Raw genomic sequence first — 57,391 nt, forward strand, 5'->3', positions numbered from 1 at the left:
CTGTCGACTATCAGTCTTACCTCACAAGCACCCACACGAATTGCTTGATTCAGTTGTTAAAGAACAGTTGGTTAAGCTTTTCGTCTCAACCGAGGCCGCAAATTCTACAGCAGCCCTTCTTTCTGTCAAGCTGTTTTTCGAAGAATTTTTTCTTTCTACTCAACCACTTGCGCTTTCGATCAGAACTTCTTCCCTCCAGCGGGAGGCGCATTCTACAGCGTTCAAAACCGCTGTCAACCACCCCTTTCAAACCGCTTTCGATCCATTCGACCGAACCACCAACAGGATCAAACCGCCACCCTGTCGACCGGCGCGCATTCTACACGCCAGATCCAGCTTTGCAAGCCCTTCATTCAACTTAACTTATTGATTAACAAGAAGTTTTTGAAGCGCTTCATCGCTGAAGTGGCGCGCATTCTACATCCAGCAGAACGCGCGTCAAGCTTATATTTCAACTTTCTTCGGATTTTCTCGCCAAAGGTTCCCGGCGCGCTGCAACCCGCTCGCAACCACAGAGACTCGCGCCAGTAACAGCGCCCCGCCTATGAGCGCGTAAGCGAGCCACTCGCCCAGATCGGCACGCACCACCCAGAGCATGTGCAGCAAGGCCAATAGCAGAATGAGATAGACCAGGCGATGCAAAGCCTTCCATTTTCGCCCCAGCCTTCTGATGCTGAAGCGGTTCGAGGTAACGGCCAGCACCAAGAGCCCGAGGAAGGCCAGCGCCCCCACAATGATATAGGGACGCTCGGAAAGGTCGCGCAGCACCAACTCCAGCCGCAGTCCGGCAATAAAGAGCGCGTAGCCCGACAAGTGCAGAACGGCATAGACAAAGGACCACAGCCCTAGCTGACGCCGCACGGCGATCCAGCCTCCCCAACGAGTCAGCTGTTGCAACGGAGTCATGGCCAGAGTGATCAGCAGAAGGATCAGTGCACCGAGACCCAGGTTATCTACCAGAGCCTTGCCCGGATCAGGTCCTAACAGATTGAAAGCGGCGCAGTACAGCCAATAAAGCGGCGGCACCAATGCAGCCAGGAATACGCCGATGCGCCAAAGCCTGTAACGCATCAGTAGTACCTCGCCAGATCCATACCCGCGTAGAGATCAGCGACCTCTTCATAGCCATTGAACATCCGCGTATCGATCACATTCGGACTGAACAGGCCGCTGGGCAGGCGTCGCTCGGTCGCCTGCGACCAGCGCGGATGGTCCACCTGCGGATTGACGTTGGCGTAGAAGCCGTATTCGCTCGGTGCAATACGCTCCCAGGTAGTCTCGGGCGCCTTATCTACCAGACTGATCCGCACGATGGACTTGATGCTCTTGAAGCCGTATTTCCATGGCACCACCAGGCGCAACGGTGCGCCATTCTGGTTAGGCAGAACGCGCCCGTACATGCCGACTGCCATGAAGGCCAAGGGATGCATGGCTTCATCCAGCCGCAGCCCCTCCACATAGGGCCAATCGATCAGAGAAAAGCCCGAGCGCTGTCCCGGCATGCGCTCACGATCGACCAATGTCTCGAAGCGCACATAACGCGCCGACGAAGTGGGTTCGACCTGCTTGAGCAGTTCGGCCAAGGGAAAACCCAGCCAGGGAATGACCATGGACCATGCTTCAACACAGCGCAGCCTGTAAATACGCTCTTCGAAGGCATGCGGCTTGACCAGATCCTCGATGGCATAGCGCCCCGGCTTGCCCACTTCGCCATCGACCATCACCGTCCAGGGTTCGACCTGCAGCTTGCCGGCATTGGCTGCCGGATCGCCCTTACCCGTCCCGAACTCATAGAAGTTGTTGTAATGCGTCGCATCCCTGAACGGCGTGATGGCCTCGTCTTCGACCGTCATCGCTTGCCAGCGCGTGGCCGCCAGCTTCTCTTCGAACCAGCCAGGCGCCTTGGCGGGCTCGACATCGCGATACATACCTTGAGCCTCGGCGCCGGCCCAAGCTGGCATCGCCGCCATAGCCGCCAACGCCAGCGAGCCCTGCATCAGCTGGCGACGAGAGAGATAAACCGATTCTGGGGTGACTTCGGACTCAAGAGCCCGAGAAGAGGAAGGAACTCGGATGAGCATGGTGACTCCGCGACTACAGTTCGAGAAACGAACTGTAGACCACGGAGCGCAGGAGAAATTACAGCATCAGGCAGATTTACGACGGCGCAGTTGCAACAGGTACTGAATCGGGCCAGACGCCGCATAAGCCAGGAAAATCAGCAGCAGGACACGGGGCGGATCGCTGAACACCACAGCGAAAACCAGCACTACCACCAGAATGGCGACGAAGGGTACGCGCCCCTTCAGATCCAGATCCTTGAAGCTGTAGTACTTGATATTGCTGACCATCAGACAACCTGCGGCAGCCACCAGCAACGCCACGGCAAAGGCCATGTTCGAACCCTTGATGCCGAAGTCACTGAATGCCCAGACCGTACCCGCCACGACACCAGCGGCGGCCGGGCTGGCCAGGCCGATGAAATAGCGCTTATCAACGCTACCGATCTGCGTATTGAAGCGGGCCAGACGCAACGCCGCACCCGCAACATAGATGAAGGCGACCATCCAGCCAACCTTGCCCATACTGCCCAGCGCCCACTCGAACGCGAGCAAAGCCGGCGCCACACCGAAAGCGACCATATCGGAAAGCGAGTCGTACTCGGCGCCAAAGGCACTTTGCGTATTGGTCAGACGCGCTACGCGACCATCCAGACTATCGAGCACCATCGCCACGAACACGGCGGCAGCGGCCACATAGAAGTTGCCGTTCATCGCATTGATGATGGAATAGAAACCGGCGAACAGGTTGGCCGTGGTGAACAGATTGGGTAGCAGGTAAATGCCACGGTGGCGCACTTTGCGTCCTTCCGCGTCCTGCACTTCCTCTATGTGCTCGTCAATCGGCAGCAGGCTTTCCAGGTTGTCGCCAGCCGGCTTTTGATCCTCGGGACCTTCACTCATGAACAGCACCTTGCAACGGGTTTGACAAATTTCGACCGGAGCAGCTGAACTCAGTTCGCCTGCCGGTGAGCAGGCTTTATACCAGAAGCCTCGCCCCAGAACGAAAAAACGCGGCATAAGCCGCGTTCTTTCGCACGTCGCAGACCTTAGTTCTTGGTCTTGTCGACGATCTTGTTGGCAGCGATCCACGGCATCATCGCACGCAGCTGCTCACCAATGACTTCGATACCGTGAGCGGCGTTGTTACGACGCTTGGCGGTCATCGACGGGTAGCCAGTGGCGCCTTCGCTGATGAACATCTTGGCGTATTCGCCGTCCTGGATGCGCTTCAGAGCGTTGCGCATGGCCTGACGGGATTCGGCGTTGATCACTTCCGGACCGGTCACGTACTCGCCGTACTCGGCGTTGTTGGAGATCGAGTAGTTCATGTTGGCGATGCCGCCTTCGTACATGAGGTCAACGATCAGTTTCAGCTCGTGCAGGCACTCGAAGTAGGCCATTTCCGGCGCGTAGCCAGCTTCGACCAGGGTTTCGAAACCGGCCTTGACCAGCTCGACGGTACCGCCGCAGAGAACAGCCTGCTCGCCGAACAGGTCGGTTTCGGTCTCGTCCTTGAAGGTGGTTTCGATGATGCCGGTACGACCGCCACCAACGCCCGAGGCGTAGGACAGCGCGACGTTCTTGGCGTTGCCGGAAGCGTCCTGGTAAACGGCGATCAGGTCAGGAATGCCGCCGCCTTTGACGAACTCGGTACGTACGGTATGGCCCGGGGCCTTCGGCGCGATCATGATCACGTCGAGGTCAGCACGCGGAACGACCTGGTTGTAGTGAATGGCAAAACCGTGAGAGAAGGCCAGGGTCGCGCCCTTCTTGATGTTCGGTTCGATTTCGCTCTTGTACAGCTGGCCCTGGAACTCGTCCGGGGTCAGGATCATGACCAGATCGGCCGCAGCGACGGCGCTGGCTACGTCGGTTACTTTGAGACCATGAGCTTCGGCCTTGGCAACGGTCGCGGAGCCTTTACGCAGACCGATGGTGACGTCGACGCCGGAATCCTTCAGGTTGCAGGCCTGAGCATGGCCCTGGGAGCCGTAACCGATGATGGCGACTTTCTTGCCCTGAATGATGGAGAGGTCGCAATCTTTGTCGTAATAAACTTTCATGTTCTTGGCTCTTCTGAGTCGAAAGGGATGGGTGCGAGCACCGCGACAGACGCACATTAGGTGATCTTCACCATTGCGTAAAATGATATATTTGCAACACAACATGCCGATAAATGAAACATAAATGGACAGCCACTCTCTCCGGCTTTTTCTCTCCCTGGCGGACAATCTGCACTTCGGCCGAACCAGCCGCGAGCAGCATGTCAGCCCTTCGGCGCTCAGCCGCAGCATCAAGCAGCTCGAGGACGAACTTGGCGCTGCGCTGTTCGTACGCGATAACCGCTCGGTGCGCCTGACCCGCGAAGGTCAGCAATTTCGCGAGTATGCGAGCGAGGTCATGAACGGCTGGCAGGCGATTCGCCAGACCTTCATGCAGGACCAGTTGAATCTGCATGGCGAGCTGTCGCTGTATTGCTCGGTCACCGCGAGCTATAGCTTTCTCTACGACATCCTCAGCAGTTTCCGCCAGGACTACCCGCGCATCGAAATGAAACTGCACACCGGCGATCCGGCCAAGGCAGTCGAACGCGTTCAGCAAGGGCTGGAGGATCTGGCCATCGGCGCCCTCCCCGACAGCCTGCCGGTCGGCGTGGAGTTTCAATCCATAACCCGCTCGGAGTTGCGCTTTATCGGCCCGCTAGCACCGCAACTGCTGAACGAGGAACAGCTTAAGCATCCGACTGCCGAGAGCTGGCGAGATGTGCCCATGATTCTTTCGGAAGAAGGCCTGGCTCGGACGCGTACCGATCGCTGGCTGAAAAGCCACAACATCAAACCGCGCATTTATGCCCAGGTCAGCGGCAACGAAGCCATCGTCAGCATGGTCAGTCTGGGCTTCGGTATCGGGGTCGTGCCGCAGATCGTGCTGGATAACAGCCCGCTGACTGCCCGCATACGCATCTACGACATCCAGCCACCGCTCACCGCATACGACATTGGCCTGTTCGCCCTGGAAAAACGCCTCAAAGATCCGTTGATCGCCGCCTTCTGGAATCGCCAGCGCTGAATTTCAGGCAATAAAAAGCCCCGCACCAGGCGGGGCTCTTCGTTATCACAGCGATCAGATGCTCAGCACCTTGTCGCCGCGAGCGATGCCGGTGACACCACTGCGCACGGTTTCCAGAATCGACGCAGTGCCGATGGCCTGGATGAAGCTGTCGAGCTTGTCGCTGGTGCCGGTCAGCTGCACGGTGTAAACGCTGCTGGTCACATCCACGATCTGGCCGCGGAAGATGTCGGTGGTGCGCTTGACCTCGGCACGCTGGGCGCCGGTGGCCTTGATCTTCACCAGCATCAGCTCGCGCTCGATGTGAGCGCTTTCCGACAGGTTGACCAGCTTGACCACCTCGACCAGCTTGTTGAGGTTCTTGGTGATCTGCTCGATCACCTCGTCATGGCCAACGGTGGTGAGGGTCAGGCGCGACAGCGTCGGATCCTCGGTTGGCGCAACGGTGAGGCTTTCGATGTTGTAGTTACGCTGGGAAAACAGACCGACCACGCGGGACAGTGCGCCCGGCTCGTTTTCCAGCAGCAGGGAGATGATATGTCGCATCTTAGGTCCGCTCCGTCTTGCTCAGCCACATGTCACGCATCGCACCGTCTCTGATTTGCATCGGATAGACGTGCTCGCTGGAATCCACCGCGATGTCGAGGAATACCAGGCGATTCTTCAGGGCGAAGGCTTCCTCCAGCTTGGGCTTGAGGTCCTTCAGCGACGTGATGCGCATGCCGACGTGGCCATAGGCTTCGGCCAGTTTGACGAAGTCCGGCAGCGACTCCATGTAAGAGTGCGAATAACGGCTGTTGTACTGCATGTCCTGCCACTGGCGGACCATGCCGAGAGCGCCATTGTTCAGGTTGACGATCTTCACCGGCAGGTCGTACTGCAGGCAGGTCGACAGCTCCTGAATATTCATCTGGATGCTGCCTTCACCGGTGACGCACGCCACGTCGGCATCCGGGAAGTTCAGCTTGATGCCCATCGCAGCCGGGAAACCGAAGCCCATGGTGCCCAGGCCACCGGAGTTGATCCAGCGGTTGGGCTTGTTGAAGCGGTAATACTGCGCAGCGAACATCTGGTGCTGGCCGACATCGGAGGTGATGTAGGCGTCGCCCCTGGTCACTTCGCACAGCGTCTCGATCACGGTTTGCGGCTTGATGATCGAACCGTCGCCCTCGTTGTAGGGGAACAGGCGACCATTGCCACGCCACTCGTCGATCTGCTTCCACCAACTGGCGACGGTGTCCTTGTTCGGGGTTTCACCGATTTCCTTGAGGATGGCGACCATCTCGGTCAGCACACTGTCCACCGGGCCAACGATCGGAATGTCAGCCTTGATGGTCTTGGAGATCGAAGCCGGGTCGATGTCGATATGAATGATCTTGGCGTTCGGGCAGAACTTGGCCGCGCCGTTGATTACACGGTCATCGAAGCGCGCACCAACTGCCAGGATCACGTCGGCATGGTGCATGGCCAGGTTGGCGGTGTAGCTGCCGTGCATGCCGAGCATGCCGATGAACTGTCGATCGGTACCCGGGTAGCCGCCCAGGCCCATCAGAGTGTTGGTCACCGGCAGGTTGAGCATCTGCGCCAGTTCGGTCAGCGGCGCGGAAGCACCGCCCATGATTACGCCACCGCCGGAATACATGACCGGACGCTTGGCGGCCAGGAGCATCTCGGCAGCCTTGCGGATCTGGCCGGAATGGCCACGTACCGCCGGGCTGTAGGAACGCAGCTTGACCTTCTTGGGATAGACGTATTCGAACTTCTGGGTCGGATCGCCCATGTCCTTCGGAATGTCGACCACGACCGGGCCGGGGCGGCCGGACTCGGCGAGATAGAACGCCTTTTTCAGTACTTCGGGGATTTCCGACGGGTGCTTGATGATGAAGCTGTGCTTCACGATCGGGCGGGAAATACCGACCATGTCGGTTTCCTGGAAGGCATCGGTACCGACCATGGCACTCGGCACCTGGCCAGAGATCACCACCATCGGAATGGAATCCATGTAGGCAGTGGCAATGCCGGTGATGGCATTGGTCGCGCCTGGGCCAGAGGTCACCAGCACCACACCGGCCTTGCCGGTGGCGCGGGCGTAGCCGTCAGCCATATGGGTCGCTGCCTGTTCATGACGCACCAGGATGTGAGTCACTTCCGGTTCTTTGAACAGGGCATCGTAGATATGCAGGAGAGCACCGCCAGGGTACCCATAGATGTGCTTAACGCCTTCGTCACGCAGAAAGCGGACGACCATTTCAGCGCCGGATAAAAGCTCCACGTTGTTCACCTCTTGAACGCCAGTATGCCACCCGCGACGGGTAGCCCTAAGTAGGTTCTTACTGTCAGCGGACACGCACGACGGTGATCGTGGATTCGGAACATCAGCTTGACGAGTAACGGAGCAGCCCATGGTCTTGCGGGGCTGACCCTCCCAGCGCGAGGTAACGCGTAGCGGGTGTCACGGTTCGGCGCGGGTAGCGCCTCTTTTCCCCGAGCTGGAGGACGCTTGCGGCGGACTCCACTGCGGGGTAAGGCTGGATTGTTCGGGTTCGGCGAGAGCAAGTCAAGCGGCGTATCACCTATTATTCGACTTGGCGCTGTGACGCAGCGCAGGATGAAGATTGTCGGCTTTTGGTTATAGTAACCAGCAGCACTGCAGCTCTCGACAAAGGAAACAGCATGCGCCACATGATCCTCACTGGCACCCTGATGCTCGCGTTGAGCACGGCCGCCATGGCCGGCCAGATTTACAAGTGGGTAGACGACAAGGGCGTGACCCACTTCGGCGCGCAGCCCCCGCAAGGCCAGCAGGCCACCACCATTAATACCGCGACACCCCCGCCCAGCCCGGCGCCGAGCACGCCAGCGCCCAGCGTCGAAGAGCAGCTCGACCCCGAGCAGGCAGCCATCGACAAGAAGGTCAAGGAAGAGGTGGCCAAGCAGGAAGCCGAACGCAAGCAGTACTGCGAGACTGCACGCACCAACCTGGCTCAGCTGGAAAACAATCCGCGCGTGAGGATCGAGGACGCCGGCGAGGTGCGCCGCATAGGTGAAGATGAACGGCAGGAACGCATCACCGAGCTGAAGAAGTCCATCGCGGAAAACTGCAAGTGACGCGTTACGCGCACGCTCTCACGGCGTGCGCGTAAGCAGGCGATCGAACTCGCCCAGTAGCTCGAGTAGCCGACGCGCAACGCTCGGCTGCTGCTGATAGACCATCTCCGCCATCGCCTGAATCCCCGAGACAGAAGGCAGGGCGGCACCGCTTTCCAGCAGCGCCCTCATCCGCGGCAGGAAAATCCACTGCAGCCATTGCTCGAACGTCAGCGTATCGACGCAGAACGGCTCCTGGCTGGCCATGGCCTCTGCGCTCGGCGCCTCCTCCTGCCACCACCCCAACACCCGCAGCTCGCGCTCGATCAGCAGCAGGTGCTCGGCCAACGCATTCACGCGCGCATCCATCAGAGGTTGACTCGGGCACGCTCACGGGCCTGAGCCGCGCCAGCAGAATCCCCCTGACGCTCACGCGCCTGGGCGATCAAGTCCCACAGGCTGGCCTGCAGCGCCGGGCGACCATTGGCGTAGGTCAGACCACGACGCGCGAACTGCTCGGCCTGAGCTGCATCGCCCTGGGCCAGACGCACTTCGGCGAGGCGGTAAAGCACCTGCGGCTCACGCGGCGCGATGCGCTGGGCACGCTCAAGGCTGGAAGCGGCGCCATTGAGATCACCACCTCCCTGCTGCTGCTGAGCAGTGGTCAACAGCGCGAGCACCGGACCATCCAGTTGCTCGTCAGCCGCCAAGCCGCCGCCGCTGGGAATGCCACTGGGCTGGCTCGGCGCCGAGGAGCCGAAGCTGCCTTGACTCGGTGCCGACGGCTGGCTGCTCATGGGCTGGTCAAAGGTCAGGCCACCGCTGGAGGTGATCGGCTGCGAGTCAGTCTGCAACGGCGTCGAAACCGCGCCTTGCGGCACCATCACCACCACTCCGGAATCTTCTTCGATACGCTGGGGGGGCGCTGCAGGGCTCGGACTGGTCGAGGGACCGGAACCGCCCGACGACAGCGGAGCACCGGCATCGATCACTGGAATCGAACCCTGCGGCACCGTACTGCAACCACCGAGAACCGCCGTTGCCAGCATCGTGGCAAGCCACTTCTTGTTCACATCAAATCCTCTTCAGGTAACACCGAGTCATTCGACCGGCCGTCATTCCAACCAGCCCCGCACCCAGTCCATCACCGACTCGACCGGTGCCTGGATACCGCAAGCGGAGCCCGGGGCAGGTTCGCTGCCGCGAATATAAGGCATCTGTACCGCATTCGGGCAGCCCGACGCCGACCCCAGACCGGTCTGACGATCGACCCAGGCCTGGGTAACGTTGTCCGGCATCGGCATGTCCAGCGGCAGCGGGTCGGCCTTGCGCATGAAGCCGGTCCAGACCTGCAACGCACCAGTTGCGCCGGTCAGCGGGGTCGGGCCGTTGTCGTCGCGCCCCAGCCATACCACCGACAGCAGATCCTGACTGAAGCCGGCGAACCAGCTGTCTCGCGAGTCGTTACTGGTGCCGGTCTTGCCCGCCAGATTCAGCGAGCTGGGCAGCTGACTGTAAACCGAACGCCCCGTACCTTCACGCATCGTGCGCTGCATGGCGTTTTGCACCAGGTAGATGGCACCAGGATCGAAACGCTGCTGAATCTTGAACGGATAGCGCCCCAGCGGCTCGCCATCAGCGGTCAGCACGCTGCGGATACCACGCAATGGCGTGTTGAAGCCGCCATTGGCGAGGGTCTGGTACATGCCCGCCACTTCCATCGGGGTCAGCGCGCCAGCCCCGAGCAACATCGACGGATAGGCCGGCCACTTGCGCTCGACGCCCAGTCTTTCGAGGGTCTTGAGCACATTGGGTACACCGATCTCGAGGCCAAGCTTGGCCGTGGACAGGTTGTAGGACTGCGCCAGCCCCTGATACAGGTAAATGGTGCCGTGAGCCTTGCGGTCGTAGTTCTGCGGCGTCCAGACCTGGCCATCCTGCCCCTTGATGGAGAACGGCTCGTCCTCCAGCCAGCTGGTCAGGGTGTACTGACTCGGGCGCTCCAGTGCAGACAGATAGATCGCCGGCTTGATCAGCGAGCCAATCGGCCGCACTGCGTCCAGGGCGCGATTGAAACCGGCGAAGCGTGGCTGGCGGCTGCCGATAAGGGCCTGGACCTCACCCGTCTCCGGGTTGGTCACCACCATGCCCGCCTGCACCTCGTCCACCCCCTTGCGTCCGGCAAGGCGCTTGAGCGTCTCGGCCAGCGCCTCTTCGGCCTTGAGCTGAAGGATCGGGTCGAAGCTGGTGAAGATACGCAGACCTTCTTCGGTCAGATCCTGCTCGCGATAGTCTTCGCGCAGCTGACGCTTGACCAGATCGAGGAAGGCCGGGAAAGAGCTGTCGGCCATGCTCCCACGCGAGGTCACGCCCAGCGGCTTCTGCTTGGCAGCGGCAGCCTCTTCAGGCGTGATGGAGCCGTGCTCGGCGAGCAGATCGATCACAAGGTTACGCCGCGCCAGGGCGCGCTCGGGATTGCGCCGCGGGTTGAAATAGGTCGGCCCCTTGACCATGCCCACCAGCAATGCGACCTGCTCCAGCTTCAGCTCGGATACCGGCTGACTGAAGAAGTACTGGCTGGCCAGACCGAAACCATGCACGGCGCGCTGGCCGTCCTGACCGAGGAATACCTCGTTCATATAGGCCTCGAGAATCTCGCGCTTGTCGTAGTGCAGCTCCAGCAGCACTGCCATCATCGCTTCGGTGGCCTTGCGCAGCAGGGTGCGCTCGTTGGTCAGGTAGAAGTTCTTCACCAACTGCTGTGTCAGGGTACTGCCGCCCTGTACCAGACGACCCGACGTGGCATTGATCCACAGCGCGCGAGCAATGCCCTTGGGCGATACGCCGAAATGCTCGAAATAGTCGCGGTCCTCGACTGCGACCAGGGCATCGATCAGATAGGCCGGCACCTGGTCCAGCTTGATCAGGATGCGATCCTCCTGGTGCGCCGGATAAAGCCCGCCGATCAGTAGCGGCTCGAGTCGCGCTACGGCGAGATTGCTGCCGTCGGCCTGATTCAGCCCGGCGACATAATCGCCAGAGAAGCGTACGCGCACCTTCTGCGACGGCTCCGCACCTTCATAGAACTGAAAGCCGCGACTGTGTAACTCGATGTTGTTACCGGCCACCGATACCGCGCCAGGGCCGTTGGCCACGCTTTCACGGCGGTAACCCAGGGCATCCAGCTCGCGCAGGAAGTCGTCCTTGGCCAACTTCTGCCCAACGAAGAGTTCAAGCGGCCGGGCATAGACTTTCGCCGGCACGGTCCAGCGCTTGCCGGAGAATTTCTCCTGCACCACGGCATCGAGGTAAACGGCGAAACCGGCAAGAATCACCAGGCCGACAAGGCCGAGCTTGAGCCCCCAGGCGAGCCAGGGACGCATGCCGGACGAGCGGGATTTTTTGTTTGAGCGGGGGGAGCGTTTTCGAGTCATGGCGGGATTATACGCACTTTACATAGCGGCCAGCAGGCCGCCCGAATGGTTTGCAGAGCAGCTCACAGCGGCCATAATGCCCAGCTCGAACAGCGTCTAGAACAAGGATCGAACGTGAGCCAAGCCCTGATTGCCGCATTGCAGAACCCGGCCCTGTATCCGCATCCCGTGGAAGGATTTCAGGTGATTGAGACCCACATTTCCTGGGTTTTGCTCACTGGCCCCTATGCCTACAAGATCAAAAAACCGGTCAATTTCGGCTTCCTCGATTTCACCGAGCTCGATGCACGCCGTCACTTCTGCGAAGAAGAGCTGCGCCTCAATCAGCGCCTGACCCAGGATTTGTATCTGGACGTATTGCCGATCGGTGGCAGTGAAGACGCGCCGAGCCTCGACGGCAGCACACCGGCCATCGAATACGCACTGAAAATGCGCCAGTTCCCTCAGGAGCAACTGCTCAGCGCCATCCAGACCCGCGGCGAACTGAACGACGCCCATATCGACGCGCTGGCCGAGCAGATCGCCACCTTCCACCTGAGCGCACCGAAGGTGCCGCAGGAGAATCCCCTGGGCAGCGCCGAAGCAGCGATGGCTCCGGTACAGCAGAACTTCGACCAGATTCGCCCCATGCTCAGCGAGCAGGCGGACCTGCAACAGCTCGACGCCCTGGAAGCCTGGGCTCAGTCCAGCTACGAGCGCCTGCAGCCGCTGCTGAGTGAACGCAAGGCAAAAGGGTTCATCCGCGAGTGCCACGGCGACATTCACCTGGGTAATGCGGCGCAGATCGATGGCAAGGTAGTGCTGTTCGACTGCATCGAATTCAACGAGCCCTTCCGCATGACCGACGTGACCGCGGATATCGCCTTCCTGGCCATGGATCTCGAAGACCGCGGCCTCAAGTGCCTGGCTCGTCGTTTCATCAGCGGCTGGCTGGAGCGCACCGGCGATTACGCAGCTCTGCAACTGCTGAACTTCTACAAGGCCTATCGCGCGATGGTCCGCGGCAAGGTCGCCCTGTTCCGTCTGGGCCAGGAGCAAGACCCGGTGCAGCGTGCGGTGATTCTTCGCCAGTATCGCGGCTATGCCGCACTGGCAGAGAGCTACAGCGCCATTCCGACGCCTTTCCTGGCCATTACCCATGGCGTCTCGGCAGTCGGCAAGAGCCACGTCGCCTTACGCCTGGTGGAAGCACTGGGCACCATTCGCCTGCGCTCCGACATCGAACGCAAGCGCCTGTTCGGCGAACAGAGCACTGCGGCCAAGGATCAGTTGGCGGCCGGCATTTACAGTAGCGATGCCAGCCAGGCCACCTATCAGCGCCTGCATCAACTGGCGCAGGAGGTCCTGCAGGCCGGTTTCCCGGTGGTGATCGATGCGACTTATCTCAAGGCCGCGCAGCGTCAGGCTGCCAGCGAGGTCGCTGAACAGACCGGCGCTCCGTTCCTGATCCTCGACTGCCAGGCTCCGGACGCCGTGATCGCCAGCTGGCTGGAGCAGCGTCAGAGCGAAGGCACGGACCCGTCGGATGCAACGCTGGAAGTGGTTCAGAGCCAGCAGGCCAACCGCGAACCACTCGACGCCGAGGAGCAGAGCCATAGCAAGCGCGTCGACACACATGACAGCGCCAGCCTGGACAGCCTGGTAGAGTGCATTCGCCAGCGTTTGCCCGGGATCTGAACCGCACTCCACGCAGCTGGTCTCCCCTGCCGGGCAAACCCCGACAGGGCTTCTATACTGCCGGTGAAACCATCACCGGTATCTGCCATGAGCCAGCCGCGCCAGCTTGATCATCCGCTCTACCACCTCCTGCACAACGACGACGTGAAAGGCTTCAACGCACAGAAGCCCAAGGGCGTCGAGGTCGATCTTTCCGGCGGCGATTTCCGTGGGCTAGACCTGCGCAACATGGACACCGACGCCGTCAATTTCACTGACGCCTATTTTCGCGGAGCCGACCTTCGCGGCCTGGACTTTCGCAACGCCCAGATCGAAGGCGCCAGCCTGGCCCATGCACAGATTTCCGGCGCCTATTTTCCTGTCGAGCTGACCGCGGACGAGATTCTCATGTCGGTGAATTTCGGCACTCGCCTACGCTATCGCACCAAGTAGCGTAGCCCCCTACACGAGCATTCAGGCAATTGGCCACTGGCAAGCCAACGTGAATCTTCCCCCACACGCATGGAGGCCCGATGAACGACGAACTGCAACATCTGAAGAACCTCGGCAAGACTTCGGCGCAATGGCTGCACGCCGTTGGCATCCACAGCGCCAACGATCTGCGTCGCTACGGCGCCGTTGGCGCCTATCGGGCGGTCAGAGCACGCGGTTTTCGCGCTTCCAAAGTCCTGCTATATGCCATCGAGGGCGCATTGCTCAATGTGCACTGGAGTGAGCTGCCCCCCGCGCACAAGGCAGAATTGAACGGCCAACTGGACGCAGCGCAGGCCCACAACAAGAGCTAGCTCACAAGACCAACGCAAGGTGATTTACTCGCAGGGCCGCGCAGCCTATTGTTTCAGGGACCTTCGTGCGGTCAGCCAGCCCAGCCAGTTCAAGGAATTACGGTTATGTATTTACTCGGGGAGCAACCGGCCTACGCCGATCAGTTGATCAACCGCCTGCAGAGCATCCCCACTCAACTGCTGGAAGGGCTGCAACCCGCGAGTGAGCCGCTGCGCCTCGAGCGTGTCGATGACCTGGCTCAGGTGTTGCCTGGCAACCAGCTGTTCATCATCGAGAATGGACTGCTGCATGCGCTGGTCGACGAACGTCCGCTTTTCTATCTACAGGAAGGCGATCTGGTGGGCCTGCGCCAGGGCATCGACCTGCCGTCCTGCCGCTACAGCAGCGAAGAGCCCATCAGCCTGGTTCCCTACTCGCGCAGTGAAGTGTTCCAGCATATCTACGCCAGCGAGCAGCGCCAGGAACAGTTCATTCAGTATCTGATCGGGCATACCGCTCTGCTTTCCGATGCACTGGCACGCCTGAAGCAGCCGGAAATCCGCCCGGCAACCGGCTTCCAGCATTTCGCTGCCGGCGAGGAGCTGATTCATCAGGGTGACGAGGCCGATCACGTTTTCATCATCATCGAGGGCCACGCCGAGGCTTACGTCGACGGTCAGAAAGTCGGTGACGTGCAGAAGGACGAGATCTTCGGTGCCATGGCCGTTTTCACTCGTGAGAAGCGCAGCGCCACCGTGGTTGCCAGCGAACCCTGCACGGTCATGGTGATTCCCAAGGAGCAGTTCCTAAGCCTGATGCAAAGCAATCCACGTATCGCGCACAGCCTGATCGAGAGCATGGCCCGACGCATCGACCTGCTGAACAAGGAAGTCACCCAACTGCGCCAGCCGGAATCCTGAATCGCTGTGCTGCATCTACGAACCCCGGCAAGTGCCGGGGTTTTGCATTCCGAGGCCGACATTCTTTGAGAAAAGTTCTCGATAGCCGTTGACACGAAAATGAGAATAGTTATTATTACATCAACTGATCGCGAGATCAGCCGATAAGCTAAAGAGACCATTTCAGTCGGGCTCTTCAGATTATCTCCTCATCAGGCTAATCACGGTTATTAACCCGGCTCTTGCCGGGTTTTTTTTGTCTGTCCGATGCGGGCAACTCCATGAGAAAAATTCTCAAAAAGGTGTTGACCGTGAAATGAGAATTGTTATTATTACATCAACTGATCGCGAGATCGGCCGATAAGCTAAAGAGACCATTTCAGTCGGACTCTTCAGATTATCTCCTCATCAGGCTAATCACGGTTATTAACCCGGCTCTCGCCGGGTTTTTTTTGCCTGCCTGAAAGCCCGCCTCGCCACTTCAGTCGTCTATCTGCGCCAACCAGTCCGGTAGATTGAAATGCAGACTGATACGTGAGATCAGCCCCTGCCGGATTTCGAAGAAGGCCCCGATGCGCATCTCGTAACGCTGCCCACAGGCCTCCGGCAGACCCTCGTCCGTCGCCAGGTACTCGCCTGTGACGCGGTATTCGCAAGCCGCGTGCTGCCCCTGTGGCTCGACCAGAATCGCCAGTGGTTCGAGCGTTTCGCGATAGCAGTGCTGTTGTCGCTCAAGGAAGGCTGCGAAAGCGTCGCGCCCATGCTCGGCGAAACCTTGATTGGGCTCCACGATCAGCTCGTCACCGACCAGCGACAGGCAGGCGCGGATATCCCGATCATTGAGGGCGTTGAAATAGCGTTGCAGCAGGTCGCGAACGTCGATGGTCATGGCGCAGGTTCCACATCGGCAAAATGCCGAGGATACCCTGCTGCGCGCAGGCGAAAGGCGGCTAGGGTCGCAGTTTGGCGCAGTGATCCTGCGCCGGTTGCGCAGCGGTGAACCAGACGTAGTCGGCCATCGATGCGTCCATCTCACGGCCGACCTCGGCCAATATCAGTATCGTGTTGCCCGTCGGCGCGCCGAGGTCAGCGAGGTGCAGCGGCACACCAAGATCCTTGCGTGCGTGAAACGCGCCAGCCAGCAACATGGCTGGTTGCGGCGCCGCCAACAGCGCCTCGGCCATGCGTCGGTCACGCTGCTGTTGTACGGCGAGCATCGCCGGCAACTGGCTGTCCGGCAGCAGGCCGCAATGCGACTCGCGGATATCCTGTAGCAGGCGCGCCTGTACGCCGGCGGCACTGGAGCGCTCACCTTCCAGGGCTGGGCGCTGGCGATAGATCTGCATGATCTCGGTACGATCCAGGTTCGCCGCGAGCAAGGGATAAGGCTGGCGCAGCTGATGCAGTACCAACGGCCCATAAAGCGACCAGTCCCAACCGGGCTGCCAGGCCAGGGCGCCGAACGGATCACCGGGTGACCGCCCCTCACGTGCCGCCGCCTGAGCCTGATCGACCTTGGGTTGCTGATCCGGATTGATCATCTCCATCAACACACTACCCTGCGGCCGCTGCCTGGCCAGCTCGCGCAACAACCAGAGCTGCAGCGCATGATGATCGGGGTTGTCGTGCTGCTCGCCGACCAGCACCCGCTCGGCCCGTGCCAAACGCCCGAGCAGTTGCTCCGGGCTGATCGTGCGTCCGCTGGCCAGCTCGACGATACGACCCAGATCGGCGTGCTCACGTCCTTCCGGGGCGACCGGTGCCGGTGGCGGCAAAGCCTCCCGAGTGTGGCAGGCGACCAGCAGCATCAGACAACTCAGCAGTACGACTCGCATCGAGGCCTCCAACATTCAGCGCGCGACGATCAGTGGATGGCCGCGTTCGGGATGAGTCTGCACCAGGACTTCCAGGCCGAACACGGCCTGCAGCGGCTCGGCACGCAATACCTCGGCAGGTGTACCCAGCGCATGCGCCCTACCCTGATCCAGCAACAGCAGGCGATCACAGTAGCGTGCGGCCAGGTTGAGGTCATGAAGAATCACCAACACGGCAGCGCCGGATTCGGCCAGGCGGCGAACCGCCTGCAGGCAGGTATGCTGATGCAGCGGATCGAGCATCGAAGTCGGCTCATCGAGCAGCAGAATCTGCCCTTCACCGCCTGGCCATAGCTGCGCCAGCACCCGCGCCAGGTGCACGCGTTGGCGCTCACCGCCAGACAGGGCCAGGTAGCTGCGCCCCGCCAGGTGAGCGGCATCGGCCGCATGCAGCGCCTCCTTGATGATCTGCGCATCGCGCACGCGTCCGCTGTCATGCGGCAGCCGCCCCATGGCGACCACCTCTTCAACGCGGAAGGCGAAATTCAGACTCGAGCTCTGCGGCAGCACGGCCAGGCGCCTGGCCCGCTCCGGCCCGGACCAGGCATCGAGCGCACGCTGATCCAGCGTCACCTGCCCGGCACTGGCCGGCAGCTCGCCGGTCATCGCCGCCAGCAAGGTACTCTTGCCCGCACCGTTGGGCCCCAACACGCCGAGCACCTCACCGGGGCGCAGTTGCAGGTCGATGCCGCTGAGCACCACCTGCTGCCCGCGGCGAATTTCCAACCGTTCGACCCGCAGCATCAGCTCCGCCCCCGCACCAGCAGATAGAGAAAGAAAGGCGCGCCGATCAGCGCCGTGACGATGCCGATCGGCAACTCGGCAGGTGCCAGCGCCAGACGTGCAACCAAGTCGGCCAGCAGCAACAGGCTTGCACCGGCCAGTGCGGAGGCCGGCAACAACAGACGATGATCGGGGCCGACCAGCAGACGCATCAGATGCGGCACCACCAGGCCGATGAAACCGATCAGGCCGGCGGCGGCCACCGCAGCGCCTACCCCCAGCGCCGTGCAGAACACCAGTTCGCGCTTGAGTCGCTCGACATCGAAACCGAGGTGGCGTGCCTCCGACTCGCCGAGCAGCAGCGCGTTCAGCGCGCGTGCCCGTCGCGGCAACCACAGCGCCACGGCCAGCGTGGCCAGCAGCAGCGGCCAGAGCCGCGCATAGCTGGCACCGTTGAGACTGCCCAGGTTCCAGAACGTCAGGGTGCGCAACGTCGCATCGTCAGCCAGGTAGGTGAACAGACCAATGGCCGCACCAGCCAATGCGGTCAGCGCGATGCCGGCCAGCAGCATGGTCGCCACGTTGGTCTGCCCGTCGCGCCGGCCCAGGCGGTAGACCAGCGCCGTCACCAGCAAGCCGCCAACGAAGGCACAGGCTGACAGCAGATAAGGCGCGAAAGCTTCCGGTAAACCGCCGAAGGCGGCGCCACCGACGATGGCCACCGCTGCGCCCAGCGCAGCGCCGCTGGAAACGCCAACCAGACCGGGATCGGCCAGCGGATTGCGAAACAGCCCCTGCATTGCCACACCGCACAGGGCCAGCACCATACCCACAGCTAGCCCGAGCAGGGTACGCGGCATGCGTATCTGCGACAGGATCAGTTCGGCCTGCTGAACCGATGCATCCGCAGCGAAGGGCAGACCCAGCAGGCGCAAGGCCGCACGCAAGGTATCGCCCAGCGGCAGACTGACCGGCCCGAGCGCCAGGGAAAGCCACAACACGAGCACGAGCAGCAGGCCCAGTGCGATGAACAATGGGCGCGTCGAAAAAGGTGAGGTCATGGCTCGCGCTTGGCTTCGGCAGTCAGGGGTTGGCTGGCAGGATAAAAGCCTGCGGCGAGCATCGCCAGACCATCCGGCACGCGCGGCCCTAGGCCGCCGACCAGCAGGGTCGGATCCAGCGCCAGCAAACGCCCCTCGCGCGCCGCGCGGGTACCGGCCAGGGCCGGGTTCTGCTGCAGCAGGGCCTGCCTCGCGGCATCGCCTTCCAAGGCGCGATCAGCGACCACCACCACTTGCGGATCGAGAGCCAGCAGCGCTTCGCTGGACAGTGCCTTGTAGCCGTTATGACTGGCCAGGTTGCGCCCCCCGGCACGGGTGATCAGCCAGTCCGCCGCCGTATCGACGCCGCCCACCAGCGGGCTGCCGCCGGCGTGTCCGAGCAGTAGTAACACGCCGGGCGCTTCCTGGCTGCGTCGGGCCTGCTCGACCCATTGCTGCTGGGTCTGCAGGCGCGCCTGGTAATCAGCAAAGGCGCGTTGCCCCGCTGCCTCATCACCGAGCAACTGCCCCAGGCGCTGCAGGTTGACCTGCAGACTGTCCAGCTCGGCTCGCGCTGTCAGGCGCTCGATGCGCACCCCAGCCGCCGCCAACTGTTCGAGCACCGGCGGCGGGCCCATTTCCTCGCTGCCGAGCAGCAGGTCCGGGTGCAGCGCGAGAATGCCCTCGGCCGCCAGCTGACGCTGATAACCAACACTGGGCAGCTTAGCCAGCGACACAGGATGGCGACTGGTTGTATCGACACCCACCAGCTTGCTTTCACCGCCCAGCACCACCACCCACTCGCTCAGGGCTCCGCCGGAGCTTACCCAGCGCTGCGGTAACGGCTCGGCGGCCAGTACCAGATTGGGAAACAGCAGGACGGCCGCCAGACCGCCCAGGATATTGGCAAGACGCATGGTCTGGACTCCTCTGCTCAGGCCAGCACGGGTAGCGACTCAGCCAACTCGCGCCAGTCATCGCGCTCGGCCATACCGGGCTTGCGCGCGCCGAACAGCTGGATCACCAGTTCGCCGCCTGCGTCGAAGGCCTCCAGACTGGTGATCACGCCATCGACACTGGGTTTGCGCACACGCCACAGCTCCACCACGCCGCGGGTCTGCAGGTGCAGGTTGAAGTCGGGATCGAGCACGTTGAACCAGCTGTCCATCCAGCGCAGGTTGTTCACCGGGCCGGTGTGAATCTGGATGCAGTGGCGGTTGCCGACGAACACCATGATCGGCACTTCGCGGGCAGCGGCCTGCTCCATCAGCACCGTCAGCTCGGAGGTCGCCAACGGCTGCGCCCACTGTTCGCCGGCCAGACGCAGCGCCTGGGTGCGGGCAACCTCATGCTTCTTCAGCAGGGCGAAGAAATGGTGGGTGTCCTGCAATTTCGCCCAGCCATCGCGCAGCGCCTGGCTGTCGATCTCGGCGTCGGCCTTGCGCGCTGGTGCTACGGGCGGCGGCAACAACTGCAACTCGGCGCTCTGCTCACCGGCGAAGCGCTCGATCAGTGGCTGCCAGGCGCTCAGCTCACTGCGCTCGGTCAGGTAGACCTTGTGCACGGCAACGCCTTGCTGGTCGAACACCTGGATGCTGCGCTGGGTGCCCTTGGCGGTTTCCTCGGCAACGGCGAACACGCTGGCCCAGCCACCGAGAAAAAGACGCAGATCGATATCGGCAGACACCACCAGGCCCATCTGCCCGGAGGCGGCAACACTCACTTCGCGGTACAGCCCCTTGCGCTCATGAACGCAGTGCTCGTTGCGGGTCAGCACCATTACGTGCCCCAGGCTGCCAAGAGCCGGCAGCAGCTCGGCCCAGTCCGGGCGCAGGCGCTGTGCATCGATGCCCAGGCGACTGGCAGTCAGTTCAGCCTCGCTGACACCCAGCTGCGCCGCTGCTTCGCGGGCGCGCAGTCGCGGTTGCTCATCACGTAACATTTGCCAGGCCTGGTAAAGATCGGCAGCCGGCGCGGCCAGGGTGTTTGCGCTACTCATCGGGATTCCTCTCTCACGGGCGGTTACCACCACCGTCGCCGACGCGAACGCGTACCGGCACGGCAGTGCAATTTAGAAGAACGATAATCTACCTGAGAATTATTTGCATCAGTTAAATAATCTGGTTAACGTCTTGCGCCGTCGCCAACCAGGCAGTCGCAGAACTGCCAAGCATGCAATGGAGTAGCACCATGCTCGTTCGCCCGCCCTACGCTCGCCGCCCCTGGCTTGCGCTGCTGTTGCTGTGTCCTTCCCTGGCCCTGGCCGCTACCCCGGCCGAACTGCCCGACATCGAAATCACTGCCGCAGCAGCCAAGCAGCCGTTGCCGACCACCACCCAGACCGATGCACAAACGCTGGAACGCCGTCAGATCCGCAGCTTCGATGACCTGTCACGACGCGCCGAGCCCGGGGTGAACTTCAACCGCAGCAACAACAGCATCAACATCCGCGGCCTGGACCGCGACCGCGTGCTGACCACCATCGACGGCATCCGCATGCCCTGGCTGAACGACGCCGTGCGCGAAGTGAACGGCGGCCTGGACAGCATCGACTTTCAGAGCCTGTCCGCAATCGATGTGGTGCGTGGCGCCAACTCCAGCCAGGTTGGCTCCGGCGCCCTGGGCGGAGCGCTGCAACTGCGTACGCTGAACCCGGATGACCTGCTGGGCGACAAGGACGAGTTCGCCGGCCTGGTCAAGAACGACTACGACAGCGCCGACCGCAGCTGGGGGCTCAATGCCGCCCTAGCCGGTCGCTTCAACGACACCTCCTGGTTACTCCAGGCCGGCGGACGCAAGGGCCACGAGCTCGACACTCAGGGCAATCGCGATGTACTGGGCACCCAGCGTACCGAGGCCAACCCCAGCGATACCGATCAGCACAGCCTGCTGCTAAAGGTCCAGCAAAAGCTCGGTGGCGGGCACCGAGTCGGTGTGACCGCCGAACTGTTCGAACGCACCGAGGACATGGACAGCCGCATCAACCAGGGTTCTGCCAACTACCCTCGGCACTACGACACACGCGAGAACAACCAGCGCAAGCGCCTGTCCTTCGATCACCAGTACCGCGCCGATAACGCGGACGGCCTGCTCGACTGGGCCGACACCATCGTTTACTGGCAGAAGCTGCACCGCGAGGATGAGGTGGAGGCGACCCGCGCCGGAACGCTGGCCGGCCCCTTCGGCCGCAGCAACGAGATCGAGAAGACCCAGTACGGTGTCACCAGTAGCCTGGGCAAACAGCTGGGCCAGCACAATCTGACCCTGGGCGCGGAGTGGAGCCGCATCGAGGCCGAGCAGTACAGCAGCGGCTACGATGCCTGCCCCAGCGTGCTGGTACCGCCCTTCCCGCCGCGCCCGGACAGCACGCCGGCCGGCATCTACTTTGCCTGCGTCAACCTGCACACCAATCAGGCCGAGATGCCGAAAACGCCGGGCAATCTGTATGGCCTCTATCTGAAAGACGACATCGCCCTCAGCGATACCCTGACCCTGACGCCGGGCGTGCGCTACGACCGTTACGAATACAAGCCCAGCAGCGGCACCAGCGGTTACGTGCTGGCCGGCGACAGCGTGATGCTCACCGAGAACAGGGACTCCAACTGGGCCGGCAGCCTGCTGCTGACCTGGCAGGCGCATGAGCTGGCTACGCTGTACGCGCAGTGGGCACAGGGCTTCAAGGCCCCGGACGTCAACGAGCTGTACAGCACCTTCACCAACTCCGGCATGGGCTACGCGCGAGTCGGCAACCCCAACCTCAAGCCCGAGAAAAGCACCGGCTACGAGGTCGGCGCGCGCCTGGGCGACAACCATCTGGGCGGCTCCGTCAGCCTGTTCGACAACCGTTACAGAAACTTCATCGACAGCATCACCGCCAATGAAGCGGACTACGGCTTCCAGCCCGGCGAATTCCCGACCTTCTTCGAGGTGATGGAGAACCGCGACAAGGTGCGCATCTACGGTGCCGAAGGCACCGCGCACTGGCAGTTCGCGCCCTCCTGGCAGGCCTGGACCTCGGTCGCCTGGGCCGTAGGCAAGGACCGCGAGACCAAACAGCACCTGAACTCGGTCGCCCCGCTGACCGGCACCCTCGGCCTCAGCTACACCCGGCAACACTACGGCGCGGACCTGATGCTGACCGCCGCGCGCCGCCGCGACAAGGTCGAGAACGACGGCGACTTCCAGGCCCCCGGCTACGGCGTGGTCGACCTCACCGGCTACTGGCAACCGGCAGCGCTGGACGGCGTGAGGCTGCAGGCCGGCCTGTTCAACCTGTTCGACAAGAAGTACTGGAACGCCCTCAACGTGCCCAGCGCTGGCGGCCGCACCACACCGCAACCCGTCGACTACTACAGCGAACCCGGGCGCAGCTTCCGCGTATCGGCTTCCTGGCAGTTCTGAGTTCCACTTGGCGCAAGGATGCGCCCTCCTCCTTCCTGCGGGATAATCGCGCCATCTGAAACGGAGACCGCGATGATCCGCCTATGCGCCCCGAGTGAGCTGGCCGAAGGCCAAAGCCTGGGCTTTGTGATCGACCAGTTGAACCTGCTGGTCGTACGTCGCGACGGCCAGGTCCACGCCTACCTCAACCGCTGCCCGCACCGCGGCATCGCCCTGGAATGGCAGAAGGATCGCTTCCTTGACGACAGTGGCAGCCTGATCCGCTGTTCGACGCACGGCGCGCTGTTTCTCATCGAGAGCGGCGAATGCGTGGCGGGGCCTTGCGAGGGGCAGTCGCTGCAAGCACTGGAATGTAGGGAAGACGCGCACGGGGTCTGGATCGAAGGCGCTGCAGCCAGGTAGCCCGGATGCAATCCGGGGATGGGCGAAAACTGGATTCCCGGATTGCATCCGGGCTACGCCAACATCGCGCCCGCCGTGCTACCGAAACAGAAGCTGGTGCGCGCAGCACGCGTTACGTCAATACCTCCAGCCGGCGAACCAGGGCGATCCCCTCGGGACTCAGCTCGGCGCCGTAGGCCAGCACCTCTACCCCCGCGGCCTTGGCATCACGCAACCCCGCCGCGTATGCCGGATCGATCTCCTCCGCCGCCCGCACGGCGCGAATACCGGAAAGGTTCACGCAATACAGCTGCACCGTGCGCACCCCCGCCCGCGCCAGCGCCGCCAGTTCGCGCAGATGCCTGGCGCCGCGCTGCGTCACCGCATCGGGAAAGGCCGCCACGTCGCTGCCATCGAAGCCCAGCGTCACGCTCTTGACCTCCACATAGGCCGGCCCTTCCGGGTAATCCAGGCGAAAGTCGGCGCGGCTGTTCTCCACCCCGTAAGCCACCTCGCGCTTGAGCGCGGTAAAGCCGGCCAGTTCGGTGATCAGCCCGGCGCGCAGCGCCTCTTCCACCAGCACGTTGGCCCGCGCGGTATTGATGCAGGCCAGGCGCCCCTGCGGCGTTTCGCTGATTTCCCAACTGCCCGGCAGCTTGCGTTTGGGGTCGTTGCTGCGGCTGAACCAGACCCGGCAACCTTCGCTCATGCAATTGAGCATCGAGCCGGTGTTGGCGCAGTGGATGGTCATCTGCTCGCCGCTGGCGGTCTCGATATCGGCGAGAAAGCGTTTGTAGCGACGCAGCAGGCGCGCCTCTTCCAGCGGCGGATCAAAACGCATCGGGCTTCCAGCTCTTCAAACCGCGGGCGATACGCTCGACTGCCTGCTGCAGGCGCTCGACATTCTGCGTGTAGGCGAAGCGCACATGGTGCCCGGCCTGATGACGGCCGAAATCCAGGCCCGGAGTGAAGGCCACATGCTCGGTTTCGATGAAGTGGCGGCAGAAGGCGAAGGCGTCGCCACCGAAGGCGCTGATGTCTGCATATAGATAGAAGGCACCTTCAGGCGTAGCGGCGATACCGAAGCCCAGCTCGCGCAGCGCCGGCAGCAGATAGTCGCGGCGGCGCTGAAACTCATGGCGGCGCTCTTCGAGGATCGCCAGGGTGGCGGGCTCGAAGCAGGCCAGCGCGGCATGCTGGGCCATGCTCGGTGCGCTGATGTAGAGGTTCTGCGCCAGCTTTTCCAGCTCCGGCACGGCGGCAGCGGGCGCCACCAGCCAACCCAGGCGCCAGCCGGTCATGCCGAAATATTTGGAGAAACTATTGAGGACGAAGGCATCGTCGTCCACTTCCAGCACGCTCGGTGCATCGCAGCCATAAGTCAGGCCATGGTAGATCTCGTCCACCACCAGATGACCGCCACGCTGCTTGAGGCAGGTGGACAGCGCCGCCAGCTCATCCTTGTGCAGCAGGGTACCGGTGGGGTTGGCCGGCGACGCCACCAGCGCGCCGACGCTGTCCGAATCCCAATGCCGCTCGATGAGTTGCGGGGTCAGTTGGTAGCGCACGTCCGGGCCGACTGGCACCAGCTGCGCGGCGCCTTCGACCAAGCGCAGGAAGTGCCGGTTGCACGGATAGCCCGGGTCGGCCAGCAACCAGTGCTTGCCCGGGTCGACCAGCAGGCTGGCGGCCAGCAGCAGCGCCCCGGAGCCACCCGGCGTGACCAGGATGCGCTGCGGATCGATGCTCAGGCGGTAACGCTCGGCGTAGAAGCCGGCAATCGCCTCGCGCAGCTGCGGCAGGCCACGCGCTGCGGTGTAGCGCGTGTGTCCGGCGGCCAGCGCGGCCTGACCGGCACGGATGATCGGCTCGGCGGTGGTGAAGTCCGGCTCGCCGATCTCCAGGTGAATGACATCGTGACCGGCCGCCTGCAGCTCGTTGGCACGCGCCAGCAAGGCCATCACATGGAAGGGTTCGATGGCGCGACTGCGCGCGCTGTAGAGCTGAGCCATAGGTCCGTCTTCAGGGTTGCGAGGCGCGGATTCTAGCAGGGCAGCTCGAGGCCTCGGCAAGGACGTGAAAGCGCCGCTACGCTTGCTAGCCGGAGCCATGCAGATTTCGTTCACAGCCCGGACAAGGCGGAGACAACCGGGAGTAGCGCGCCCCGATTCGATCTGGTAAGTTCGCCGGCTTGCAGTCGCAGGGCCGGACAAACGCCTGGCAATGGAATAACCTGCGCGATGGATTCGAAAGAGTGAGAGGCGTCATCCATGCCCACAAAAGAAAAAGCCAAAAGCACCAGCCAGCTGATTCGTGGTTTCGAGCCTTATCCGGAAAAGAAAGGCGAGGAATACATGAGCGAGCCGATGCGCGCTCACTTCACCAGCATCCTCAATAAATGGAAGCTGGAGCTGATGCAGGAAGTCGACCGTACCGTGCACCACATGCAGGACGAAGCGGCCAACTTCCCCGATCCGGCCGACCGCGCCAGCCAGGAAGAAGAGTTCAGCCTGGAACTGCGTGCCCGTGATCGCGAGCGCAAGCTGATCAAGAAGATCGACGAGACCCTGCAGCTGATCGAAGACAACGATTACGGCTGGTGCGACTCCTGTGGCGTCGAGATCGGCATTCGCCGCCTCGAAGCCCGCCCGACCGCGACTCTGTGCATCGACTGCAAGACGCTGGCGGAAATCAAGGAAAAGCAGATCGGTTCCTGATCTGACGACGGGGCGCTTAGGCGCCCCGCTCTGTTTCTGGCCCTCGCTTCATGAACACAGCCTACATCGGGCGCTTCGCCCCTACGCCCAGCGGTTACCTGCACTTCGGCTCGCTGGTCGCCGCCCTCGCTTCCTACCTCGATGCCCGCGCCGTCGGCGGCCGCTGGCTGCTGCGCATGGAAGACCTCGACCCGCCGCGGGAAGTGCCTGGCGCCCAGGATGCGATCCTGCGCACCCTGGAGTGCTACGGGTTCGAGTGGGACGGCGAACTAGTACGCCAGAGCGAGCGCCACGCCGAATACGCCGCCGTAATCGCCCGCCTGTTCAGCCAGGGTCTGGCCTACGCCTGCATCTGTTCACGCAAGCAACTGGAAGGCTACGCCGGCATCTACCCGGGCTTTTGCCGCAACGCCTGCCACCCTGACCAGGACGCGGCCATCCGCCTGCGCGTACCGGAGCTGGACTACCACTTCATCGACCGCGTGCAGGGCGAGTTCCGTCAGCAACTGGGCCGTGAAGTGGGCGACTTCGTGATCCGACGGCGTGATGGATTGTTCGCCTATCAGCTCGCCGTGGTGCTGGACGATGCCTGGCAGGGCGTGACCGACGTGGTGCGCGGCGCCGACCTGCTCGACTCCACCCCTCGCCAGCTCTACCTGCAGGAGCTGCTCGGGCTGCCGCAACCGCGCTACCTGCACGTGCCGCTGATCATCCAGCCGGACGGCCACAAGCTGGGCAAGAGCTACCGTTCGCCGCCCCTGCCCGCCGACCAGGCCGGGCCTCTGCTGCTGCGCGCCCTGCGTGCGCTGGGCCAGCAACCACCCGCCGAACTGCAAGGCGCGGCGCCGGCCGAGCTGCTGGCCTGGGGCATCGCCAACTGGGACGCCACGCGCATTCCCCGCAGCCGCACCCTGGCCGAAGCGCAATTGAAGTAGCCGGAGCCCGGATGCACCCCGGGAACGATGGGCTGGCATTCCCGCACTCCATCCGGCTACGCGAGCCGGCTTCAAGTTTGTGGCTTGCGATGCGCGCCATCCTTTACCATCGCGACATCCTTCGACGAGATGTCACATGTATATCTACCGACTGGTTCTGATCCTGGTAGTGGGGATCTACCTGTTCTCACCGGCCATCATGGACTGGTGGATCGACCCCAATGGCGCCTGGTACCGGCCCTATCTGCTGTGGCTGATCCTGATCGTCGTCACCTTCATTCTTCAGAGCCAACGCGATGCTGACGAGCTTTAGCCTGAGCGAACTGATCCTGATCAGCGCCGGCTATCTGCTGATGCTGTTCGGTGTCGCCTGGGTCAGTGAAAAGGGCCTTATCCCCCGCTGGATCATCCGCCACCCGCTGACCTACACCCTGTCGCTGGGCGTGTACGCCAGCGCCTGGGCCTTCTACGGCACGGTCGGCCTGGCCTACCAGTACGGTTACGGCTTTCTCGCCAGCTACCTTGGGGTTTCCGGGGCCTTTCTGCTGGCACCCGTGCTGCTCTACCCGATCCTGCGCATCACCCGCACCTACCAGCTGTCATCGCTGGCCGACCTGTTCGCCTTCCGTTTTCGCAGCACCTGGGCCGGCGCACTGACCACCCTGTTCATGCTGATTGGCGTGCTGCCGCTGCTGGCCCTGCAGATCCAGGCGGTGGCCGACTCCATCGGTATCCTCAGCCGCGAGCCGCTGCAGGAGAAGGTCGCGCTGAGCTACTGCGGGCTGATCATCCTGTTCACCATTCTGTTCGGCGCGCGCCATATCGCCACGCGCGAGAAGCACGAGGGCTTGGTGTTCGCCATCGCCTTCGAGTCGCTGGTCAAGCTGGTCGCCCTCGGCGTGATCGGCTGGTACGCGCTGTATCAGGTGTTCGGCGGCCCGCGTGAGCTGGAGCTATGGCTGGTGCAGAACCAGGCGGCACTGGCCACGCTGCATACGCCGCTGCAGGAAGGCCCGTGGCGCACCCTGCTGCTGGTGTTCTTCGCCTCGGCCATCGTCATGCCGCACATGTACCACATGACCTTCACCGAGAACCTCAACCCGCGCGCCATGGTCAGCGCCAGCTGGGGCCTGCCACTGTTCCTGCTGCTGATGAGCCTGGCCGTGCCACTGATTCTCTGGGCCGGCCTCAAGCTGGGCGCGACCACCAACCCCGAATACTTCACCCTGGGTCTGGGTATCGCGGTCAACAGCGAAACCCTGGCCCTGCTTGCCTATGTCGGCGGGCTGTCGGCCTCCAGCGGCCTGATCATCGTCTCGACCCTGGCGCTGTCCGGCATGGCGCTGAACCACCTGGTGCTGCCGCTCTACCAGCCGCCAGCCGAAGGCAACATCTACCGCTGGCTGAAGTGGACGCGACGCGCGCTGATCGTGGCCATCATCATGGCCGGCTATGGCTTCTACCTGCTGCTCGGCGCCCAGCAGGATCTGGCCAACCTGGGCATCGTCGCCTTCGTTGCCACCTTGCAGTTCCTGCCCGGCGTCCTCTCGGTGCTGTATTGGCAGACGGCCAATCGCCGCGGTTTCCTAGCAGGCCTGCTGGCCGGCATCAGCGTCTGGGCACTGACCATGCTGCTGCCGCTGCTGGGCAATCTGGAAGGTTTCTACCTGCCCCTGTTCAACGTCATCTATGTGCTCGATGACGCCAGCTGGCACCTGGCGGCCATCGCCTCACTGGCGGCCAACGTCCTGATGTTCACCCTGGTGTCGCTGTTCACCGAGGCCAGCCCCGAGGAGAAGAGCGCCGCCGAAGCCTGCGCGGTGGACAACGTGCGCCGCCCGCAGCGGCGCGAGCTGGTCGCCGTGTCTCCGCAGGACTTTGCCGCACAACTGGCCAAGCCGCTCGGCGCCAAGACCGCGCAGCGCGAAGTGGAACAGGCCCTGCGCGACCTGCACCTGCCCTTCGACGAGAGCCGCCCTTATGCCCTTCGCCGCCTGCGCGACCGCATCGAGGCCAACCTGTCCGGCCTGATGGGGCCGAGCGTGGCGCAGGACATCGTCGAAACCTTCCTGCCCTACAAGTCCGGTACCGAAGGCTATGTCACCGAGGACATCCACTTCATCGAAAGCCGCCTGGAGGATTACCAGTCGCGCCTCACCGGCCTGGCCGCCGAGCTCGACGCCCTGCGCCGCTATCACCGCCAGACCTTGCAGGAGCTGCCCATGGGCGTGTGTTCGCTGGCCAAGGACCAGGAAATCCTGATGTGGAACCGGGCCATGGAGGAACTCACCGACATCCCCGCCCAGCGCATCGTCGGTTCACGCCTGAGCACCCTGGCCGAACCCTGGCAGAGCCTGCTGCAGGACTTCATCGAACGCCCGGACCAGCACCTGCACAAACAGCATCTGGCGCTCGACGGGCAGATTCGCTGGCTGAATCTGCACAAGGCAGCCATCAACGAACCGCTGGCGCCCGGTAACAGTGGCCTGGTGCTGCTGGTCGAGGATCAGACCGAAACCCAGATGCTCGAAGACAAGCTGGTGCACTCCGAGCGCCTTGCCAGCATCGGCCGCCTCGCCGCCGGTGTCGCCCACGAGATCGGCAACCCGATCACCGGCATCGCCTGCCTGGCGCAAAACCTGCGCGAGGAACGCGAAAACGACGGCGAGCTGACCGAAATCAGCGGGCAGATCCTGGAACAGACCAAGCGCGTGTCACGTATCGTCCAGTCGCTGATGAGCTTCGCCCACTCCGGCAGCCACCAGCGCAGCGACGAGCCGGTATGCCTGGCCGACGTGGCACAGGACGCCATCGGCCTGCTGTCGCTGAACAAACGCAACTTCGATATCCAGTTCTACAACCTGTGCGATCCGCAGCACTGGGCCTGCGGCGACCCGCAGCGCCTGGCCCAGGTACTGATCAACCTGCTGTCCAACGCCCGTGACGCCTCGCCGCCCGGCGGCGCCATCCGCGTGCGCAGCGAGGCCAGCGAGCATACCGTCGACCTGATCGTCGAGGACGAAGGCAGCGGCATTCCCAAGGCGATCATCGACCGTCTGTTCGAACCCTTCTTCACCACCAAGGATCCCGGCGAAGGGACCGGCCTGGGCCTCGCGCTGGTCTATTCGATCGTGGAAGAGCATTATGGACAAATAACAATCGACAGCCCGGCCGACCCGGAGCGCCAACTGGGCACTCGCATTCGGGTCACCCTGCCAAGGCATGTCGAGGCGACGTCCGTAGCGATGTAAACAGCGATATAGGGTGCCAACGGCACCACCGTGACCGTCGAGAGATCGAATTAATGCCACATATTCTTATCGTCGAAGACGAAACCATTATCCGCTCTGCCTTGCGCCGCCTGCTCGAACGCAATCAGTACCAGGTCAGCGAAGCCGGCTCGGTGCAGGAAGCCCAGGAGCGCTACAGCATCCCCACCTTCGACCTGATCGTCAGCGACCTGCGCCTGCCTGGCGCGCCGGGTACCGAACTGATCAAGCTGGCCGAAGGCACGCCGGTGCTGATCATGACCAGCTACGCCAGCCTGCGCTCGGCAGTGGACTCAATGAAAATGGGTGCGGTGGACTATATCGCCAAGCCCTTCGACCATGACGAGATGCTGCAGGCCGTTGCCCGCATCCTGCGTGATCGCCAGGAAGTGAAGAGCGCGCCGACGCCGACGGCCGCCAGCAATGCACGTAACACTACCGAGAAGGCTGCGGACAACGCCAACGGCGAGATCGGCATCATCGGCTCCTGCGCTGCCATGCAGGAGCTCTACAGCAAGATTCGCAAGGTCGCCCCCACCGATTCCAACGTTCTGGTGCAGGGCGAGTCCGGTACCGGCAAGGAGCTGGTCGCGCGCGCCCTGCACAATCTGTCCAGGCGCGCCAAGGCGCCGCTGATCTCGGTGAACTGCGCGGCCATTCCAGAGACGCTGATCGAGTCCGAACTGTTCGGCCACGAGAAAGGCGCCTTCACCGGCGCCAGCGCCGGGCGCGCCGGCCTGGTGGAAGCGGCCGACGGCGGCACGCTGTTCCTCGACGAAATCGGCGAACTGCCGCTGGAAGCTCAGGCGCGACTGCTGCGCGTGCTGCAGGAAGGCGAGATTCGCCGAGTCGGCTCGGTGCAGTCGCAGAAGGTGGATGTCCGCCTGATCGCCGCGACCCACCGTGATCTGAAGACGCTGGCCAAGACCGGTCAGTTCCGCGAAGACCTCTACTACCGCCTGCACGTCATTGCCCTGAAACTGCCGGCGTTGCGCGAGCGCGGTAACGACGTGATCGAGATCGCCCAGGCCTTTCTGGTCCGCCAGTACACGCGCATGGGCCGCGAACCGCTGCGCTTCGCCCATGATGCCGAGCAGGCGATACGCCATTACTCCTGGCCGGGTAACGTACGCGAACTGGAAAACGCCATCGAGCGCGCGGTGATTCTCTGCGAGGGGACGGAAATTTCCGCCGACCTGCTGGGTATCGACATCGAGCTGGACGATCTGGACGAGGAGGATTTCGGCCTGCCGTCCGCCGGGCAAAACGCTGGCAACAGCCATGAGCCTACCGAAGACCTGTCGCTGGAGGACTACTTCCAGCACTTCGTCCTCGAGCACCAGGACCACATGACTGAAACCGAGCTGGCCCGCAAACTGGGCATCAGCCGCAAATGCCTGTGGGAACGTCGTCAGCGCCTGGGCATTCCGCGGCGCAAATCCGGCGTGACCAGCGGCCCTTGACGTCACGGCGTCGGTGACAGCCTGCCCGCGCATGGGCTCCACAGGTTGTTACCGTTTCAATATCTCGTAACAAAGGCCGGGTCTAACGGTAACGAAAACCCGGCTTTTTTCTACCCACTCGAACACCCCAGATAGCCTCAAGCCCTTGATTTACAAGGAATCGTAAAAACTGGCACGGCATCTGCTTTATCTCTGGCACAACAACAATAACAAGCAATGCCCTACACAATAAGAACAAGACGTAACGACTCCACAACAACAAGAACAACAAGGTAAGGAGGCGCAGCTAACTGATTCTTTTGGAGAGGAGTTGCCACAAGGGGTTCGCCCCAGCGACCAGACTGAGAACAATAAAACTGCCTCGAGGCAGCGCCGGAACTGGTTGATTAAGGCAGCATCAGCGTCCAAAGAAATCCGTTTGCTATTGGCTCCCCATTCTAGGGAGCACCCGGTAAGCCACGGCGAGCCGGGAAGGGCCGAACAACAAAAACAACAGGCCCTCAATAACAATAAAAACAGAGCACGCACCAACTTGGGGGGGAGCTTCGGCTCCCCCAGTAGCTTGCGCTCCCAGAATTCCCGCCATCCGCCCTTCTACACACCTTCTCCCGACACGATGCTAGAATCCGCAGCAATCATGCGGTCATCATTCCGTATGCCGTCGAAACAGGTTACCGAAGCAAGCGCCAGGGTGGTGTTCGCGGTTCGTCAGCGAATCCAGGACTGCTGCCTTAAACGCCGCGATGCCCTCCAGGCAGCACCTCGACAGCATATGGAGCAGGCCGGCCACTACTCCAAACAGTGCATCCCATGCTGAAAAAGCTGTTCAAGTCTTTCCACTCACCTCTGCGCCGGGCGCCACGCCCACGCAGCACTCCCGAAGTGCTGAGCAGTCGCCAACATCCACTCAATCGCAATGAGATCAGTCGTCACGCCATCAGCGTGGTCGAGCGTCTGCAAAAGGCTGGCTACCAGGCCTATCTGGTCGGCGGCTGTGTACGCGATCTGCTGCTGGACATCGACCCCAAGGATTTCGACGTGGCTACCAGCGCCACGCCCGAGCAGGTACGGGCCGAGTTTCGTAACGCACGGGTGATCGGCCGCCGCTTCAAGCTGGTGCATGTGCACTTCGGTCGCGAGATCATCGAAGTGGCGACCTTCCGCGCCAACCATCCGCAAGGCGACGAAGAAGAAAACAGCAACCAGGCTGCCCGCCACGAAAGCGGTCGCATCCTGCGCGACAATGTCTACGGCACCCTGGAAGACGACGCTCAGCGCCGCGACTTCACCATCAATGCGCTGTACTACGATCCGACTCAGGAACATATCCTCGACTACGCTCGCGGCATGCATGACGTGCGCAATCACCTGGTGCGACTGATCGGCGATCCGGAACAGCGTTACCTGGAAGATCCGGTACGCATGCTGCGTGCGGTGCGCTTCGCCGCCAAGCTGGACTTCGAGATCGAGAAGCACAGCGCCGCACCGATTCGCCGCCTGGCGCCGATGCTGCGCGACATTCCAGCGGCGCGCCTGTTCGATGAAGTGCTCAAGCTGTTTCTCGCCGGCTACGCGGAATACACCTTCGACCTGCTGCTCGAACACGATCTCTTCGCCCAGCTGTTCCCGGCCAGTGGCGAGGCGCTCAAGCGCAATCCCGAATACACCGAGAAGCTGATCCGCCAGGCCTTGATCAACACCGACGACCGCATCCACGACGGCAAGTCGGTCACCCCGGCGTTCCTCTTCGCGGCGCTGCTCTGGCCTGCGCTGCCGGCGCGCGTGCTGCAGCTGCAGAGCAAGGGGATGCCGCCGATTCCGGCGATGCAGGAAGCTGCCCACGAGCTGATCGCCGAGCAGTGCCAGCGCATCGCCGTGCCCAAGCGCTTCACCATCCCGATTCGCGAGATCTGGGACATGCAGGAGCGCCTGCCGCGGCGCAGTGGCAAACGAGCCGACCTGTTGCTGGAGAATCCGCGCTTTCGCGCCGGCTACGACTTCCTCCTGCTGCGTGAACTGGCCGGCGAGGACACCGGTGGCCTGGGCGAGTGGTGGACGGATTACCAGGATGCCAACGACAGCGAGCGCCGACAGATGATTCGCGACCTCGCCGGCAAGGGCGAAAGCGCCGGCAACGCGCCGCGTAAACGTCGTCGCAACAACAACCGTCGTAAACGCAGCGAAAGCGGCGGCGAATGATGGAGCGGGTCTACATCGGTCTCGGCAGTAATCTGGCCGAGCCCCTGCAACAATTGCGTGCGGCCTTGAGCGCGATCGCGCAGTTGCCGCAGAGCCGCTTGCAGGCACGATCGTCGTTCTATATCAGCGATCCGCTCGGCCCGGCTGACCAGCCACGCTACGTCAATGCCGTGGCGGCGCTGGATACCGAACTGGAGCCCTGGCAGTTGCTCGATGCGCTGCAACGCATCGAGCAGGAGCAGGGCCGGGTACGCAAGGCCGAGCGCTGGGGCCCGCGCACACTGGATCTGGATATCCTGCTGTTCGGTGAACGCCTGCTCCAAGATGAGCGGCTGACCGTGCCGCACTACCACATGCACGCCCGACCCTTCGTGCTCTATCCGCTGGCCGAGCTGGCTGCCGATCTGCAACTCCCGGACGGCCGCAGCCTGAGTGCCCTGTTGGAAGCCTGCCCCTTCAGCGGGCTGGAACGCCTGGCCGAGTAGCCCAGCCGGCCTTTGCTGGAGGGGTTTGAGCTGCGCTCCGACAAACTCGCCGCTGAAGCGGCCTCCTACGGGGCGGTCCGTTGCGCAACCCGACATCCCGCGCATTGGCGGTAACGCCAGTAACAGAGCGGTAACACCCGCAATTGACTTCACGCCCCCCCATCAGGACTATAGGCGTCCCGTTGTCCAGCGACGGGCGCACCTTTGATGCCAATCCAGGCCGGATTGCCGCCAGATAGAAGCGGTATACCGAGCCTGAGCGAGGACCTTTGAAATGCCTGACGTTACCCTGACCACCCTGCAAAGCCTGAAGCAGAACGGTGAAAAAATCGCCATGCTGACCGCTTATGACGCCACTTTCGCCCAGGCCTGCTGTCAGGCCGGCGCTGAAGTGCTGCTGGTCGGCGACTCCCTGGGCATGGTCTTGCAGGGGCACGACAGCACCCTGCCGGTCACCATCGACGAGATGGCATATCACACCGCCAGCGTTAAACGCGGTAACAACGGCGCACTGATCATCGCCGACCTGCCATTCATGGCCTATTCCAACAGCGAACAGACGCTGCTCAACAGCGCCAGGCTGATGCAGGCCGGCGCCCACGTGGTCAAACTCGAAGGCGCCGGCTGGCTGGCCGAGCCGATCCGTCTGCTGGCCGAACGCGGCGTACCGGTCTGCGCCCACCTCGGGCTCACCCCGCAGGCAGTGAATATTCTCGGTGGCTACAAGGTTCAGGGCCGCCAGGAAGCCCAGGCGCGCCAGATGCGCGCCGACGCCATGGCTCTGGAGCAGGCCGGTGCCGCCATGCTCCTGCTGGAGTGCGTACCCAGCGAGCTGGCTACCGAGATCGCTCAGGCCGTGAAGATTCCCGTCATCGGCATCGGTGCCGGCCCGGGCACCGACGGTCAGGTACTGGTACTGCACGATATGCTCGGCCTGTCCCTCTCGGGCCGCGTCGCCAAATTCGTGCGCAACTTCATGGAAGGTCAGAGCAGCATTCAGGGTGCCCTGAGCGCATACGTCAAGGCGGTCAAGGACGGCAGCTTCCCAGCAGCCGAGCACGGTTTCTCCGCATGAACACGGTCAAGACCCTGCGCGAGCTGCGCGCCGCCATAGCCCAGGCTCGGGCCGAGGGCAAGCAGATCGGCTTCGTGCCGACCATGGGCAATCTGCACGCAGGCCACGTTTCGCTGGTGCAAATCGCCGCCCAACGGGCCGACTTCGTGGTCGCCAGCATCTTCGTCAATCCGCTGCAGTTCGGTGCAGGTGAAGATCTGGACAAATACCCGCGCACACTTGCCGCCGATCAGGAAAAGCTGCTGGCGGCTGGCTGCCACCTGCTGTTTCACCCCGATGTCGCGGAAATCTACCCGCACGGCATGGGCGACCAGACTCGCGTCAGCGTGCCGGGTGTATCGGAAGGACTCTGCGGCGCCAGCCGCCCGGGCCATTTTGAGGGCGTGGCCACCGTGGTGACCAAGCTGTTCAATATGGTCCAGCCCGATCTGGCCGTGTTCGGCGAGAAGGACTATCAGCAACTGGCGGTGATCCGCGCGCTGGTGCAGGACCTGAACATGCCGATCCAGATCATTGGCGCACCGACCCAACGCGCCGAGGACGGCCTTGCCCTCTCCTCCCGCAATGGCTACCTCAGTGCCGAACAGCGTGACGCCGCTCCGGCGCTGTACCAGGGCCTGCAAGCGATCGCCGAGGAACTGCGCCGTGGCGCCCGTGATTATTCCAGGCTCGTCGACGCTGCCCAGGAGCAGCAGCGCAAGGCGGGTTTCGTTCCCGACTACCTGGAAATCCGCAACGCAGTGAATCTCCGCCCGGCCCAGCTCGACGACCGCCAACTGGTAATCCTTACCGCAGCCCAGCTGGGCGGCACCCGCTTGATCGACAATCTTGTGGTTGAACTGCCGAGTCAGTAGCTGCCTCCAAAGGCAGACGGTTACACTCATGGAGGCCCGGATCAAGCCGGGCCGTTGCGGATCAGGAGCTCCGATGGCCTACTACCAGCAGCCTCAAGACGTCACCACTCTGCCCGCCTGGCAGGCGCTGCAGCAACACCGCGCCGAGATGGCCGGTTTCAGCATGCGCGAAGCCTTCGCCGCGGACGCAAGGCGCTTCCAGCGTTTTTCCCTCGATAGCTGTGGGTTGCTCTTGGATTACTCGAAGAATTTGATCGACGAGCACGGCCTCGAGCTGCTGATTCAACTGGCCGATCAGGCCGGTCTAAACGAGGCCATTGCGGCCCTGTACAACGGTGAGCATGTCAATGCTTCAGAGGGTCGCGCTGCGCTGCATACCGCTCTGCGCAGCCCAATCGGCCGGCGCCTGGTGGTTGATGGCAATGACATCATCCCCGAGGTACACCGCGTCCTGAATCAGGTCACCGAACTGGTCAGCCGTATTCACAGCGGGCTGTGGCGCGGCTACAGCGAAAAACCGATCAAGGAAGTGGTGAACATCGGTATCGGCGGCTCCTTCCTTGGCCCACAGCTGGTCTCCGAGGCGCTGCGTCCGTTCACTCAGCGCGGGGTGCGCTGCCACTACCTGGCCAATATCGATGGCAGCGAATTCCGCGAACTGACCGCTCGCCTGGACCCCGAAACCACACTGTTCATCGTCTCCAGCAAGTCCTTCGGTACCCTGGAAACCCTGAAGAACACCCTGGCCGCACGTGACTGGTACCTGGCCATGGGTGGCCCGGAAGAGCAGCTGCACCGTCATTTCATCGCCGTGACCAGCAACCGCAAGGCTGCCATCGAGTTCGGTATCGGCGAAGAGAACATCTTCCCCATGTGGGATTGGGTCGGTGGGCGTTATTCGCTGTGGTCGGCCATCGGTCTGCCCATTGCCCTGGCCATCGGCGTGTCCAACTTCAAGGAACTGCTGGCCGGCGCCTATGCCATGGATCAGCACTTCACCCAGGCGCCACTGGCCGAAAACATGCCGGTGCTGATGGCCCTGCTGGGCATCTGGTACACCAATTTCTGGGGCGCGCAGAGCCACGCGATCCTGCCCTACGACCACTATCTGCGTAACTTCACCAAGCACCTGCAGCAGCTGGACATGGAGTCCAACGGCAAGAGCGTGCGCCAGGACGGCACGCCGCTGGACATCGCTACCGGCCCCATCATCTGGGGCGGTGTCGGCTGCAACGGGCAGCATGCCTACCACCAGTTGCTGCACCAGGGCCGCCTGCTGGTGCCGGCGGACTTCATCGTCCCGGTCAACAGCTACAACCCGCTCTCCGATCATCACCAGTGGCTGTTCGCCAACTGCCTGTCGCAGGCCCAGGCGCTGATGCAGGGCAAGACCCGCGATGAGGCCGAAGCCGAACTGCGCGCCAAGGGGCTGAGCGAAGACGAGGTGCAGCGTCTGGCACCGCACAAGGTGATCCCAGGCAACCGACCGAGCAACATTCTGGTGATGAACCGCATCGCGCCGTTCAACCTCGGTGCGCTGGTAGCGCTGTACGAGCACAAGGTGTTCGTGCAGAGCGCCATCTGGGGCATCAATGCCTTCGACCAGTGGGGCGTGGAGCTGGGCAAGGAGATGGGCAAGGAAGTCTACCAGCGCCTGACCGGCGCCAGCGACGAGCCGGCCAGCGATGCATCCACCCAGGGGCTGATCGAGCACTTCCGCTCCCAGCATCGCGGCTGATCACCTGAGAGGCGCGCCCACCGGCATGCCTCAACGGCAGAAACGCTGACGATACTCCCCGGGCGTCACCCCCAGCGCCCGGGAAAACGCCTGTCTCAGATTGTAGGCGTTGCCGAAGCCGCTGCTCTGCGCCACGCGCTTGAGCGACGCCTGACCTGCCTCCAGCAACTGGCATGCATGTTCCAGACGCAGATGCAGCAGCAGCCTGGCTGGCGTCACCCCGAGTTCGGCCCGGCAATGCCGATGCAGCGTGCGCGGCGACATGTTCATGTAGATCGCCATGCCATCGACGTCCCAAGGGGCGCTCAGAGATGTCCGTAACTCAGTCAGCAAGCGTTGCATCACGCCATCGGCGGGTGCCTGTTGGGCCAGCAACTCGGTGCTGAACTGGCACTGCCCGCCGGGCCGTCGCAGGTACATCACCAGCCCCTTGGCCACCTGCAGCGAGACCTCTCGCCCGTGGTCCTCTTCCACCAGGCTCAGGCAAAGATCCATGCCAGCGGTCACTCCGGCCGAACTGTAGAAGCCCCCATCATGGACGAACAGGCTGTCATGCAGAACCGCCACCCCCGGATATATCCGTTGCAGCAGCTCGGCATAGCGCCAGTGGGTGACGACCTTGCGCCCGCTCATCAGACCGGTCTGCGCCAGCAGAAATGCGCCTGTACACACCGAGGCACAGCGCGCCGCCAGTGGTCCGGCCTGCCCCAGCCAGCGGATGAGCGGCCCGTGCTGCAAGGCGCGTTGAACACCGTGTCCGCCGGCTATCAGCAAGGTACTGCCGGCCAGTTCCTGTGGTTCGGGCACTGGCTGGGTCGCCAGCGCCAGCCCGCTGCTGGAGGCGACCATGCCGCCATCCAGCGAGATTGCCTGCAGCTGATAGGCCGGCCGCGCCCTTGCCGGTAGGTGCTCGTCCACTGCTGCGAACACGTCCGCTGGCCCGGTGGCATCGAGCAACTGGAACTCGGGAAATACCAGCAGCAGAACCCTGTGCGTCATCGCATCCCCTCCCGTAACCGATGGCAGGTTTTCACTCATTTATGACATATGCGCCGGGCGTGCACACGCCAGACTGATCTCATCTCCCAAACCGAGGAATGGCGTCATGTACAGGAAATGGCCATTGGCAGGCCTGTTGTGCCTGCTGTATTTCTCCGGAGACCTACACGCCTCCGAAGAACGACTGGCCACCTATCAGCCGCGCTTCGAGCGTGAACAGCCCGTGGTGGTCGTACTCGCACAAAACCAGATGACAGAGCTGACGGACTTCGTCGTGCCACTCGGCGTCCTGCGTCGCGCTGGCGTGGCCAGGGTACTGGCAGTGGCGACCGAGCCGGGCACAGTGCAACTGATGCCGGCGCTCAGCGTGCGCGCCGAAGCCAGCATCACCGAGTTTCAGCGCGCCTTCCCCCAGGGCGCCGATTACCTGATCGTGCCTGCCGTACACGACAGCCGGGAGCCCCGCCTGCTGAATTTCATCAGGCAGCAGGCAGCGCTGGGTGCCCGCATCATCGGGATCTGCGATGGCGTGCTGCCGCTGGCTCATGCCGGCCTGCTGCATGGACGCCGCGCCACGGGGCATTGGTACTCGCGTGACCAGCGCCTGGACGACTTTCCGGACACCCTGTGGCAGGAAAATCAGCGCTATGTGGTAGACGGCCAACTGATGACCACCGCTGGTGTCAGCGCAGCCCTGCCGGCCTCACTCGCGCTGGTCGAAGCCATTGCCGGTACGAGCAAGGCGAGCGCGCTGGCACAGGTGCTCGGTACCAGCGACTGGTCCCCGCAGCATGACAGCGAGGTATTCACCCTTGGCAGTCAAGGCTATCTGACCGCGGCCGGCAACTACCTTGCGCGCTGGAGGCACGAAACCTTCGCCGTCACCCTGCTGCCCGGGATAGATGAAGTAAGCCTGGCACTGCGCGTGGATGCCTGGGCGCGCACCTTCCGCACCCAGGTGCTGGGCGTGGCCCCTCAGCCGGTATTCAGCGCCAGCGGGCTGGAGTTCATTCCGCAGCGCACCGACTCCGGAGGATTGCCGCAGCTGCCGGGAGGTGCCGTGAGCGCCGCGCAGACTTTCGACGAGGCGCTCGCGGCCATTGCCAGTCGTTACGGAGCGGCGACCCAACGTCTGGTCGCCGCGCAGCTCGAGTATCAGCAGAACGAACAGGCCCGGCAGCATGTCGAAATGTTTAAGCCTTGAACCAGGCGCCTGCCTGGGTGCAACCTTGTGACCGTTGCGGACAAACAATTACAAGGACCCGCCATGTTCGAAATCACTCGCCATCCCGTGCCAGATGCAGTGCGCCAGCGCGCGCACCTGGATAACGACGCCTACCTGCGCCTGTACCGGCAGTCGGTCGAGCAGCCCGAGATCTTTTGGGCCGAGCAGGCCAACGCCTTCCTCGACTGGTTCAAACCCTGGGATCAGGTGCACGCCAGCGAACTGAAGCAGGGCCGCGCCGAATGGTTCAAGGGCGGTCAGCTCAACGTCGCCTACAACTGCATCGATCGCCACCTGGAAAAACGCGGCGAACAGATCGCCATCATCTGGGAAGGCGACAACCCGGCCGAATCAGCGCATATCACCTACAACAAACTGCACCATAATGTCAGCCGCCTGGCCAACGTGCTCAAGCGCCGCGGCGTGAAGAAAGGCGACCGGGTTTGTATCTACATGCCGATGATCCCCGAGGCGGCCTACGCCATGCTCGCCTGCGCGCGTATCGGCGCGGTGCATTCGGTGGTGTTCGGCGGCTTTTCCCCCGATGCCCTGCGCGACCGTATTCTCGATGCCGATTGCCGCACCGTGATCACCGCAGACGAGGGCGTGCGTGGCGGCAAGTACATTGCGCTGAAGAGCAATGTCGACAAGGCGCTGCAAAGCTGCCCTGATGTCTCCACCGTGGTGGTGGTCGAACGCACCCAGGCTGACGTGGCCTGGGTGGAAGGTCGAGACATTTGGTACCACCAGGCGCTCAAGGAGGTCGATGCCGACTGCCCGGCCGAGCCGATGGATGCCGAGGACCCGCTGTTCATCCTCTACACCTCGGGCTCGACCGGCAAACCCAAGGGCGTGCTGCACACCACCGGCGGTTACCTGCTCGGCGCGGCGATGACTCACAAGTACGTGTTCGACTACCACGAAGGCGACATCTACTGGTGCACCGCCGATGTCGGTTGGGTTACCGGGCACAGCTACATCGTCTACGGCCCGCTGGCCAACGCGGCCACTACCCTGATGTTCGAGGGCGTGCCCAACTATCCGGACGCCTCGCGCTTCTGGCAGGTGATCGACAAGCACCAGGTCAATATCTTCTACACCGCCCCCACCGCCCTGCGCGCATTGATGCGGGAAGGTGCGGCGCCGGTCAAAGCCACCTCGCGTTCGAGCTTGCGTCTGCTCGGCACAGTGGGCGAGCCGATCAACCCCGAGGCCTGGGAATGGTATTTCCAGGTGGTCGGCGATACGCGCTGCCCCATCGTCGACACCTGGTGGCAAACCGAGACCGGCTCCATCCTGATCAGCCCGCTGCCCGGCGCTACCGACCTCAAACCCGGCTCGGCCACCCGGCCGTTCTTTGGCGTGCAACCCGTGCTGCTTGACGAGCAAGGCAAGGAGATCATTGGTGCGGGCGCCGGCGTGCTGGCGATCAAGGCCAGTTGGCCGAGCCAGATCCGCAGCGTCTACGGTGATCACCAGCGCATGGTCGACACCTACTTCAAACCCTACCCCGGCTACTACTTCACCGGCGACGGCGCGCGCCGCGACGATGACGGCTACTACTGGATCACCGGCCGCGTGGATGACGTGATCAACGTCTCTGGTCACCGCATCGGCACCGCCGAGGTGGAAAGCGCGCTGGTGCTACACGACGCGGTGGCCGAGGCGGCGGTGGTTGGCTACCCGCACGATGTGAAGGGTCAGGGCATCTACGCCTACGTCACCCTGATGAACGGCCAGGAGCCTTCCGAAGAGCTGAAGAAGGACCTGCTGACCCTGGTCGGCAAGGAAATCGGCAGCTTCGCCAAGCCGGAGCTGATCCAGTGGGCGCCGGGCCTGCCCAAGACCCGCTCGGGCAAGATCATGCGGCGCATCCTGCGCAAGATTGCCTGCAACGAGCTGGAGAACATGGGCGACACCTCCACACTAGCCGACCCCAGCGTGGTCGAGAGCCTGATCGACCAGCGCCTCAACCGCTGAGCCTCCTGCCCGGCCCGAAAGGGTCGGGCGCACCTTGTATTGCGCCTGCCAAGCACCGAAACTGCGCGCCATGGAAAGCCTTCGCCGTCAGATCGAAAAACAGGTGCACAGCCTCACCGGCGCCTCGCTGGGTGTGCTCGACCTCGACCAGCCCCGCGGCGATGCCGGCCTGTTCGGCCCCGAGTCGATGGTCTGGGAAGTACACGCCGACTTCACCGCGATGATGGTCGGTGGCATCTCGGCACTGCTCCTGCAGATGCTCCACCCACTGGCGCTGGCCGGCGTGTGGGATCACTCCACCTTCCGCCAGGACATGCTCGGCCGCCTGCGTCGCACCAGCCTGTTCATCGCCGGCACCACCTATGGCGGCCTGCAGGACGCCGAACAACTGATCGACAAGGTGCGCCGCATTCACCTGCAGGTGGTCGGCCACGCGCCGGACGGCCGCCCCTATGCCGCCAGCGATCCCGGGCTGCTGACCTGGGTGCACGTCTCCGAAGTCAGCCAGTTTCTCGCCGGCTACCTGCGCTACGTCGATCCGCAGCTGCCGGTGGCCGAGCAGGATTGCTACTACCGTGAAGTGGCGCTGATCGCCGAACGCCTCGGCGCGCAGGACGTGCCCAAAACGGCTCAGGCCATCAGCGACTATCTGCAACACATGCGTCCACAACTGTTATGCGATCAGCGCACCCGCGAAGTGGTACGACTGCTGTATACGGCTCCGATGCCCAGTATCCTCGCCAAACCCTTCGGCAACCTGATGATGCAGGCTGGCGTCGACCTGCTGCCGGACTGGGCCAGCGACCTGATCGGCGAACATCAGGCCGCCTGGCGCCGCCCGCTGATTCGCGCCAGTGTGCAGCGTACCGCCAACCTGCTGCGCTGGGCCGTACGCAATAGCGCCGCCCAGCGCGCTCGCCGGCGTCTGGCGCCTTAGAAGGCGTGGCGGGCCGTTTTCTTGATAAACTGCCGGCCTTCCTTCCTCCGAGACGCCGCGCATGCCTTCTCTTGACCAGGCGCTGCGCGCCGCCCTCGACGCTCGCCAGAACCTGCTGGCCGAACTGCATGCTCAAGGTACCGACTGCTACCGGCTGTTCCACGGCAGCCAGGAAGGTGCGCCGGGCTTGACCGTCGACCGCTATGGCCCGCAACTGCTGGTGCAAAGCTTTCATCAGCCGCTGCACTCCGACGACCTTAAGACCATCGCCAGCAGCGTCGAGACTCTCCTTGGCCAGGCCCTGCTGCTGGTCTACAACGACCGCTCCCGGGGCAACTCGCGTATCGACCGCGACCCGGGGCTGTTTCAGGCCAGCGAAGCCGCCCTCGAAGACATGATCGGTCACGAATGGGGCCTCAACTACCGCGTGCGCGGCCGTCATGCCGGTCAGGATCCCCTGTTGTTTCTCGACCTGCGCAACGCCCGCGGCTGGGTCAAGGCCAACAGCGCCGGCAAATCCGTGCTCAACCTGTTCGCCTACACCTGCGGCGTCGGCCTGTGCGCCGCAGCCGGCGGCGCGCGCGAGGTGATCAATCTCGACTTTGCCCACGGCAACCTGGCCGTAGGCCGCGAGAACGGCGCGCTGAACCCCGAACTGCCGAGCATGCAGTTCATTCAGTCCGACTATTTTCCGGCCATTCGCCAACTGGCCGACCTGCCGATCAGCAGCCGCCGCGGACAAAAGCTGCCGAGCTACCCGCGTCTGCAACCACGCACCTTCGATCTGGTTTTCCTCGACCCACCGGCCTGGGCCAAGAGCGCCTTCGGCACCGTCGACCTGCTGCGCGATTACCAGAGCCTGCTCAAACCGGCGCTGCTGGCCACTGCCGAAGGCGGCACGCTGGTGTGCTGCAACAACCTGGCGAAGGTGGAGATGAGCGACTGGCGCACACAGGTGCTGCGTTGCGCGGAGAAACTGGGCCGCCACGTACAGGAGTGCCAGGTCATCGTGCCGGCATCGGACTTCCCCTCCACAGACGGCAAGCCGCCGCTGAAAACCCTGATCCTGAGGCTCTAACCAGGCGCCGCGGACGAAAAATGCGCGGGGCGCTGCACGCCCGGAACCGAACCGTCGTGCCATACTCCAAGTCGTCTCCTCGTCTGGATAGATGACGCCAAGCCATGCCCAAAGGACTGAAGCGCGCGCTGAGCGCACTGTTGATCGCCGTTTTCCTCTATAGCCTGATCGGCTTTCTGATTCTGCCGGGCATCGCCCTGCGCATCGCCAACCAGCAGCTGGCGCAGTACGCCACGGTACCCGCCTCGCTGCAGCGCGTGCAGCTCAACCCCTTCACCCTTGAACTCAGCCTCTGGGGCCTGCGCATCGGGGAAAGTGGCCAGGAACAGTTGAGCTTCCAGCGCCTGTACGCCAACCTGCAGAGCGACAGTCTGTGGAGCGGCGCCCTGCACCTGAGCGATATCGAACTGGATGGTGCGCGAACGGAAATTCTCTTCGCCAAGGACGGTACGCTCAATCTCACCCGGCTGCTGCGCCTGCCGGAGAGCCAGGCAGAACCCCAGGCTGAGAACAGCGAGCCCTTCCCGCTGCGCATCGACAGCGTTCGCCTGCGTGAGAAGTCGCTACGCTTCCAGGACCTGCGCCCAAGCGAGCCGGTGGAGTTCGCCTACGATTCACTTGATCTGGAGCTGCACAACCTCAGCACCCTGGCCGGCGACAACGCGCAGATGACCATGACCGCCAGCGGCCCGCATGGCGCACGGATCGACTGGCGCGGCCAGATCAGCCTGACGCCCATCACCTCCAGCGGCAGCCTGAGCATCAGCGATGGTCGCCTGAGCACCTTCTGGCCTTACGTGCGCGACGCCTTGCCACTGGTGCTCAAGGAAGGCCAGGTCGATCTCAGCAGCGACTACCGACTCGATCTGTCCAGCGGTACCGAGCTGCAACTGAGCAAGGTCAAGGTGCAGTTGGCCCCCTTCGCCATCGACGACCCGCAAGGCAAGCCGCTGGTACGCCTGCAACGCCTGGATATCGACGACACCAGTCTCGACCTGGCCAAACAGCAGGTGGTGATCGGCCAGGTGCGCAGCCAGGGCCTGGAGGCCTGGGCTGCGCGCGAAGCCGACGGCCAGCTGGACTGGCAGAAGCTCTTCGCCAAACCCGATACCGCCGAGCGCGAAGCGCCCGCTGCCACCGAGCAGCCCGGCGAAAGCAAGCCCTGGCAGGTTCTGCTGCAGGATGTGCAGTTGCGCGGCTACAAGGCTCACCTGGCCGATCGCGTACCGCAGCAGGAAGTGGCCGTGGATGTCGGCCCGCTGAACCTCGACCTGAAGAACTTCGACAGCCTCGGCGACAAGCCTTTCGATCTCAGGCTCGACAGTGGCCTGGGCAAACAGGGCAAGCTGCAAGCCGCCGGCCAGGTGCAATTGAGCCCGACCACTGCTCGGCTCAAGGTTGCCACTCAGGATATCGACCTGCGCCTGGCGCAAGCCTACCTGAGCCCCTTCATTCGCCTGGAACTGCGCAGCGGCCTGCTCGGCAGTGACCTCGAGGTGCAGCTCAAGAGCACTGAACCGCTGGCGCTCAGCGTCACAGGTGACGCCAGGGTCGACCAGCTGCACACCCTGGATACCCTGCGTGAGCGCGATTTCGTGCGCTGGAAGCAGGTACGGGTCAATGGTCTCGACTATCGCCACGGTGAAAGCCTGGCCATCGAACGCATCGAGCTGGATCAGCCTTATGCACGCTTCGTGATCAACGAGAATCTGACCACCAACGTCAGCGAACTGGTGGTGCCGCAGCCGGCAACGCCGAACGAGACCAAGGCGGATGCCGGCAAGCCGCTGGCGATTCGTATCGGCGGCGTAGCCATCAATGATGGCTCGGCCAACTTCGCCGACTTCAGCCTGACGCCCAGCTTCGCCACGGCCATTCAGCAAATGAACGGCCGTATCGGTGTGCTCGACAACCAGAAGCCGCAAGCGGCCAGCGTCGACATCCAGGGTAAGGTGGGCCGCTACGCGCCGATGAGCATCAAAGGCAAGCTGACCCCCTTCGATCCACTCAACAGCCTGGATATCGCCACCCGCTTCAAGAATGTCGAACTGACCACCATCACGCCTTATTCCGGCAAGTTCGCCGGCTATCGCATCCGCAAGGGCCGTCTCAACCTCGACCTGCACTATCGCATCGAGAAAGGTCAGCTCAATGCCGAAAACAAGGTGCTGGTGGAAAACCTGCAACTGGGCGAGCGAGTCGACAGCCCGGACGCCGTCGACCTGCCGATTCGCCTGGCGGTGGCCCTGCTCAAGGACACTCAGGGCCGCATCGCCATCGAGCTGCCGGTGCAGGGCGATCTGAACAACCCCGAGTTCAGCGTCATGCCCATCGTCTGGCAAACGCTGCGCAATCTGGTGTTGCGTGCGGCTCAGGCGCCATTCAAGTTCATCGCCGGACTGGTTGGCGGCAGCAATGTCGATCTGAGCACCGTACCGTTCAACGCCGGCTCGGCCGAATTGGAAGGTGACGCACGCCAGGCTCTGGACACCCTGGCCAAGGCCCTGGAGGAACGCCCCAATCTGCGCCTGGAGGTCGAAGGACTGGCCGCGCAGAGCGCTGACGGCCCGCTACTGGCCGAACAGCGGCTGCAGCGCGAATTCCGCGAAGGCTGGTACAAGGTGCTGCAACGGCGCGGCGACAAGGTGCCGGCCAGCCCCGATGAGCTGACGGTAGACGAGGATGAACAGGCCGCCCTGCTCGAAGGCATCTACCGTACCCGCCTCAAGCAACAGCCGCCAGCCGAATGGGCCGAGCTGGACAGCGAGCAACGCCAGCAGAACATGCGCCAGGCCGTGCTGGACTCCTGGGCTCAGAGCAAGCTGCTGCTGCGGCAACTGGCCCGGCAACGCGCTGCAACGATCAAGGATTATCTGGTGGACCAGGGCGGGCTGTACGATGAGCGCGTCTACCTGATCGATGCCAACCTGGGCGAGCCCGAAGCCGATGGCCGCGTGCTCACCACTCTGCACCTGGACAGCCAATGATCATGCGTCGCTTATCCCTCATCACGGTTATCCTGACTGGCGGCCTGCTCGGCGCAACCGCACAGGCCGATACGCTGCGTTGCGGCAGCGCACTGGTCAGCCTGGGTGATCGCCCGTTCGAGGTCGAACGCAAATGTGGCGCGCCAGTGCACCGCGATCCGATCGGTTACACCCTGGGCTCCTACGACCGCCGCGAATACATGATCGAGGAGTGGGTCTACGGACCGAGCAACGGCATGCTGAGCATCCTGCGCTTCGAAGGCAATCGCCTGGTCGCCATCGAACGTCGTCGCGAACGCTGAGCCGGAGGCTGACATGCGCAAACCTGGCTATCTGTTGCTGCTGCTCTGCCTGCCTTTGCTGGCCGAGGCATCCTCGACCTATCGCTGCGGCAGCGCGCTGGTCAGCAAGACAGCCCCCAGCGCCGAGGTGTTGAGCAAGTGCGGCGAGCCTGCCAGCCGAGGCTTTCTCGGCTACAAGGAAGTGGTCGACCATTACGGCTTTCGTAACGAGGTAAGTGTCGAAGAATGGGTTTACGGTCCGAAAAGCGGCATGTACCACTTTTTACGCTTCGAAGGCGGTCGCCTGACCGAGATACGCAGCAAACGCGGCGATTGACGCATCACCGCAGCGCGGCCTAGCTCGCTCGCTGCGCATAAAAATCAAGGCCCCGCCGGTAGAACCGGCGGGGCCTTCGAGCATCCGTGCTTGTCGCTATCCGTGCTGAGGCATCCATGTCGGCAGCATCCATGCCGATGCGATATCCCTATCTGAAGCTATCCGTACTCGTTCGGCATCCGTACCGGCTATTCGTGCTTAGAGCGAGTCGCTGAAATCGCGCAGCTCTTGCTGGGCCTTTTCCTTGGTCCAGCCATAGCGTTCTTGCAGCTTGCCAGCCAGGTAATCGCTGTGGCCCTCGGCGACGTCCAGGTCGTCATCGGTCAGGTTGCCCCAACGCTCCTTGATACGACCGTTGAGCTGCTTCCATTTGCCTTTGATGATGTCGCTATTCATGGTCATTCTCCAGTGACAGAAGGTGAGGCCGGGCTACAACCCGGCCGGCTCGGCTATCAGTCAGCGGTTTTCAGGGCATCGGCGGACACGTCACGCACACCCTCGATTTCCTTGGTCTTGGCGATAGCCAGGTCACGCTCGGCATCGGTCGATACCACACCGGACAGGGAAACCACGCCTTGGTTGGTCTCGACCTTGATGTCCAGCGCGCTGAGGTCCGAGTCAGCGATGAAAGTGGACTTCACTTTGCTGGTGATCCAGGTGTCGGATACCGCCTGCTCGGCTTTATCCACGGTGTCATTGGCCGCCAGCATGGTCGGCTCTGCGGCGAAAGCAGCCGAGGCCAGAGACATGCTCAGCACGGCAGCGGTCAGGGTGGTAGCGGCAATACGGTTGATTGGCTGTTTCATGATTCGACTCCTGTACATTCCAGACAATCTGCAAACCAACTCCTGGCTGCAGGTTCACCAGTACTATCGCAAGCGCTGTGCCAGTTTTTATTAATCCAATAAATCCTTAAAAAACAATAGCTTAGCCATTAGCGCAGAAAAGCTTTTGATTGCATTTCGCCGAGTCGGAAGAATTTTCCCGGGCAATTTGCATGGTTCTGCGGGTGTGTCGTCCATGCCCCATGAAAATCTCAGGTCGCAGATGAGGGTTCGTGAGCGGCTTCGACACAGGCGCAGCGAGAAGGATCAGCCGCTAAAGCTCGACGAGCAGGCACAAAAAGGGCTCCCGCAGGAGCCCTTCTGGTTCGAACCGGCGAACCGCGCTTAGACGCCAGAGGCCTCGGCAGCAGCTACGTCCTTGATCGACAGCTTGATACGGCCGCGGTTGTCCACGTCCAGTACCAGTACCTTCACTTCCTGACCTTCCTTCAGCACGTCGGTGACCTTCTCCACGCGCTGATCGCTCAGCATGGAGATGTGCACCAGACCGTCCTTGCCCGGCAGGATGTTGACGAAGGCGCCGAAGTCGACGATGCGCTCGACCTTGCCGACGTAGATCTTGCCGATCTCGGCTTCGGCGGTGATGGCCAGCACGCGCTGCTTGGCAGCCTCGGCCGCTTCCTTGGTTTCGCCGAAGATCTTGATCGAGCCGTCGTCTTCGATATCGATCGAGGCCTTGGTCTCTTCGCAGATGGCGCGGATGGTGGCGCCGCCCTTGCCGATGACGTCGCGGATCTTGTCCTGATCGATCTTCATCGCCAGCATGGTCGGCGCGTTGGCCGACAGCTCGGTACGCGACTGAGCGATGACCTGGTTCATCTGGCCGAGGATGTTCAGACGGGCTTCCAGCGCCTGCTCCAGCGCCTGCTCCATGATCTCTTCGGTGATGCCCTGGATCTTGATGTCCATCTGCAGCGCGGTGACACCCTTGGCGGTACCGGCTACCTTGAAGTCCATGTCGCCCAGGTGGTCTTCGTCACCGAGGATGTCGGTCAGAACGGCGAATTTCTCACCTTCCAGCACCAGACCCATGGCGATACCGGCAACCGGCGCCTTCATCGGCACACCGGCGTCCATCAGCGCCAGGGAAGCGCCGCAGACCGAAGCCATGGAGGAAGAACCGTTGGATTCGGTGATTTCCGATACCACGCGGATGGTGTACGGGAACTCGTCTTCCTTCGGCAGCATGGCGGCAACACCACGACGGGCCAGGCGGCCGTGACCGATTTCACGACGACCGGCACCGCCCATGCGGCCACACTCACCGACCGAGAACGGCGGGAAGTTGTAGTGCAGCATGAAGGGGTCTTTCTTCTCGCCTTCCAGGGTATCCAGCAGCTGCGCATCGCGCGCGGTGCCGAGGGTAGCGACGACCAGAGCCTGGGTTTCACCACGGGTGAACAGGGCCGAGCCATGGGTCTTGTCCAGCACGCCGACTTCGATCTTCAGCGGACGTACGGTGCGGGTGTCACGACCGTCGATACGCGGCTTGCCGTCAACGATGTTCTGGCGAACGGTGCGGTACTCGATCTCGCCGAAAGCGGCCTTGACCTCGTCGGCAGCGAATTTGCCTTCGCCTTCGCCGGCCAGGGCAGCGATGACCTGCTCACGCAGCTCGTCCAGACGGTTGTAGCGGTCCTGCTTGATGGTAATGGTGTAGGCCTGGCTGATGGCCTCGCCGAACTGGCTGCGGATGGCGTCCAGCAGCGGGGTGTTGGCGGCCGGAGCCTGCCAGTTCCAGGTCGGCTTGCCAGCTTCGGCAGCGAATTCCTTGACGGCCTGGATCACAGCCTGGAATTCCTGGTGGGCGAACAGCACGGCACCGAGCATCTGGTCTTCGGTCAGCTCGTCAGCTTCGGATTCCACCATCAGCACGGCGGTTTCGGTACCGGCCACGACCATGTCCAGGCTGGAGGCCTTGAGCTGCTCGTAGTTCGGGTTCAGCAGGTAACCGGTGTCCGGGTGGAAAGCCACGCGGGCGGCACCGATCGGGCCGTTGAACGGGATACCGGAGACGGCCAGGGCAGCCGAGGTACCGATCATGGCAGCGACGTCCGGATCGGTCTTCTTGCTGGTGGAAACCACAGTGCAGACGACCTGCACTTCATTCATGAAGCCTTCGGGGAACAGCGGACGGATCGGACGGTCGATCAGGCGCGAGGTCAGGGTTTCCTTCTCGCTCGGACGGCCTTCACGCTTGAAGAAGCCGCCGGGAATCTTGCCGGCTGCGTAGGTCTTTTCCTGATAGTGCACGGACAGCGGGAAGAAGCCCTTGCTCGGGTCGGCGCTCTTGGCACCGACCACGGTGACCAGCACGGTGACGTCGTTGTCGACGGTCACCAGTACGGCGCCGCTGGCCTGGCGCGCGATGCGGCCAGTCTCGAGGGTTACGGTCGACTGACCGAACTTGAATTGCTTGATTACCGGGTTCACGGTGTTTTCCTTCTCTTTGTTGCCTTTGGGGGAAATCTGAAAGCGGCATGGGAGTCGGACCCGATGCATCCTTCGAAAAGCCAAAAGCTGGAAGCCCGCAGCCGCACTCCGGGGTAAACCCCGAGGTGCCGCTGCGAACTTCCAGCTTCCAACTTGTGCAGCTCGCGTCTATTAACGACGCAGGCCCAGGCGACCGATCAGGGCGCTGTAACGAGTGGTGTCCTTGCCCTTCAGGTAGTCCAGCAGCTTACGACGCTGGTTAACCATACGGATCAGACCACGACGGCTGTGGTGATCTTTGCCGTTGGCCTTGAAGTGGCCTTGCAGCTTGTTGATGTTGGCGGTCAGCAGGGCTACCTGCACTTCCGGGCTACCGGTGTCGCCTTCAGCTTGCTTGTACTCGTTTACGATCTGGGCTTTTTCTTCAACGCTGAGTGCCATGTTGGCTTCCTCTCATCTGGAAACTGCCGAAGCAGTCTCAATAGGCCGGGAATCGCTTCCCGTGTTTTAAAAAGAGGCATGACCGTGCCTACTAACAGCCACCCTCGTAATCCTGACGCTGGTATCGCCAGCCTCAGGTTTCGACCTCTCGGCCGAACCGTTCGGTGCTACACACCGGTAGAGTCCGTCCGGGCCTGAGGCCCGTGTCTCCACCCGTGCTACGCACCGGTATAAATCAATCGACGCGGGGCGATGCGCCCGTCGTCGCTCACTTCACCGATCCCGATGAAGCGACCATTGTGATCCTGCACGCGCACCATGCCGAACTTCGGCGCTTCCGGTGCCCGTACCGGTTGCCCTTGCAACCAGTAGAACGCGCTGTGCTCGGAAAACTGCAGCAGCGGCCAATCCTGCAAACCGCTGTCGACCGGCTGCAGGAAGCGATCGAGCGCTGCGCTGCCACCTTCGGCATGCACCGCTTCCAGCTCTTCCAGCGTCACGGTGCGCGCCAGGTCGAACGGGCCGGCCTTGGTCCGGCGCAGTTCCGCGACATGTGCGCCGCAACCGAGCAACTGGCCAAGATCCTCGACCAGTGTGCGAATGTAGGTACCTTTGCTGCAATCCACCGACAGACGCGCCTGCTCGCCCTCGAGAGCCAGCAATTCCAGGCGCGCAATAGTAACAGAACGCGCCTCGCGCTCCACTACCTCGCCTGCACGGGCCAGCTTGTACAACGGTTGACCATCCTTCTTCAGAGCCGAGTACATCGGGGGTATCTGTTTGATTTCTCCACGAAAACGCGGCAACAGGGCCTCGATCTCAGTGCGACCAACGGTCACCGGGCGACGCTCGAGCACATCACCTTCGGCATCGCCGGTGGTGGTGGTCACGCCCAGTTGCGCCACGGTCTCGTAACCCTTGTCGGCATCGAGCAGGTACTGGGAAAACTTGGTCGCCTCACCGAAGCACAGCGGCAGCACGCCGGTTGCCAGCGGATCAAGGCTACCGGTATGCCCGGCCTTCTCGGCGTTGAGCAGCCAGCGCACCTTCTGCAATGCAGCGTTGGAAGTGAAGCCGCGCGGCTTGTCCAGCAGGATGATACCGTCGACCTTGCGGCGAATACGTTTGACCTGCGCCACGCTTATTCCTCGCTGCCGTCCTGGTGCTTGCGATCTTCCGCCACCGCACGCTCGATCAGCGCCGACAACTCGGCACCGCGACGAATGCTGGCGTCGTACTGGAAGTGCAGCTGCGGAATGGTGCGAACTTTCATCGACTTGCCCAGCAGCATGCGCAGGTAACCGGCTGCCTCACCGAGAATCTCCAGGTTGAGCTTGATCTGCTCGGCGTCGTCGTCCTTGCCCATCACGGTGATGAACACCTTGGCATGGGACAGGTCGCGACTCACGTCGACCGCAGTGATGGTTACCAGACCCAGGCGCGGGTCCTTGATCTCGCGCTGGATCAGCACTGCCAGCTCGCGCTGCATCTGATCACCGATACGCTGGGTACGGCTGTAATCTTTGGCCATTTCTTACTTACCTTTCCTTCGCCCGCAGGCCTTGGCGGCAGCGGACGTAAAAGCGGCAAACGCCCGGCCGCGCATGAGCGGGGCCGGGCGTTGCGTGATCGGGATGTCGCGCTTACAGACTGCGCGCCACCTGGACCTTCTCGAACACTTCGATCTTGTCGCCGACCTTGACGTCGTTGTAGCTCTTCACGCCGATACCGCACTCCATGCCGTTACGCACTTCGGCGACATCGTCCTTGAAGCGACGCAGCGATTCCAGCTCGCCCTCGAAGATCACCACGTCCTCGCGCAGTACGCGGATCGGACGATTGCGGTAGACGGTGCCTTCGATGACCATGCAGCCAGCGACGGCGCCGAACTTCGGCGAACGGAACACGTCACGCACTTCCGCGGTGCCCAGGATGTTCTCGCGAACATCGCTGCCGAGCATACCGGTGAGGGCCTTCTTGACGTCTTCGATGATGTCGTAGATGACGTTGTAGTAGCGCATGTCGAGGCCTTCGGACTCGACGATCTTGCGCGCACCGGCGTCAGCACGGACGTTGAAGCCGAACAGCACGGCATTGGAAGCCAGCGCCAGGTTGGCATCGGACTCGGTGATACCACCGACGCCGCCACCGACCACACGCACCTGCACTTCGTCGTTGCCCAGGGTGCTGAGCGAGCCCTGCAGGGCTTCCAGAGAACCACGCACGTCGGCCTTGAGGACGATGTTGAGGGTCTTCTTCTCTTCCTGGCCCATGCTCTCGAAGATGTTTTCCAGCTTGCCGGCGTGGGCACGAGCCAGTTTGACCTCGCGGAACTTGCCCTGACGGAACAGAGCGACTTCGCGGGCCTTCTTCTCGTCGGCCACCACCATCATCTCGTCACCGGCATCCGGAGTGCCGTCCAGGCCGAGGATCTCGACCGGAATCGACGGACCGGCTTCCTTGATTGGCTTGCCATTCTCGTCGAGCATGGCACGCACGCGGCCGTAGTTGACGCCAACCAGAACCATGTCGCCCTGACGCAGGGTACCGTCCTGAACCAGCACGGTAGCGACCGGGCCGCGGCCCTTGTCCAGACGCGATTCGACCACCACACCACGACCGGGAGCGGTCGGAGTGGCTTTCAGTTCGAGAACCTCGGCCTGCAGCAGCACGGCTTCGAGCAGCTCGTCGATACCGGTACCGGCCTTGGCGGAAACCGGGACGAAGGGTGCGTCGCCGCCCCACTCTTCCGGGATCACGTCCAGCGCGGCCAGACCGTTCTTGATGTTGTCCGGATTGGCTTCCGGCTTGTCCATCTTGTTCACCGCAACCACGATCGGCACGCCAGCCGCTTTCGCGTGCTGCACGGCTTCCTGGGTCTGCGGCATCACGCCGTCGTCAGCAGCGACGACGAGGATGACGATGTCGGTGGCCTTGGCACCACGGGCACGCATCTGGGTAAACGCGGCGTGACCGGGGGTGTCGAGGAAGGTGACCATGCCGCGGTCGGTTTCCACGTGGTAGGCGCCGATGTGCTGAGTGATGCCACCTGCCTCACCGGAAGCCACCTTGGCACGACGGATATAGTCGAGCAGCGAGGTCTTACCATGGTCGACGTGACCCATTACGGTCACCACCGGCGCACGGGACATCGCTTCACCTTCGAACTTCAGCGACTCGGCCAGGGAATCTTCCAGCGCGTTGTCGCTGACCAGCTTGACCTTGTGGCCCAGCTCTTCGGCGACCAGCTGGGCAGTTTCCTGATCCAGCACCTGGTTGATGGTGGCAGGCGAGCCCATCTTGAACATGAACTTGATGACTTCAGCGGCCTTCACCGACATCTGCTGGGCCAGTTCGCCCACGGTGATGGTTTCGCCAATCGATACTTCACGCACCACCGGACCGGCCGGAGCCTGGAAGCCGTGCTGGTTGCGCTTCTTCATCTTGGCCTTGCCGCGACCGCCACGACGGAAGCCATCGCTCTCTTCATCGACACTGCGTGGTGCGACGCGCGGAGCCGGTGCCTTTTCCTTGAGGGTCGGGCGGTGCTGCGCGTGCTTGCGATCACGACGCTCGTCTTCGTCGCTGCGCGCCTTCTCGGGACGACGCACTTCTTCTTTCTTGCGCTCTACCTCGACGACCGGAGCGGCAACTGCCGGCTCGCTGGTCGGAGCCGGCGCAGCGGCGGCGGCCGTGGTTTCGACGGCGGGAGCAGCAGCAGCCTGGCGCTTGGCCTCCTCTTCGGCCTTGCGCTTGGCTTCTTCCTCGGCCTTCAGGCGCTCGGCCTCGGCAGCTGCCTGCTGAGCTTCCAGCTCGCGCTGCTTCTCGGCTTCGAGCTCTTCCGGGCTGCTCTTGACGAAGGTCTTCTTCTTGCGCACTTCAACGCTGATGGTCTTGCTGCCAGCCACCTTGAGGGTGCTGGTGGTCTTGCGCTGCAAGGTAATCTTGCGCGGCTCTTCGACCTTGTCGCCGTGACTGCTCTTGAGATGGGCCAACAGGGCCTGTTTCTCACTATCGGTCACTACTTGTTCGGCACTGCTGTGGGACAGACCGGCTTCACGCATCTGCTGCAACAGGCGTTCAACCGGAGTGTCGACCACTTTGGCCAGTTCTTTCACCGTGACTTGCGTCATGCATCTTTCTCCTCAGGCCGCAACCGCTTATTCGAACCAGTGGGCTCGAGCGGCCATGATCAGCTTGCCGGCACGCTCTTCGTCGATGCCGTCGATGTCGAGCAGGTCGTCGATAGACTGCTCGGCCAGGTCTTCACGGGTAATCACGCCGCGCAGCGCGAGCTCAAGAGCCAGCGCCTTGTCCATGCCTTCCAGTTCCAGCAGATCATCTGCCGGATGGGCATCGGCCAACTTCTCCTCGTTGGCGATCGCCTTGGTCAGCAGACGATCCTTGGCCCGTGCACGCAGCTCGTTGACGATCTCCTCGTCGAAGCCATCGATGCTGAGCATTTCTTCCATGGGTACGTAGGCAATCTCTTCGAGACTGGTGAAACCCTCTTCGACCAGGACTTGAGCCAGTTCTTCGTCGACTTCCAGCTCGTCGATGAAGGACTGCATGATGTCGCCGGTTTCTGCCTGCTGCTTGGCCTGGATGTCCGCTTCGGTCATCACGTTCAGGGTCCAGCCGGTCAGCTGACTGGCCAGACGCACGTTCTGACCGCCACGACCAATGGCCTGAGCCAGGTTGTCTTCGGCAACGGCGATGTCCATGGCATGGGCATCTTCGTCGACGATGATCGCAGCCACTTCAGCCGGCGACATGGCATTGATCACGAACTGCGCAGGGTTGTCGTCCCACAGCACGATATCCACACGCTCGCCGCCCAGTTCGCCGGAAACGGCCTGAACGCGCGAACCGCGCATGCCGATACAGGCGCCCTGCGGGTCGATACGCTTGTCCTTGGAGCGCACGGCAATCTTGGCGCGCGAGCCCGGATCACGGGAAGCGGCCTTGACGTCGATCAGCCCTTCGGCGATTTCCGGTACTTCGATGCGGAACAGCTCGATCAGCATTTCCGGAGCGGTACGCGACAGGATCAGCTGCGGACCGCGGTTCTCGGTACGAATTTCCTTGAGCAGGGCACGCAGACGCACACCAACGCGGAAAGTCTCGCGCGGGATGATGTCTTCCCGAGCCAGCAGCGCCTCGGCGTTGTTACCCAGGTCAACGATAACGTTGTCGCGAGTGACCTTCTTCACGGTGCCGGAGATGATCTCGCCCAGGCGCTCGCGGTAGGCGTCGACCACCTGGGCGCGTTCAGCCTCGCGCACCTTCTGCACGATGACCTGCTTGGCGGTTTGCGCGGCGATACGGCCGAACTCGATGGACTCGACTTTTTCTTCGAGCACGTCACCGATCTTGGCGTTGGCTTCGACGGCCTGCGGCATGTCGTCAGTCAGCTGATAGGCCGGATCTTCGAACTCGGACTCATCGACCACGGTCCAGCGGCGGAAGGTTTCGTAGCTACCGTTCTGGCGATTGATCGACACACGCAGGTCGACTTCGTCCTCGAAACGTTTCTTGGTGGCGGTCGCCAGAGCCAGCTCCAGCGCCTCGAAAATCACGCCGGCCGGTACACCCTTCTCGTTGGATACCGACTCAACAACCAGCAGTACTTCTTTGCTCATCGTACGCCTCGCCTTTCGCAATCCATTGGTTCTGCGCAATTCGCGTCACGTTCACGCC

Annotated in this window: 51 protein-coding genes and 1 pseudogene; 26 read left to right on the forward strand and 26 right to left on the reverse strand. The window is 62.7% G+C overall.

What is annotated here, in order from left to right:
• A pseudogene (locus DXK50_RS18310) lies at positions 1-370 on the forward strand (hypothetical protein); the annotation flags it as partial.
• Between the two features lie 74 nt (positions 371-444).
• Here DXK50_RS18310 and msrQ read toward each other — a convergent pair.
• The 4 genes from msrQ to ilvC all read right to left on the reverse strand — a co-directional run bounded on the left by msrQ (position 445) and on the right by ilvC (position 4,126).
• A complete protein-coding gene (gene msrQ / locus DXK50_RS18315; RefSeq protein WP_161867149.1) occupies positions 445-1,071 on the reverse strand; it encodes a protein-methionine-sulfoxide reductase heme-binding subunit MsrQ in 627 nt (208 codons plus the stop codon).
• The gene (gene msrP, locus DXK50_RS18320) at positions 1,071-2,081 is read right to left on the reverse strand and encodes a protein-methionine-sulfoxide reductase catalytic subunit MsrP (RefSeq protein ID WP_161867150.1); all 1,011 of its coding nucleotides are present in this window, start codon (positions 2,079-2,081) and stop codon (positions 1,071-1,073) included. The genes msrQ and msrP overlap by 1 nt, the downstream gene beginning before the upstream one ends.
• Before the next feature lie 66 nt (positions 2,082-2,147).
• Positions 2,148-2,963, reverse strand: a complete 816-nt coding sequence (gene pssA / locus DXK50_RS18325) for a CDP-diacylglycerol--serine O-phosphatidyltransferase (protein WP_161867151.1) — start codon at positions 2,961-2,963, stop codon at positions 2,148-2,150.
• Positions 2,964-3,109: 146 nt separating this feature from the next.
• Positions 3,110-4,126 (reverse strand): ketol-acid reductoisomerase, encoded by a 1,017-nt coding sequence (gene ilvC / locus DXK50_RS18330; RefSeq protein WP_212631328.1) that lies wholly within the window; start codon positions 4,124-4,126, stop codon positions 3,110-3,112.
• A gap of 124 nt (positions 4,127-4,250) precedes the next feature.
• Here ilvC and ilvY point away from each other — a divergent pair, with 124 nt between their 5' ends.
• On the forward strand, positions 4,251-5,132 hold the full coding sequence (ilvY, locus tag DXK50_RS18335) for an HTH-type transcriptional activator IlvY (RefSeq protein ID WP_212631329.1): 882 nt from the start codon (positions 4,251-4,253) through the stop codon (positions 5,130-5,132).
• 54 nt (positions 5,133-5,186) lie between these two features.
• On the opposite strand, the gene ilvN is transcribed toward ilvY, so the two are convergent.
• Together ilvN and DXK50_RS18345 are read right to left on the reverse strand one after the other, a co-directional pair.
• Complete coding sequence (gene ilvN / locus DXK50_RS18340; protein WP_003243161.1) at positions 5,187-5,678, reverse strand: acetolactate synthase small subunit; 492 nt, start codon at positions 5,676-5,678, stop codon at positions 5,187-5,189.
• Position 5,679: 1 nt separating this feature from the next.
• Positions 5,680-7,404, reverse strand: coding sequence for an acetolactate synthase 3 large subunit (locus DXK50_RS18345; protein WP_161867153.1), 1,725 nt, complete (start codon positions 7,402-7,404; stop codon positions 5,680-5,682).
• A gap of 401 nt (positions 7,405-7,805) precedes the next feature.
• Between DXK50_RS18345 and DXK50_RS18350 the strand changes: the two genes are divergently transcribed.
• The gene (locus DXK50_RS18350) at positions 7,806-8,240 is read left to right on the forward strand and encodes a DUF4124 domain-containing protein (RefSeq protein ID WP_161867154.1); all 435 of its coding nucleotides are present in this window, start codon (positions 7,806-7,808) and stop codon (positions 8,238-8,240) included.
• Between the two features lie 18 nt (positions 8,241-8,258).
• Here the strand turns inward: DXK50_RS18350 and DXK50_RS18355 are convergent, their stop codons facing one another.
• The 3 genes from DXK50_RS18355 to mrcB all read right to left on the reverse strand — a co-directional run bounded on the left by DXK50_RS18355 (position 8,259) and on the right by mrcB (position 11,653).
• The gene (locus DXK50_RS18355) at positions 8,259-8,588 is read right to left on the reverse strand and encodes a YqcC family protein (RefSeq protein ID WP_212631330.1); all 330 of its coding nucleotides are present in this window, start codon (positions 8,586-8,588) and stop codon (positions 8,259-8,261) included.
• Positions 8,588-9,268 (reverse strand): tetratricopeptide repeat protein, encoded by a 681-nt coding sequence (locus DXK50_RS18360; RefSeq protein WP_212631517.1) that lies wholly within the window; start codon positions 9,266-9,268, stop codon positions 8,588-8,590. The genes DXK50_RS18355 and DXK50_RS18360 overlap by 1 nt, the downstream gene beginning before the upstream one ends.
• A 66-nt stretch (positions 9,269-9,334) precedes the next feature.
• A complete protein-coding gene (gene mrcB, locus DXK50_RS18365; RefSeq protein ID WP_161867156.1) occupies positions 9,335-11,653 on the reverse strand; it encodes a penicillin-binding protein 1B in 2,319 nt (772 codons plus the stop codon).
• A gap of 114 nt (positions 11,654-11,767) precedes the next feature.
• Here mrcB and DXK50_RS18370 point away from each other — a divergent pair, with 114 nt between their 5' ends.
• The 4 genes from DXK50_RS18370 to DXK50_RS18385 all read left to right on the forward strand — a co-directional run bounded on the left by DXK50_RS18370 (position 11,768) and on the right by DXK50_RS18385 (position 15,015).
• Positions 11,768-13,330, forward strand: a complete 1,563-nt coding sequence (locus tag DXK50_RS18370; protein ID WP_212631331.1) for a bifunctional aminoglycoside phosphotransferase/ATP-binding protein — start codon at positions 11,768-11,770, stop codon at positions 13,328-13,330.
• Positions 13,331-13,417: 87 nt separating this feature from the next.
• Complete coding sequence (locus tag DXK50_RS18375; protein ID WP_024309381.1) at positions 13,418-13,762, forward strand: pentapeptide repeat-containing protein; 345 nt, start codon at positions 13,418-13,420, stop codon at positions 13,760-13,762.
• An 80-nt stretch (positions 13,763-13,842) separates the two neighbouring features.
• Positions 13,843-14,115: a TfoX/Sxy family protein gene (locus DXK50_RS18380; protein ID WP_024309382.1), complete on the forward strand. Its 273-nt coding sequence runs from the start codon at positions 13,843-13,845 to the stop codon at positions 14,113-14,115.
• A 105-nt stretch (positions 14,116-14,220) separates the two neighbouring features.
• Positions 14,221-15,015, forward strand: a complete 795-nt coding sequence (locus DXK50_RS18385) for a cyclic nucleotide-binding domain-containing protein (RefSeq protein WP_212631332.1) — start codon at positions 14,221-14,223, stop codon at positions 15,013-15,015.
• 460 nt (positions 15,016-15,475) lie between these two features.
• Here the strand turns inward: DXK50_RS18385 and DXK50_RS18390 are convergent, their stop codons facing one another.
• From DXK50_RS18390 to DXK50_RS18415, 6 genes are all read right to left on the reverse strand, one after another.
• Entirely contained in the window at positions 15,476-15,883 is a 408-nt protein-coding gene (locus DXK50_RS18390; protein WP_212631333.1) for a nuclear transport factor 2 family protein, read from the reverse strand.
• Between the two features lie 61 nt (positions 15,884-15,944).
• Positions 15,945-16,829: a ChaN family lipoprotein gene (locus tag DXK50_RS18395; RefSeq protein ID WP_212631334.1), complete on the reverse strand. Its 885-nt coding sequence runs from the start codon at positions 16,827-16,829 to the stop codon at positions 15,945-15,947.
• Between the two features lie 15 nt (positions 16,830-16,844).
• Positions 16,845-17,612 (reverse strand): heme ABC transporter ATP-binding protein, encoded by a 768-nt coding sequence (locus DXK50_RS18400; RefSeq protein WP_212631335.1) that lies wholly within the window; start codon positions 17,610-17,612, stop codon positions 16,845-16,847.
• Positions 17,612-18,598, reverse strand: coding sequence for a FecCD family ABC transporter permease (locus DXK50_RS18405; RefSeq protein WP_212631518.1), 987 nt, complete (start codon positions 18,596-18,598; stop codon positions 17,612-17,614). The genes DXK50_RS18400 and DXK50_RS18405 overlap by 1 nt, the downstream gene beginning before the upstream one ends.
• Positions 18,599-18,648: 50 nt before the next feature.
• On the reverse strand, positions 18,649-19,548 hold the full coding sequence (locus DXK50_RS18410; protein WP_212631336.1) for a heme/hemin ABC transporter substrate-binding protein: 900 nt from the start codon (positions 19,546-19,548) through the stop codon (positions 18,649-18,651).
• 17 nt (positions 19,549-19,565) lie between these two features.
• On the reverse strand, positions 19,566-20,630 hold the full coding sequence (locus tag DXK50_RS18415) for a hemin-degrading factor (protein ID WP_212631337.1): 1,065 nt from the start codon (positions 20,628-20,630) through the stop codon (positions 19,566-19,568).
• A 191-nt stretch (positions 20,631-20,821) separates the two neighbouring features.
• Between DXK50_RS18415 and DXK50_RS18420 the strand changes: the two genes are divergently transcribed.
• Positions 20,822-23,032 carry a TonB-dependent hemoglobin/transferrin/lactoferrin family receptor gene (locus DXK50_RS18420; RefSeq protein WP_212631338.1) on the forward strand — a complete coding sequence of 737 codons (2,211 nt, stop codon included), beginning with the start codon at positions 20,822-20,824 and terminating at the stop codon, positions 23,030-23,032.
• Positions 23,033-23,104: 72 nt separating this feature from the next.
• Entirely contained in the window at positions 23,105-23,434 is a 330-nt protein-coding gene (locus DXK50_RS18425; RefSeq protein ID WP_212631339.1) for a Rieske (2Fe-2S) protein, read from the forward strand.
• A gap of 112 nt (positions 23,435-23,546) precedes the next feature.
• Here the strand turns inward: DXK50_RS18425 and sfsA are convergent, their stop codons facing one another.
• Both sfsA and DXK50_RS18435 read right to left on the reverse strand, forming a co-directional pair.
• Positions 23,547-24,254 (reverse strand): DNA/RNA nuclease SfsA, encoded by a 708-nt coding sequence (gene sfsA / locus DXK50_RS18430; RefSeq protein ID WP_212631340.1) that lies wholly within the window; start codon positions 24,252-24,254, stop codon positions 23,547-23,549.
• Complete coding sequence (locus DXK50_RS18435) at positions 24,244-25,425, reverse strand: pyridoxal phosphate-dependent aminotransferase (RefSeq protein ID WP_161867167.1); 1,182 nt, start codon at positions 25,423-25,425, stop codon at positions 24,244-24,246. Before DXK50_RS18435 ends, sfsA begins: the two co-directional genes overlap by 11 nt.
• Positions 25,426-25,683: 258 nt before the next feature.
• Between DXK50_RS18435 and dksA the strand changes: the two genes are divergently transcribed.
• The 10 genes from dksA (at position 25,684) to pgi (ending at position 38,148) form a co-directional block, all read left to right on the forward strand.
• On the forward strand, positions 25,684-26,130 hold the full coding sequence (gene dksA, locus DXK50_RS18440) for an RNA polymerase-binding protein DksA (RefSeq protein ID WP_013716970.1): 447 nt from the start codon (positions 25,684-25,686) through the stop codon (positions 26,128-26,130).
• Positions 26,131-26,180: 50 nt separating this feature from the next.
• Positions 26,181-27,065, forward strand: coding sequence for a tRNA glutamyl-Q(34) synthetase GluQRS (gene gluQRS / locus DXK50_RS18445; protein ID WP_212631341.1), 885 nt, complete (start codon positions 26,181-26,183; stop codon positions 27,063-27,065).
• Between the two features lie 136 nt (positions 27,066-27,201).
• Positions 27,202-27,378 carry a hypothetical protein gene (locus DXK50_RS18450; RefSeq protein ID WP_003244646.1) on the forward strand — a complete coding sequence of 59 codons (177 nt, stop codon included), beginning with the start codon at positions 27,202-27,204 and terminating at the stop codon, positions 27,376-27,378.
• Entirely contained in the window at positions 27,362-30,316 is a 2,955-nt protein-coding gene (locus DXK50_RS18455) for a sensor histidine kinase (protein WP_090435368.1), read from the forward strand. The genes DXK50_RS18450 and DXK50_RS18455 overlap by 17 nt, the downstream gene beginning before the upstream one ends.
• Before the next feature lie 53 nt (positions 30,317-30,369).
• Complete coding sequence (locus tag DXK50_RS18460; protein WP_161867169.1) at positions 30,370-31,797, forward strand: sigma-54-dependent transcriptional regulator; 1,428 nt, start codon at positions 30,370-30,372, stop codon at positions 31,795-31,797.
• A gap of 810 nt (positions 31,798-32,607) precedes the next feature.
• The gene (locus DXK50_RS18465) at positions 32,608-33,996 is read left to right on the forward strand and encodes a polynucleotide adenylyltransferase PcnB (protein ID WP_212631342.1); all 1,389 of its coding nucleotides are present in this window, start codon (positions 32,608-32,610) and stop codon (positions 33,994-33,996) included.
• Positions 33,993-34,481, forward strand: a complete 489-nt coding sequence (gene folK, locus DXK50_RS18470) for a 2-amino-4-hydroxy-6-hydroxymethyldihydropteridine diphosphokinase (protein WP_212631343.1) — start codon at positions 33,993-33,995, stop codon at positions 34,479-34,481. Before DXK50_RS18465 ends, folK begins: the two co-directional genes overlap by 4 nt.
• Positions 34,482-34,755: 274 nt before the next feature.
• Complete coding sequence (gene panB, locus DXK50_RS18475) at positions 34,756-35,556, forward strand: 3-methyl-2-oxobutanoate hydroxymethyltransferase (protein ID WP_161867172.1); 801 nt, start codon at positions 34,756-34,758, stop codon at positions 35,554-35,556.
• Positions 35,553-36,410, forward strand: coding sequence for a pantoate--beta-alanine ligase (gene panC, locus DXK50_RS18480; RefSeq protein WP_212631344.1), 858 nt, complete (start codon positions 35,553-35,555; stop codon positions 36,408-36,410). Before panB ends, panC begins: the two co-directional genes overlap by 4 nt.
• A 73-nt stretch (positions 36,411-36,483) precedes the next feature.
• On the forward strand, positions 36,484-38,148 hold the full coding sequence (gene pgi / locus DXK50_RS18485) for a glucose-6-phosphate isomerase (RefSeq protein WP_161867174.1): 1,665 nt from the start codon (positions 36,484-36,486) through the stop codon (positions 38,146-38,148).
• Between the two features lie 30 nt (positions 38,149-38,178).
• On the opposite strand, the gene DXK50_RS18490 is transcribed toward pgi, so the two are convergent.
• Positions 38,179-39,147 carry a GlxA family transcriptional regulator gene (locus DXK50_RS18490; protein WP_212631345.1) on the reverse strand — a complete coding sequence of 323 codons (969 nt, stop codon included), beginning with the start codon at positions 39,145-39,147 and terminating at the stop codon, positions 38,179-38,181.
• A 106-nt stretch (positions 39,148-39,253) separates the two neighbouring features.
• Between DXK50_RS18490 and DXK50_RS18495 the strand changes: the two genes are divergently transcribed.
• From DXK50_RS18495 to DXK50_RS18525, 7 genes are all read left to right on the forward strand, one after another.
• A complete protein-coding gene (locus DXK50_RS18495; RefSeq protein ID WP_212631346.1) occupies positions 39,254-40,351 on the forward strand; it encodes a DJ-1/PfpI family protein in 1,098 nt (365 codons plus the stop codon).
• 63 nt (positions 40,352-40,414) lie between these two features.
• Complete coding sequence (gene acs / locus DXK50_RS18500; RefSeq protein WP_212631347.1) at positions 40,415-42,352, forward strand: acetate--CoA ligase; 1,938 nt, start codon at positions 40,415-40,417, stop codon at positions 42,350-42,352.
• 70 nt (positions 42,353-42,422) lie between these two features.
• Positions 42,423-43,289 carry an oxygenase MpaB family protein gene (locus DXK50_RS18505; protein ID WP_212631348.1) on the forward strand — a complete coding sequence of 289 codons (867 nt, stop codon included), beginning with the start codon at positions 42,423-42,425 and terminating at the stop codon, positions 43,287-43,289.
• 61 nt (positions 43,290-43,350) lie between these two features.
• Positions 43,351-44,367 (forward strand): class I SAM-dependent rRNA methyltransferase, encoded by a 1,017-nt coding sequence (locus DXK50_RS18510; protein ID WP_212631349.1) that lies wholly within the window; start codon positions 43,351-43,353, stop codon positions 44,365-44,367.
• A gap of 104 nt (positions 44,368-44,471) precedes the next feature.
• Positions 44,472-47,354 (forward strand): DUF748 domain-containing protein, encoded by a 2,883-nt coding sequence (locus DXK50_RS18515; RefSeq protein WP_212631350.1) that lies wholly within the window; start codon positions 44,472-44,474, stop codon positions 47,352-47,354.
• On the forward strand, positions 47,351-47,656 hold the full coding sequence (locus DXK50_RS18520; RefSeq protein ID WP_161867181.1) for a DUF2845 domain-containing protein: 306 nt from the start codon (positions 47,351-47,353) through the stop codon (positions 47,654-47,656). The genes DXK50_RS18515 and DXK50_RS18520 overlap by 4 nt, the downstream gene beginning before the upstream one ends.
• Positions 47,657-47,669: 13 nt before the next feature.
• A complete protein-coding gene (locus DXK50_RS18525) occupies positions 47,670-47,972 on the forward strand; it encodes a DUF2845 domain-containing protein (protein WP_161867182.1) in 303 nt (100 codons plus the stop codon).
• A 198-nt stretch (positions 47,973-48,170) separates the two neighbouring features.
• On the opposite strand, the gene DXK50_RS18530 is transcribed toward DXK50_RS18525, so the two are convergent.
• The 8 genes from DXK50_RS18530 to nusA all read right to left on the reverse strand — a co-directional run bounded on the left by DXK50_RS18530 (position 48,171) and on the right by nusA (position 57,333).
• On the reverse strand, positions 48,171-48,368 hold the full coding sequence (locus DXK50_RS18530; RefSeq protein ID WP_161867183.1) for a CsbD family protein: 198 nt from the start codon (positions 48,366-48,368) through the stop codon (positions 48,171-48,173).
• Between the two features lie 56 nt (positions 48,369-48,424).
• Positions 48,425-48,778, reverse strand: a complete 354-nt coding sequence (locus tag DXK50_RS18535) for a BON domain-containing protein (protein WP_161867184.1) — start codon at positions 48,776-48,778, stop codon at positions 48,425-48,427.
• A 363-nt stretch (positions 48,779-49,141) separates the two neighbouring features.
• Entirely contained in the window at positions 49,142-51,250 is a 2,109-nt protein-coding gene (gene pnp / locus DXK50_RS18540; protein WP_212631351.1) for a polyribonucleotide nucleotidyltransferase, read from the reverse strand.
• Positions 51,251-51,421: 171 nt separating this feature from the next.
• Positions 51,422-51,691 carry a 30S ribosomal protein S15 gene (gene rpsO / locus DXK50_RS18545; RefSeq protein WP_003240577.1) on the reverse strand — a complete coding sequence of 90 codons (270 nt, stop codon included), beginning with the start codon at positions 51,689-51,691 and terminating at the stop codon, positions 51,422-51,424.
• Between the two features lie 218 nt (positions 51,692-51,909).
• Complete coding sequence (truB, locus tag DXK50_RS18550) at positions 51,910-52,830, reverse strand: tRNA pseudouridine(55) synthase TruB (RefSeq protein WP_024309413.1); 921 nt, start codon at positions 52,828-52,830, stop codon at positions 51,910-51,912.
• A gap of 2 nt (positions 52,831-52,832) precedes the next feature.
• A complete protein-coding gene (gene rbfA / locus DXK50_RS18555) occupies positions 52,833-53,222 on the reverse strand; it encodes a 30S ribosome-binding factor RbfA (RefSeq protein ID WP_024309414.1) in 390 nt (129 codons plus the stop codon).
• 112 nt (positions 53,223-53,334) lie between these two features.
• Complete coding sequence (gene infB, locus DXK50_RS18560) at positions 53,335-55,824, reverse strand: translation initiation factor IF-2 (RefSeq protein ID WP_212631352.1); 2,490 nt, start codon at positions 55,822-55,824, stop codon at positions 53,335-53,337.
• 27 nt (positions 55,825-55,851) lie between these two features.
• Positions 55,852-57,333: a transcription termination factor NusA gene (gene nusA / locus DXK50_RS18565; RefSeq protein ID WP_161867187.1), complete on the reverse strand. Its 1,482-nt coding sequence runs from the start codon at positions 57,331-57,333 to the stop codon at positions 55,852-55,854.
• Positions 57,334-57,391 lie beyond the last annotated feature (58 nt).

It is taken from the genome of Pseudomonas sp. KB-10 (assembly GCF_018221585.1).
In the GTDB taxonomy this organism is placed as follows: domain Bacteria; phylum Pseudomonadota; class Gammaproteobacteria; order Pseudomonadales; family Pseudomonadaceae; genus Aquipseudomonas; species Aquipseudomonas yangonensis.

Excerpts from the sequence above, each read along its gene's own strand:
- msrQ (WP_161867149.1), bottom strand. The coding sequence starts at position 1,071 with ATGCGTTACAGGCTTTGGCGCATCGGCGTATTCCTGGCTGCATTGGTG.
- msrP (WP_161867150.1), bottom strand. The coding sequence starts at position 2,081 with ATGCTCATCCGAGTTCCTTCCTCTTCTCGGGCTCTTGAGTCCGAAGTC.
- pssA (WP_161867151.1), bottom strand. The coding sequence starts at position 2,963 with ATGAGTGAAGGTCCCGAGGATCAAAAGCCGGCTGGCGACAACCTGGAA.
- ilvC (WP_212631328.1), bottom strand. The coding sequence starts at position 4,126 with ATGAAAGTTTATTACGACAAAGATTGCGACCTCTCCATCATTCAGGGC.
- ilvY (WP_212631329.1), top strand. The coding sequence starts at position 4,251 with ATGGACAGCCACTCTCTCCGGCTTTTTCTCTCCCTGGCGGACAATCTG.
- ilvN (WP_003243161.1), bottom strand. The coding sequence starts at position 5,678 with ATGCGACATATCATCTCCCTGCTGCTGGAAAACGAGCCGGGCGCACTG.
- DXK50_RS18350 (WP_161867154.1), top strand. The coding sequence starts at position 7,806 with ATGCGCCACATGATCCTCACTGGCACCCTGATGCTCGCGTTGAGCACG.
- DXK50_RS18355 (WP_212631330.1), bottom strand. The coding sequence starts at position 8,588 with ATGGATGCGCGCGTGAATGCGTTGGCCGAGCACCTGCTGCTGATCGAG.
- DXK50_RS18360 (WP_212631517.1), bottom strand. The coding sequence starts at position 9,268 with ATGCTGGCAACGGCGGTTCTCGGTGGTTGCAGTACGGTGCCGCAGGGT.
- mrcB (WP_161867156.1), bottom strand. The coding sequence starts at position 11,653 with ATGACTCGAAAACGCTCCCCCCGCTCAAACAAAAAATCCCGCTCGTCC.
- DXK50_RS18375 (WP_024309381.1), top strand. The coding sequence starts at position 13,418 with ATGAGCCAGCCGCGCCAGCTTGATCATCCGCTCTACCACCTCCTGCAC.
- DXK50_RS18380 (WP_024309382.1), top strand. The coding sequence starts at position 13,843 with ATGAACGACGAACTGCAACATCTGAAGAACCTCGGCAAGACTTCGGCG.
- DXK50_RS18385 (WP_212631332.1), top strand. The coding sequence starts at position 14,221 with ATGTATTTACTCGGGGAGCAACCGGCCTACGCCGATCAGTTGATCAAC.
- DXK50_RS18390 (WP_212631333.1), bottom strand. The coding sequence starts at position 15,883 with ATGACCATCGACGTTCGCGACCTGCTGCAACGCTATTTCAACGCCCTC.
- DXK50_RS18395 (WP_212631334.1), bottom strand. The coding sequence starts at position 16,829 with ATGCGAGTCGTACTGCTGAGTTGTCTGATGCTGCTGGTCGCCTGCCAC.
- DXK50_RS18400 (WP_212631335.1), bottom strand. The coding sequence starts at position 17,612 with ATGCTGCGGGTCGAACGGTTGGAAATTCGCCGCGGGCAGCAGGTGGTG.
- DXK50_RS18410 (WP_212631336.1), bottom strand. The coding sequence starts at position 19,548 with ATGCGTCTTGCCAATATCCTGGGCGGTCTGGCGGCCGTCCTGCTGTTT.
- DXK50_RS18415 (WP_212631337.1), bottom strand. The coding sequence starts at position 20,630 with ATGAGTAGCGCAAACACCCTGGCCGCGCCGGCTGCCGATCTTTACCAG.
- DXK50_RS18420 (WP_212631338.1), top strand. The coding sequence starts at position 20,822 with ATGCTCGTTCGCCCGCCCTACGCTCGCCGCCCCTGGCTTGCGCTGCTG.
- DXK50_RS18425 (WP_212631339.1), top strand. The coding sequence starts at position 23,105 with ATGATCCGCCTATGCGCCCCGAGTGAGCTGGCCGAAGGCCAAAGCCTG.
- sfsA (WP_212631340.1), bottom strand. The coding sequence starts at position 24,254 with ATGCGTTTTGATCCGCCGCTGGAAGAGGCGCGCCTGCTGCGTCGCTAC.
- DXK50_RS18435 (WP_161867167.1), bottom strand. The coding sequence starts at position 25,425 with ATGGCTCAGCTCTACAGCGCGCGCAGTCGCGCCATCGAACCCTTCCAT.
- dksA (WP_013716970.1), top strand. The coding sequence starts at position 25,684 with ATGCCCACAAAAGAAAAAGCCAAAAGCACCAGCCAGCTGATTCGTGGT.
- gluQRS (WP_212631341.1), top strand. The coding sequence starts at position 26,181 with ATGAACACAGCCTACATCGGGCGCTTCGCCCCTACGCCCAGCGGTTAC.
- DXK50_RS18450 (WP_003244646.1), top strand. The coding sequence starts at position 27,202 with ATGTATATCTACCGACTGGTTCTGATCCTGGTAGTGGGGATCTACCTG.
- DXK50_RS18455 (WP_090435368.1), top strand. The coding sequence starts at position 27,362 with ATGCTGACGAGCTTTAGCCTGAGCGAACTGATCCTGATCAGCGCCGGC.
- DXK50_RS18460 (WP_161867169.1), top strand. The coding sequence starts at position 30,370 with ATGCCACATATTCTTATCGTCGAAGACGAAACCATTATCCGCTCTGCC.
- DXK50_RS18465 (WP_212631342.1), top strand. The coding sequence starts at position 32,608 with ATGCTGAAAAAGCTGTTCAAGTCTTTCCACTCACCTCTGCGCCGGGCG.
- folK (WP_212631343.1), top strand. The coding sequence starts at position 33,993 with ATGATGGAGCGGGTCTACATCGGTCTCGGCAGTAATCTGGCCGAGCCC.
- panB (WP_161867172.1), top strand. The coding sequence starts at position 34,756 with ATGCCTGACGTTACCCTGACCACCCTGCAAAGCCTGAAGCAGAACGGT.
- panC (WP_212631344.1), top strand. The coding sequence starts at position 35,553 with ATGAACACGGTCAAGACCCTGCGCGAGCTGCGCGCCGCCATAGCCCAG.
- pgi (WP_161867174.1), top strand. The coding sequence starts at position 36,484 with ATGGCCTACTACCAGCAGCCTCAAGACGTCACCACTCTGCCCGCCTGG.
- DXK50_RS18490 (WP_212631345.1), bottom strand. The coding sequence starts at position 39,147 with ATGACGCACAGGGTTCTGCTGCTGGTATTTCCCGAGTTCCAGTTGCTC.
- DXK50_RS18495 (WP_212631346.1), top strand. The coding sequence starts at position 39,254 with ATGTACAGGAAATGGCCATTGGCAGGCCTGTTGTGCCTGCTGTATTTC.
- acs (WP_212631347.1), top strand. The coding sequence starts at position 40,415 with ATGTTCGAAATCACTCGCCATCCCGTGCCAGATGCAGTGCGCCAGCGC.
- DXK50_RS18505 (WP_212631348.1), top strand. The coding sequence starts at position 42,423 with ATGGAAAGCCTTCGCCGTCAGATCGAAAAACAGGTGCACAGCCTCACC.
- DXK50_RS18510 (WP_212631349.1), top strand. The coding sequence starts at position 43,351 with ATGCCTTCTCTTGACCAGGCGCTGCGCGCCGCCCTCGACGCTCGCCAG.
- DXK50_RS18515 (WP_212631350.1), top strand. The coding sequence starts at position 44,472 with ATGCCCAAAGGACTGAAGCGCGCGCTGAGCGCACTGTTGATCGCCGTT.
- DXK50_RS18520 (WP_161867181.1), top strand. The coding sequence starts at position 47,351 with ATGATCATGCGTCGCTTATCCCTCATCACGGTTATCCTGACTGGCGGC.
- DXK50_RS18525 (WP_161867182.1), top strand. The coding sequence starts at position 47,670 with ATGCGCAAACCTGGCTATCTGTTGCTGCTGCTCTGCCTGCCTTTGCTG.
- DXK50_RS18530 (WP_161867183.1), bottom strand. The coding sequence starts at position 48,368 with ATGAATAGCGACATCATCAAAGGCAAATGGAAGCAGCTCAACGGTCGT.
- DXK50_RS18535 (WP_161867184.1), bottom strand. The coding sequence starts at position 48,778 with ATGAAACAGCCAATCAACCGTATTGCCGCTACCACCCTGACCGCTGCC.
- rpsO (WP_003240577.1), bottom strand. The coding sequence starts at position 51,691 with ATGGCACTCAGCGTTGAAGAAAAAGCCCAGATCGTAAACGAGTACAAG.
- rbfA (WP_024309414.1), bottom strand. The coding sequence starts at position 53,222 with ATGGCCAAAGATTACAGCCGTACCCAGCGTATCGGTGATCAGATGCAG.
- infB (WP_212631352.1), bottom strand. The coding sequence starts at position 55,824 with ATGACGCAAGTCACGGTGAAAGAACTGGCCAAAGTGGTCGACACTCCG.
- nusA (WP_161867187.1), bottom strand. The coding sequence starts at position 57,333 with ATGAGCAAAGAAGTACTGCTGGTTGTTGAGTCGGTATCCAACGAGAAG.